This window comes from Micromonospora coerulea, from assembly GCF_016598485.1.
Classification (GTDB): domain Bacteria; phylum Actinomycetota; class Actinomycetes; order Mycobacteriales; family Micromonosporaceae; genus Micromonospora; species Micromonospora coerulea.
Genome location: NZ_JAEMUW010000029.1, coordinates 1 through 57671, shown reverse-complemented (window position 1 = coordinate 57671; position 57671 = coordinate 1). Strand labels below are relative to the sequence as shown.

The 57671-nt window shown below is 69.9% G+C and carries 49 protein-coding genes and 4 pseudogenes; 23 read left to right on the top strand and 30 right to left on the bottom strand.

Going from position 1 to position 57671, the window contains the following annotated elements:
* Positions 1-80: 80 nt before the first annotated feature.
* The 3 genes and pseudogenes from I8N68_RS27755 to I8N68_RS27740 form a co-directional block, all read right to left on the bottom strand.
* Positions 81-971 (bottom strand): hypothetical protein, encoded by an 891-nt coding sequence (locus tag I8N68_RS27755; protein WP_200215454.1) that lies wholly within the window; start codon positions 969-971, stop codon positions 81-83.
* Positions 964-1461, bottom strand: a complete 498-nt coding sequence (locus tag I8N68_RS27750) for an RNA polymerase sigma factor (RefSeq protein WP_200215453.1) — start codon at positions 1459-1461, stop codon at positions 964-966. Before I8N68_RS27750 ends, I8N68_RS27755 begins: the two co-directional genes overlap by 8 nt.
* A gap of 912 nt (positions 1462-2373) precedes the next feature.
* Positions 2374-2900, bottom strand: a pseudogene (locus I8N68_RS27740) (DNA cytosine methyltransferase).
* A gap of 327 nt (positions 2901-3227) precedes the next feature.
* Between I8N68_RS27740 and I8N68_RS27735 the strand changes: the two are divergent.
* Both I8N68_RS27735 and I8N68_RS27730 read left to right on the top strand, forming a co-directional pair.
* Positions 3228-3797 (top strand): hypothetical protein, encoded by a 570-nt coding sequence (locus tag I8N68_RS27735; RefSeq protein ID WP_200215452.1) that lies wholly within the window; start codon positions 3228-3230, stop codon positions 3795-3797.
* Between the two features lie 327 nt (positions 3798-4124).
* Positions 4125-4850, top strand: a complete 726-nt coding sequence (locus I8N68_RS27730; RefSeq protein WP_200215451.1) for a hypothetical protein — start codon at positions 4125-4127, stop codon at positions 4848-4850.
* A 537-nt stretch (positions 4851-5387) separates the two neighbouring features.
* Here I8N68_RS27730 and I8N68_RS27725 read toward each other — a convergent pair.
* The 4 genes from I8N68_RS27725 to I8N68_RS27710 all read right to left on the bottom strand — a co-directional run bounded on the left by I8N68_RS27725 (position 5388) and on the right by I8N68_RS27710 (position 8721).
* Positions 5388-5837: a hypothetical protein gene (locus I8N68_RS27725; RefSeq protein WP_200215450.1), complete on the bottom strand. Its 450-nt coding sequence runs from the start codon at positions 5835-5837 to the stop codon at positions 5388-5390.
* Between the two features lie 612 nt (positions 5838-6449).
* A complete protein-coding gene (locus tag I8N68_RS27720) occupies positions 6450-7367 on the bottom strand; it encodes a hypothetical protein (RefSeq protein WP_200215449.1) in 918 nt (305 codons plus the stop codon).
* 175 nt (positions 7368-7542) lie between these two features.
* A complete protein-coding gene (locus I8N68_RS27715; protein ID WP_200215448.1) occupies positions 7543-8034 on the bottom strand; it encodes a hypothetical protein in 492 nt (163 codons plus the stop codon).
* A 171-nt stretch (positions 8035-8205) separates the two neighbouring features.
* Positions 8206-8721 carry an SMI1/KNR4 family protein gene (locus I8N68_RS27710; protein WP_200215447.1) on the bottom strand — a complete coding sequence of 172 codons (516 nt, stop codon included), beginning with the start codon at positions 8719-8721 and terminating at the stop codon, positions 8206-8208.
* Between the two features lie 321 nt (positions 8722-9042).
* Here I8N68_RS27710 and I8N68_RS27705 point away from each other — a divergent pair, with 321 nt between their 5' ends.
* Together I8N68_RS27705 and I8N68_RS27700 are read left to right on the top strand one after the other, a co-directional pair.
* On the top strand, positions 9043-10242 hold the full coding sequence (locus I8N68_RS27705; protein ID WP_200215446.1) for an outer membrane protein assembly factor BamB family protein: 1200 nt from the start codon (positions 9043-9045) through the stop codon (positions 10240-10242).
* A 298-nt stretch (positions 10243-10540) separates the two neighbouring features.
* On the top strand, positions 10541-10897 hold the full coding sequence (locus I8N68_RS27700) for a VOC family protein (protein WP_200215445.1): 357 nt from the start codon (positions 10541-10543) through the stop codon (positions 10895-10897).
* Between the two features lie 99 nt (positions 10898-10996).
* Here the strand turns inward: I8N68_RS27700 and I8N68_RS33255 are convergent, their stop codons facing one another.
* Complete coding sequence (locus I8N68_RS33255) at positions 10997-11692, bottom strand: DEAD/DEAH box helicase (RefSeq protein WP_234040721.1); 696 nt, start codon at positions 11690-11692, stop codon at positions 10997-10999.
* 406 nt (positions 11693-12098) lie between these two features.
* Positions 12099-12722, bottom strand: a pseudogene (locus I8N68_RS34360) (TOTE conflict system archaeo-eukaryotic primase domain-containing protein); the annotation flags it as partial.
* A 219-nt stretch (positions 12723-12941) separates the two neighbouring features.
* On the opposite strand from I8N68_RS34360, the pseudogene I8N68_RS34065 reads away from it, so the two are divergent.
* The 3 genes and pseudogenes from I8N68_RS34065 to I8N68_RS27680 all read left to right on the top strand — a co-directional run bounded on the left by I8N68_RS34065 (position 12942) and on the right by I8N68_RS27680 (position 15706).
* Positions 12942-13252 (top strand): annotated as a pseudogene (locus tag I8N68_RS34065) (hypothetical protein).
* Between the two features lie 5 nt (positions 13253-13257).
* Complete coding sequence (locus tag I8N68_RS27685) at positions 13258-14406, top strand: hypothetical protein (RefSeq protein WP_200215444.1); 1149 nt, start codon at positions 13258-13260, stop codon at positions 14404-14406.
* Complete coding sequence (locus I8N68_RS27680) at positions 14399-15706, top strand: hypothetical protein (protein ID WP_200215443.1); 1308 nt, start codon at positions 14399-14401, stop codon at positions 15704-15706. The genes I8N68_RS27685 and I8N68_RS27680 overlap by 8 nt, the downstream gene beginning before the upstream one ends.
* A 360-nt stretch (positions 15707-16066) precedes the next feature.
* Here I8N68_RS27680 and I8N68_RS27675 read toward each other — a convergent pair whose 3' ends face one another.
* The 5 genes from I8N68_RS27675 to I8N68_RS27655 all read right to left on the bottom strand — a co-directional run bounded on the left by I8N68_RS27675 (position 16067) and on the right by I8N68_RS27655 (position 22083).
* Positions 16067-16954 carry an alpha/beta fold hydrolase gene (locus tag I8N68_RS27675; protein ID WP_200215442.1) on the bottom strand — a complete coding sequence of 296 codons (888 nt, stop codon included), beginning with the start codon at positions 16952-16954 and terminating at the stop codon, positions 16067-16069.
* A gap of 35 nt (positions 16955-16989) precedes the next feature.
* Entirely contained in the window at positions 16990-17562 is a 573-nt protein-coding gene (locus I8N68_RS27670; RefSeq protein WP_234040728.1) for a transposase, read from the bottom strand.
* The gene (locus I8N68_RS27665; protein WP_200215441.1) at positions 17559-18134 is read right to left on the bottom strand and encodes a hypothetical protein; all 576 of its coding nucleotides are present in this window, start codon (positions 18132-18134) and stop codon (positions 17559-17561) included. Before I8N68_RS27665 ends, I8N68_RS27670 begins: the two co-directional genes overlap by 4 nt.
* 1040 nt (positions 18135-19174) lie before the next feature.
* Positions 19175-20017 (bottom strand): enoyl-CoA hydratase/isomerase family protein, encoded by an 843-nt coding sequence (locus I8N68_RS27660; protein ID WP_200215440.1) that lies wholly within the window; start codon positions 20015-20017, stop codon positions 19175-19177.
* A gap of 227 nt (positions 20018-20244) precedes the next feature.
* Complete coding sequence (locus I8N68_RS27655) at positions 20245-22083, bottom strand: glycoside hydrolase family 15 protein (protein WP_200215439.1); 1839 nt, start codon at positions 22081-22083, stop codon at positions 20245-20247.
* A gap of 269 nt (positions 22084-22352) precedes the next feature.
* Between I8N68_RS27655 and I8N68_RS27650 the strand changes: the two genes are divergently transcribed.
* Positions 22353-22961, top strand: a complete 609-nt coding sequence (locus tag I8N68_RS27650) for a DJ-1/PfpI family protein (protein WP_234040717.1) — start codon at positions 22353-22355, stop codon at positions 22959-22961.
* A gap of 33 nt (positions 22962-22994) precedes the next feature.
* On the opposite strand, the gene I8N68_RS34355 is transcribed toward I8N68_RS27650, so the two are convergent.
* Together I8N68_RS34355 and I8N68_RS27645 are read right to left on the bottom strand one after the other, a co-directional pair.
* Positions 22995-23543, bottom strand: a complete 549-nt coding sequence (locus I8N68_RS34355) for a DUF6891 domain-containing protein (protein ID WP_372433864.1) — start codon at positions 23541-23543, stop codon at positions 22995-22997.
* A complete protein-coding gene (locus tag I8N68_RS27645; RefSeq protein ID WP_200215438.1) occupies positions 23544-24074 on the bottom strand; it encodes a winged helix-turn-helix transcriptional regulator in 531 nt (176 codons plus the stop codon).
* Positions 24075-24132: 58 nt separating this feature from the next.
* Between I8N68_RS27645 and I8N68_RS27640 the strand changes: the two genes are divergently transcribed.
* Positions 24133-25686 (top strand): MFS transporter, encoded by a 1554-nt coding sequence (locus tag I8N68_RS27640; protein ID WP_200215437.1) that lies wholly within the window; start codon positions 24133-24135, stop codon positions 25684-25686.
* A gap of 212 nt (positions 25687-25898) precedes the next feature.
* On the opposite strand, the gene I8N68_RS27635 is transcribed toward I8N68_RS27640, so the two are convergent.
* The 10 genes from I8N68_RS27635 to I8N68_RS27590 all read right to left on the bottom strand — a co-directional run bounded on the left by I8N68_RS27635 (position 25899) and on the right by I8N68_RS27590 (position 38941).
* On the bottom strand, positions 25899-30599 hold the full coding sequence (locus tag I8N68_RS27635; protein ID WP_200215436.1) for an outer membrane protein assembly factor BamB family protein: 4701 nt from the start codon (positions 30597-30599) through the stop codon (positions 25899-25901).
* A gap of 35 nt (positions 30600-30634) precedes the next feature.
* Complete coding sequence (locus I8N68_RS27630) at positions 30635-31765, bottom strand: HupE/UreJ family protein (RefSeq protein WP_200215435.1); 1131 nt, start codon at positions 31763-31765, stop codon at positions 30635-30637.
* Between the two features lie 89 nt (positions 31766-31854).
* Positions 31855-32205 (bottom strand): hypothetical protein, encoded by a 351-nt coding sequence (locus tag I8N68_RS34350; RefSeq protein ID WP_200215434.1) that lies wholly within the window; start codon positions 32203-32205, stop codon positions 31855-31857.
* Positions 32206-32640: 435 nt separating this feature from the next.
* Positions 32641-33507 (bottom strand): carboxypeptidase regulatory-like domain-containing protein, encoded by an 867-nt coding sequence (locus tag I8N68_RS34060; RefSeq protein WP_200215433.1) that lies wholly within the window; start codon positions 33505-33507, stop codon positions 32641-32643.
* Positions 33504-33971: a tyrosine-type recombinase/integrase gene (locus tag I8N68_RS27615; RefSeq protein ID WP_200215432.1), complete on the bottom strand. Its 468-nt coding sequence runs from the start codon at positions 33969-33971 to the stop codon at positions 33504-33506. The genes I8N68_RS34060 and I8N68_RS27615 overlap by 4 nt, the downstream gene beginning before the upstream one ends.
* A gap of 372 nt (positions 33972-34343) precedes the next feature.
* The gene (locus I8N68_RS27610) at positions 34344-35609 is read right to left on the bottom strand and encodes an AcrVA2 family anti-CRISPR protein (protein ID WP_200215431.1); all 1266 of its coding nucleotides are present in this window, start codon (positions 35607-35609) and stop codon (positions 34344-34346) included.
* Entirely contained in the window at positions 35606-36295 is a 690-nt protein-coding gene (locus I8N68_RS34055) for a GGDEF domain-containing protein (protein ID WP_200215430.1), read from the bottom strand. Before I8N68_RS34055 ends, I8N68_RS27610 begins: the two co-directional genes overlap by 4 nt.
* A gap of 128 nt (positions 36296-36423) precedes the next feature.
* The gene (locus tag I8N68_RS34050; protein WP_200215429.1) at positions 36424-36906 is read right to left on the bottom strand and encodes a hypothetical protein; all 483 of its coding nucleotides are present in this window, start codon (positions 36904-36906) and stop codon (positions 36424-36426) included.
* 66 nt (positions 36907-36972) lie between these two features.
* Positions 36973-37974 (bottom strand): DUF932 domain-containing protein, encoded by a 1002-nt coding sequence (locus I8N68_RS27595; protein WP_307813000.1) that lies wholly within the window; start codon positions 37972-37974, stop codon positions 36973-36975.
* 517 nt (positions 37975-38491) lie between these two features.
* Positions 38492-38941 carry a hypothetical protein gene (locus I8N68_RS27590; protein WP_200215428.1) on the bottom strand — a complete coding sequence of 150 codons (450 nt, stop codon included), beginning with the start codon at positions 38939-38941 and terminating at the stop codon, positions 38492-38494.
* 264 nt (positions 38942-39205) lie between these two features.
* Here I8N68_RS27590 and I8N68_RS27585 point away from each other — a divergent pair, with 264 nt between their 5' ends.
* Together I8N68_RS27585 and I8N68_RS27580 are read left to right on the top strand one after the other, a co-directional pair.
* The gene (locus I8N68_RS27585; protein WP_307812999.1) at positions 39206-39937 is read left to right on the top strand and encodes an RNA polymerase sigma factor; all 732 of its coding nucleotides are present in this window, start codon (positions 39206-39208) and stop codon (positions 39935-39937) included.
* 71 nt (positions 39938-40008) lie between these two features.
* Positions 40009-40650 (top strand): helix-turn-helix domain-containing protein, encoded by a 642-nt coding sequence (locus I8N68_RS27580; RefSeq protein WP_200215426.1) that lies wholly within the window; start codon positions 40009-40011, stop codon positions 40648-40650.
* 209 nt (positions 40651-40859) lie between these two features.
* On the opposite strand, the gene I8N68_RS34045 is transcribed toward I8N68_RS27580, so the two are convergent.
* The 3 genes and pseudogenes from I8N68_RS34045 to I8N68_RS27570 form a co-directional block, all read right to left on the bottom strand.
* Positions 40860-41168 (bottom strand): hypothetical protein, encoded by a 309-nt coding sequence (locus tag I8N68_RS34045; protein WP_307812998.1) that lies wholly within the window; start codon positions 41166-41168, stop codon positions 40860-40862.
* A complete protein-coding gene (locus I8N68_RS27575; protein WP_200215425.1) occupies positions 41165-41341 on the bottom strand; it encodes a hypothetical protein in 177 nt (58 codons plus the stop codon). Before I8N68_RS27575 ends, I8N68_RS34045 begins: the two co-directional genes overlap by 4 nt.
* 581 nt (positions 41342-41922) lie before the next feature.
* Positions 41923-43119 (bottom strand): annotated as a pseudogene (locus tag I8N68_RS27570) (helix-turn-helix domain-containing protein).
* Between the two features lie 960 nt (positions 43120-44079).
* Here I8N68_RS27570 and I8N68_RS27565 point away from each other — a divergent pair.
* From I8N68_RS27565 to I8N68_RS27545, 5 genes are all read left to right on the top strand, one after another.
* A complete protein-coding gene (locus I8N68_RS27565; protein ID WP_200215424.1) occupies positions 44080-44367 on the top strand; it encodes a pilin in 288 nt (95 codons plus the stop codon).
* Positions 44368-44425: 58 nt separating this feature from the next.
* Positions 44426-45262, top strand: a complete 837-nt coding sequence (locus I8N68_RS27560; RefSeq protein WP_234040715.1) for a conjugal transfer protein TrbL family protein — start codon at positions 44426-44428, stop codon at positions 45260-45262.
* A 47-nt stretch (positions 45263-45309) separates the two neighbouring features.
* A complete protein-coding gene (locus I8N68_RS27555; RefSeq protein ID WP_200215422.1) occupies positions 45310-46170 on the top strand; it encodes a PrgI family protein in 861 nt (286 codons plus the stop codon).
* Complete coding sequence (locus I8N68_RS27550) at positions 46167-47921, top strand: VirB4 family type IV secretion system protein (protein WP_200215421.1); 1755 nt, start codon at positions 46167-46169, stop codon at positions 47919-47921. The genes I8N68_RS27555 and I8N68_RS27550 overlap by 4 nt, the downstream gene beginning before the upstream one ends.
* A gap of 163 nt (positions 47922-48084) precedes the next feature.
* Positions 48085-48447, top strand: a complete 363-nt coding sequence (locus I8N68_RS27545; RefSeq protein WP_200215420.1) for a nuclear transport factor 2 family protein — start codon at positions 48085-48087, stop codon at positions 48445-48447.
* Between the two features lie 325 nt (positions 48448-48772).
* On the opposite strand, the gene I8N68_RS27540 is transcribed toward I8N68_RS27545, so the two are convergent.
* A complete protein-coding gene (locus I8N68_RS27540; RefSeq protein ID WP_200215419.1) occupies positions 48773-49234 on the bottom strand; it encodes a hypothetical protein in 462 nt (153 codons plus the stop codon).
* Between the two features lie 271 nt (positions 49235-49505).
* On the opposite strand from I8N68_RS27540, the gene I8N68_RS27535 reads away from it, so the two are divergent.
* The 7 genes from I8N68_RS27535 to I8N68_RS27505 form a co-directional block, all read left to right on the top strand.
* Positions 49506-51860, top strand: coding sequence for a type IV secretory system conjugative DNA transfer family protein (locus I8N68_RS27535; RefSeq protein ID WP_200215418.1), 2355 nt, complete (start codon positions 49506-49508; stop codon positions 51858-51860).
* A gap of 190 nt (positions 51861-52050) precedes the next feature.
* Positions 52051-52941, top strand: coding sequence for a replication-relaxation family protein (locus I8N68_RS27530; RefSeq protein ID WP_200215417.1), 891 nt, complete (start codon positions 52051-52053; stop codon positions 52939-52941).
* A 426-nt stretch (positions 52942-53367) separates the two neighbouring features.
* Positions 53368-54057: a hypothetical protein gene (locus I8N68_RS27525; protein ID WP_200215416.1), complete on the top strand. Its 690-nt coding sequence runs from the start codon at positions 53368-53370 to the stop codon at positions 54055-54057.
* A gap of 99 nt (positions 54058-54156) precedes the next feature.
* On the top strand, positions 54157-54879 hold the full coding sequence (locus I8N68_RS27520; RefSeq protein ID WP_200215415.1) for a hypothetical protein: 723 nt from the start codon (positions 54157-54159) through the stop codon (positions 54877-54879).
* Positions 54880-54942: 63 nt separating this feature from the next.
* Complete coding sequence (locus I8N68_RS27515) at positions 54943-55641, top strand: hypothetical protein (protein WP_200215414.1); 699 nt, start codon at positions 54943-54945, stop codon at positions 55639-55641.
* Positions 55642-55720: 79 nt separating this feature from the next.
* Positions 55721-56698, top strand: a complete 978-nt coding sequence (locus I8N68_RS27510; RefSeq protein WP_200215413.1) for a DUF4192 domain-containing protein — start codon at positions 55721-55723, stop codon at positions 56696-56698.
* A gap of 117 nt (positions 56699-56815) precedes the next feature.
* Positions 56816-57671, top strand: an 856-nt coding sequence (locus I8N68_RS27505; RefSeq protein ID WP_200215412.1) for a C40 family peptidase, incomplete at its 3' end; no start/stop codon positions are given.

Below are 57671 nucleotides of genomic sequence, written 5' to 3'. Positions count from 1 at the left end.
GTCTTGCTGGTGACTTGGCCGAGCAGGTTGTACTGCGAGGTCCAGGTGTTGCCGGCGGTGTGCGGTTTACCCGCCGTCGGCTACCCCGCCGCGAGCCGGCCCGCCGCCGCCGTGGCGACCATCCGCGCGTACGGCTCGTCCCGGTCGGGTGAGAACATCACAGTGCCGACCAGGTCGCCGACCCGGACCACCGCGACGAGCGTCACGATCGGATGGGCTGCAAGCGTCTCACCCTCGTAGTTCCACTGCTCCTCGCGGACGAGCAGCGCCTCGTCCCCGGCGAAGCCGGTGCCCACGACGGTGAACCTGCGGGGCGTCGGACTTCCGGGCGCGGTCGACGGTGTCGCCGTGCCGGCGCATGTCGCCAGCACGTGACGTACGTCGTCGAGCGCCCGCGGGCCCCACCCGTCCGCATACCGGTGCAGGTGTTCGTAGACGTACCCAGCCGACCCGGTAGCGTACCCGGTGAAGTCGAGGTCCGCCTGCCGGCGCAGAGACGGGTAGTCGGAGCTGCGGTAGGCCGCGCACAGGTCGGCCCAGCGCCACGTGTCGCCGGAGAACGGCTCGCTGGGCAGCTGCTTCCGCCACGCACCCGGCCCGAGATCCGCTGGCCGGAGCATGAGGGTGCTCAGGTCCGCCGCGCCGGGGTCGGGCCTGCCGCTGCCGTTCGGGCTCGGCGGGGCGCTCGTTGCCGGGGTCGTCGGGCTCGGCGCCACGCTCGGCGACCCGGTGCCGCTCGGCGCCACGGTCGTCCGGCTGGCGCCGGGGGTTGGCGAGCCGTCGCCCGGCCCGAGGTTCGCGGCCCAGCCGGCCCCCGCCCCCGCCACGGCGACGACGGCCAGGCCGGCTACGACCGCCTGGCGCTGCGAGCGCTGCCGTCCGCGACGGCGGACCGCCTCGGGGAACGCGAACGGCGTCGGCGGCTGCTGCCCCCGCAGCGGCGCGAACGTGCTCTCGAATCCGTCAGACATTGTGCGCCTCCGAAGGTGTCGCCTCGAGCAGGTTGGCGAGCGCTCGCCGGCCGCGGGACAGGCGGGCCTTCACGGTGCCCTCGGGCACGTCGGTCTCCCGCGCCACCTCGGCCACCGGCAGACCGACCAGGTGGTGCAGCACCAATGCGGTCCGCTGAGCGGGCGGCAACTGGGCGAGCGCGCCGACCAGCGCGATGCTGTCCGGGTTGGGGCCGGGCACGTCCTGCGGCGGGCCGGCCCGACGGTAGGCATTCAGCGCCGAACGGGCCCGCCGCCAGCGACTCACCGCGATGCGGCGGGCGACCGTCCGTACCCAGGCCTCCGGATCGGCGTACTCGCCGACCGTCGACCACCGCTGCCAGGCCCGGGCGTACGCCTCGTGCACCACGTCCTGCGCCTCGGCGGCGTTGCCCGTGAGGGCGTACAGGCAGTCGTAGAGCCGCTGCCTGCTACCTCGGTAGAACGCGTCAAAGCTCTCCTCGCCTGACATGCGTCCCCTCCCTCCCCGCCTGGTCGTACCCCTAGTCACGCCGCACCCCCGCCAGCGGTTGCCTGCCGGGCAGTGGTTTCGCTCCGGAGCTGGCGGGGGGTACGCAGTGTTCCGGGAGCACGGACACGAAGCTCATCCGGGGTGGCGCGTCGACGGGCAGCGGCCGCGCGGTAACCGCCACGACCGCGTGGTGAAGAGCGGATGAGCCTGCTGATCTACAAGCCGGCGAGCCGCGCCCGCGAAGAGCCACCGACTTGTGGCAGGGGTCAGTGGTGGCGGCACAGCAAGAGACGGAGAGCGGTCGTCGCTTGGGCGGGGACGACGCCGTTGCCGAGGACGCGCAGCGCGGCGGTACGAGGTAGTCCGAGCGTCGGGTCGGTGACCCAGTATTCGGGTAGGCCCATGAGCCATTCCACGAACGGCGGTGCGAGAACCGGTTTGCCGTGCTGGCCGGGTTGGGTGGGCGCGGGAACAGGGCGGCCGATCAGGAGTTGCCAGCGGGCGATGGCGGGGGCGTAGATGCCCCAGGTGGCCTTGTCGAGTGTTCCGAGGCTGCCGTTGGTGAGCTGGGCGACGGTGGTGCGCAGGTCCGAGCCGTCGTCGCCGTGGTGGCCGGGGCCTCGCGCGTCGGAGGCCTGGGGCGTCGGGAGCCGTGGTGGTACACAGCGCGCGGCGGCTGATGGCAGGGTGAGGTCCCCATGGGAGCCGCGTTGTCCGGGGCAGCCTTTCGCTCCGTCCGTCGCTCGAGGCGTGGGATGGAGTACTTGTGGCAGCGGCGGCCGGAGGCCGGTCCCGGCTCGTCTGCCTGGGGTGCAGGTGTGGCTGGCGTGTGGCGTCGGCAGGAGATCGTGTCGGGTGCGGTGCGGTTCGATGATGTCGGGCAGTCCGTACTGGTGGCCGGGTCCTTTGCCGTCACGGGCGCATGGTGTGGGTAGCGTCCGCAGCCTCTCCCCCGCTTCCGGTGCGGGTGGCGAGCAGGAACAGCCGGTCGCGCCGGTGGGCGGCGCCGATTTCGGATGCGCGTAGGCATAGCAAGCTCGTGTCGTACCCGAGCGCGGCCAGGTCGGTATGGACGACGTCGAGTCCGCGTCGGCGGAGGCGGCCACGTTCTCCACGAACACGAGCGGTGGTCGAAGATGGCGAACAGCTGCGGCGATGTCGTGCCAGAGGCTGGAGTAGGGGCCGGTGATGCCGGCGCGTTTGCCGGCGTTGGAGGTGTCCTGGCAGGGGAATCCGGCGGTGAGGACGTCGACGGGGGCGAGGCTGGTCCATTCGACGGTGCGGATGTCGCCGAGGTTGGGCACGCCGGGCCAGTGGTGGGCGAGGACGGTGGCGAAGCGAGCAGCTACCAGTGCGTGGGCTGCCCACCGTGCCCGCCCGCGAATGGGATCGGCTAGTACCTTCACCTGACCACTGCTCGCCGACACCCAGCCCACCATGGCGCAAGACCGCCAGTGACCGTCTACCTGCTGGTCACACGGCACGCAGGAACGCTCGCGTGCCGGTCTTGTCAGGAGCTTCCAGTTCGCGCCGTCCCCGTCGACAACGCCCTGACACCCGGAAGGAGCCCGGTCACCCCTGCCGGCGTACAACTCAACGTGCGCAACGCGGTACGACCGAACATGCCCAACGTTAGACAGAAACGCATGGGTGCTGTGACCCTCGTACTGGTGTTAGGACCTACGCCAGCGGAGCGGCATTCCGCTGGACACGGGAATCAACTACGCGCTGCCGCTGAGGCAGGGCACTTCCACCGGGAGAAGAACATGGCGACGGACGTGTGGGACGTCCTGCTCGAGGCGCATCGGCTCCTGTGGTCGTTCACGCCTTTCGAGCACGTCGGCCCGTTGGAATTCGGCATGACGCACGACCAGGCTCAGGCCGCGGTGCATGACGTCCTCAGTGTTACCGCCTACCAGGGCGACCCGGGCAATGAAGGGTGGGCGGAATTCTGGCTTGAGCGGCGAACTGGCGCGAGGTTCTCCGGGCCGGCGGTTACCGCCTATTACGACGAGTCGGTCGGCTTGGCGGGCATCGCGGTCAACGCGCTGCGTGGCCCGCAGGTGACCCTTGAGGGGATGCGACTGGTGGGGCAGACGCCCTCACGCCTGGAGGATGAGTTCACTGGCTACCTGGTTGCCCACAGCAGGGAATTGCGATACTCGCAGTGCGCCGATCCGTGCTCGCCACAACTCGGGTTGGTGCTGCGGGCACAGCGAGCTGGCGACATTGTGCTGAGCCGCCCAGTGATGGTGGCAAGGGCATGGGCTGACCGCTGCTGGGATACCAGCGAAGGCCGCATTCCGCGACGGGAGTGGAAGACCTTCGAGTGGTGACCACGCCCGACTGCTCGCCAGACCAGGAAGAGAAACGGGATTTCCTCGTCGGGCAGTCGTAGACCGTCCAACCTCCCCAGAGCGGGACAAGAGTCGTCAGGCGCCTGCACCGCAATCCGCAACTGCCGTCGCGGACAAGATCAGGCACACGCAGGCCCGTACCGCTTGAGTGACCGACCTGGATGGGTGATGGGTTGAAATATCAGCTCAGGGAGCTTGCGGTACCTTCTTCACCAACACCGACCAGTGAACAGGTGCAGTCTCTGTCCCATTGCCGGACGTCTTACACGAGGCGACCGGCATATCCACATTGGAGGACACGTTTCGATGAGTTCGTACACCATCACAATCGCCGCAGACGATCCCAGTCGAGCGACCACAACCCTGAAGGTCGAGGTCAGCGACACCATCCCGCGCATCACCGAACTGGTGGTACGGGCCGGGCAGGGGGACGGGCTGACCGCGCACCAGATCCCCGCGGTCGATCTGGACCTGCTCTTGAGGGCCATCGGTCCCGCCGCCAGCGGACGGCAGGCGATAACGACGTCGCCCACTGCCGAATCCGGCGAGGTGCCGGCAGCCGGCGGTATGTCCGTTGACGACGGTGAGCCTACCGCCGAGTCGACGGCGGCTCAGTCCGACGCCCCTACAACGGCTGCCGATGAGCCGGACACGAGTAGCACTGTGGAAGCTGGCGCGGTTGACGTCGTGGTGCCCAAGCAGGTTTCACCGGCGACCACGGCAAGCGATTTGAAGAAGACCAGCCGGGCGTCGGGCGCTGGCGCGACCCGCAGCCGAGCGGGCAAGGCAAAAACCGCAGCGGGCGCCAAGGCCACGCGTACGGCGGGGAAGGCCACGAAGCGGACCTCCGAAGGTGGGGCCTCCGGGGGCGAGGGGCGGGTGTACCGACGCTCACCAGCCGATCTCGAAGCGGTCTACCAGCAGGCCGCGAGTGTGACTGCCGTCGCCGACCACTACAACGTGCCGCGGCACACTGCCCAGGGGTGGATCCGCACGCTGCGTCGCCGGCAAGCCGGACCAGTTACTGAGTAGGGAAACCCGGTACCGGGTCAGAACGGGCCAACAGGGGCGTCGCTTTAAGGGGTGCGGGAAAGAACCCGACCGCGGGGGCCGTCGACGTGCTGCGACAACGCCACCACCTCCCGTGGCCATGCCGACAATCGGCATCATCGCCTCCCTTTCATCGCCCGGTGGTCCGGCGGACACCTCCGACGGACCACCGACCTTGAGACGTCATGGGAGCCGCCCGACCGGCCGATGCTCCGTCGTTGGTGCACGCCGACAGCAGCGCGGTGCAGCCGGCTGATGTTCCCCGGGTTTCGCGGAGCCACCACAGGGATACGACAGGGGATGCACTGACATCGGCCCCGCGCGACCAGCGGCAAATGAGTGTATGACCCAAGCGCGCCATCCGACGCGCACCACCCTGCTCAAGGAGGCGGCGTAACAGTTAGGGTGTCTGCCGCGTCCGGCATCGCCCGGTGCCAACCTGCCCAGGCCCAGCAGGTGCAAGGTGGCGCGCCCGGCACCCGGGGGCCTGCTCCCGCCCGTTGCCGATGCGCGAGAGGCTCAGGCGAAGTCGGGATGGTCGAGGTCGACCGTCACCGAGTTGCCCAGGTTGTTGGTGAACGTGGCCAGTGAGCCACGCACTTCCGCCTTTTCGAACGGGTTGGAGTCGGTCAGCGCCGCGATCCACATCAGGTTCCGGTCCTTGTCCAGTCGGGCGAAGAAGCCTTCAGAGCCGTGGGCTCCGTCGCCGCCGCAGACGTAACCGGAACCATCCGGTAGGGGAACGTCCGCGCCGCGAAGGATGTCGACGTGGCTTACGTAGTCGGGATTCTCGTCCAGCATGGCGTCCAGGTCGAGCGGCGGGCCGAGTTCGAACCAGTCCAGCCTCGCTCCGCCGCTGAGCTCGACGGCGCGGGCAGAGCCGTCCGCCCGGTAGAGGCCGTCCCACCCGGGCGCGAGTCCCTCGGCCCACAGTTGGACGATCTTGATGGTCCTCCCCTGCCGCCCCATGTCTTCAACTCGCCTGCTCGAAGCAGCCCTGCCAGTACAGGCAGCCATTCTCGTCGCGGTCGCGCTTGCTCGGCATCCGTCACTTTCGGGCGCACGCCTCGCGCCACATCCGTGCACCGTTGTGATGCAAAGGACTTCTCGGCGAAGCTGATCCCGGCGCGCTCGGTGGAGCTGAGGGCCTGCCGGGGGACGTGTTGTGGCGGCAACCGGAGGTACTGGGTGTAGCCAACAGCTCGGAGGCGGAGCTCGAAGTTCTGACCCTCAATGTGCCACAACGGATCCGGGCTGCTGTCTGGGGAATCATGTCGGTGAACGTCGGCGAACTCCATGACTTCGTGGAGCGGGCCGAGCCTGCCGTCGATGTTCCACGCCCGTTCGGACACGAGCGTCGCGGGCGCAATCCAGAAGGTGAAATGCGGACTCGTCCTGCAGGTTGCACCCACCGCACGATGTAGTCGAAATCCAGCAGCACCCTGGCGGGCGGAAGGGTGTCATCCGCGTACTCGTCGATGCTCACGGCATGGACCCGGCAGTCATGCCATCCCATGCTCGGGAAGTCGGCGTCGGTCCAGGTCGCCTTGGACAATCCCGACAGGCGGTGCGGCAAGGTGATCACCGGGTCAGTATCCAGCGTCGCCTCGTAGCGCCGATTGCCGAACTCGTCAGACCTCGGTGGCGGCGGGCGGGATGCTCCACCGCAGTACGGCCTTGCCCGCGACGTGCTCCAGAGTCAGCGGGTACACCTGTCCAAACGACCTGCCTGCTTTGAATCGCTGAAGTTCGCTCGGTGCCCAGCCAACACAAAGGATCGGGCAGCCGGCTACCTCGATCACTCCGGCGCCGAGGGGATCCTGCCAGCCGGCTCGCCATCCGAGATGGTGATGGCTGTGTAGGTCGACGGACGCCATGTGCGAAGTGACCCCGCGCGACCGCCCACCGGTTGATCGCCACCGCCCGCTCATGCGCGACTTCGACGGGTAGATCCAACCAGCCGTGCAGGCGGTTGGTGTGGAGCGCCGGAATCGGTTGCGCACCGAAGTGCGTCCAAGCCTCCTCATCGCCTTTGCCCCAGATTCGCAGGTCAGCTAACCCGTCAACAGTGCGCGCCATCGGCAGGAAGCCGAACCATGAGTCAAGCGCGACCGCGTCACCGATGACCATCCCGGACGGGTCCACGGGCAGATCACCCAGCACCACCGGTTCCCTTCCGGCTGACACCGCCGACCACGGCAGGTTCAGGTCGATGTCGAGCGTGGCTATGGTGTCGATTGCCTCGAATGTACCGGGCCGGGTGCGCGCAGTCACCGCCAACGCTCCGGGTCCGGCCGGCACAGCGACCGCCTCGGCGAGCCAGTCCTGCAGGTGGGCGCCGCCCGTATCCGCCGCCCGCATCGCACGAACCGACAACGGATCCCCAAGGCCAGCCCACTGATCGAGAAACCCGCCGCACGCCAGCACTACCGTCCGCGACGGCACCACCACCCAACCCAGTGCCACGGTCATCGACGCGGAACCATCACTGCTGTTCATCGCTGCGATCATCACACCCCATGGGCTTCTGGGGCATCCGCTCATCGGCAGGACCGGACGGCCTCGGGGCCGCGGTCGCTTACTAAGGTGACGCCCGGTCGGCGGCATAGACAGGGCGTTCGATCAGCAGTACGCCCTGTCCGTCCCGTCAGTTAGCGATCTGCCGTTGACGGCGTTACTGGCTCGCAGGTGCCCGATGCCCGTAGTGGTGCTGGTGTACCAGCGGGTCGGTCGCCCCGACGAAGTCGATCACTTCCCAGAACTCGCTGAGTTTTGGGTGGGCCAGGGCCTCGACTCGAGTGAGCTTGTGACCGTAGAGGGGGCCGTCTGGCGCCACCGAGGCAGCGTCTACCACAGTAGCCCCAGGCAGATCGCTGCCGGCGCCTGGGCCGAAGCGGCAGCCGAAAGTGAGGTGGTCGTCGTAGTCGGTGTCCTGACCCCACGTACCGAATACCACGTCAATCCAGCTTTCGCGTACGCCAGCGTGGTTGTAACAGGCGGCAAAGAACACCGCGTACGGGAGGCTGTCACGAGTCACCATGCACCAGGTGCGGCCGCTGGGTTGCCCGCAGCACTCACAGGTCTTCTCGGCGCCGCCACGGTACGACTCATCGGTCTCCAGCACGGCAAGATCTTCCCAGCCGCGGCGCGGCGCCCGCAACACCATGATCAGATGACCGTTTAAGCAACCTCAACTCGCGACAGCGCAATGCGCCGGCCGGGCCAACGCGCGGTCTGCGCAGTGAGCGGATGGTTGGCGCGCCCGTGTCGGACGCATGCGACGGATAATGGCGGCCAGCCCGGGACACAGAGCCCGTGAACGGGGTGTGGACAGCAACTACCGCGCGGTCGCGTCGACCAGCGTTGTTAGCCCGTGGAGCTCGGCTTTGGCTGCGTTGATCACCGTCGCGGTGGGCCGGTGCATCTCGCCGGTGTAGCGCTGCGCGATCGCGGTAAGCGTGGGGATGGGCGTGGTCGTGCGGTGGATGCCGTCGACGGTCTCGAGGGGGCCGACGCCGTTGGCCAGCAGCCACAGGTAGTCGCCGAGGTTGCTGGCGATCACGTGCAGCTCGCCCTCGGAGCCGATCAACACGATGGGCTGGGTCTCGATCGGGGCATCAGGCACGCGGATCCAGAAGGCCGCCAGACCGCCAGACCCGTCTTGTCCGAAGACTCGGAACGGTACGGTGCCCGCGGTCGGGTTGCCGGTCCAAGACTGCCACCACTCAACCGTTTCGACGGACCACATGAACTCGTCGTACGGGTCGAAGTCGTGACCGTCATGGTCGGCGGAAAAGCCTTCAGCGTGGGCTGCGGCCAGCGCGGCCGGCAACGTACGGTCCTCGTCCTGCACCAACAAAGTCTATGAGGGCCGCCATGTGGCGTCGGGTGGGACTGACCCTCGCGGAGCGACGCATTACCGGAGCTGCGACCAGCGCGGTCAGCGGCAGATGAGCACGGGCCAATGTCGTTCCTGCGGCTCAGTCCCAAGCGTTCGCGTGCCGCCTGCCGTCTCGGTTGCACCTACACCCGCCCTACCCGCGTCGATGACTTGGGTCGCCTAATGTCCCTCGTTATGAGTCGAACGAGGATCTTCGCGAGTATCGCCGGGTGGTGGCCGTGGTGGGTTTGGGCGGTGGTAGTCGCAGTCCTGGCCGTCGTGTCATGCGTATCGGTGCCGCTGCTCGTGTTACGTCCCGGGTCTCGGCTTTCGACGGCGGAGGTGTCATACCCAGCACCAGCAGCAGCCAGTATCGGGGTTGTTGCCCAGCTTCGCGCGTCCCCGCTGATTCTGGACTGTCGTCTGCGCGTCTTCGCGACACAAAACGACGTGTGGGCCGAGCCGCTCACCGCGCCTGACGGTACGGATTCCTACTGGTCCTACCGCCGGTGGCCGGCTGAGGTTGTCGGCATCGTCGCCTTCGGTGCCGCCGACACCGCCCCGGCCGCAGTCGTGGTGAAGTGGTCCGACGGCCTACTCGTGGCGCTGCACGCCGAACGTGGAGATATCGCCTGGACGGCCCGGGTCCAGACCAAAGACAGCGATGAGTACTGGGGGCGACGCACTGGCACCCACACGGTCTACGGCGACGAAACGCTCTTCAGCCTCTACAGCGCCCGGTCCGGCTCGTCCCCTGTGGTAATCAGCTCCGGTGATACCAAGGTCGATGCGTTCGATCCGATCAGCGGCCGTCAGTTGTGGAGCGTCGATCTGCCAACCTGCCATGGCGTTGACTGGACCGGCGAGCAGGTCTTCGCCACGATCTTGTGCTCCAACGGGTTGCACACGATGCACCTCTACGATGCCGGCACCGGTCGCCCCATCGGCACCTGGGTGCCACCGGGCGTTTCCTCCTCATCAGCTCCAGCGGAACGTTCCTGGATTCGCTGGCTGACTACGTGCCGCACCGAGTCCTCGGAATGCCAGGGCTTCCAAGTAGGCCCGGACGAGACATGGCGTATCCAGGCCGAGGGCTCCGTTACCAGGGAACCCGTAGCGTCATCCGACATCGATGACGTCATCGCCGGTGATGTCGTTGTCCGCCGGACACGCGGACAGGTCATCGGCTTACGACGAGATACCGGTGACGAGATGTGGCAGATCGCCCTCGAAAGCCGGGGCAGCGCGATAGCCGCCAGCGCCGATGCGGTTTACCTTTTGACGTCGGCAAACGAGCTCGCCTGTCTCGATGCGAGGACAGGCACGGTGCGAGCGACAGTTCCACTGCCTGGTGGAACCGGGTGGAAGGCCTTCTCCATGTATGCCAACGACGGGTTCGTTGTCATCGAGCGGCTCAAACCCGGTGCGGGCGAGCGCCAGGGCGACAGCGCCTACTACTACGGATCACGGCCGGTCGTGCTGGTCACCTGCTGACCTCCACATCCGCTCAGAGGAGAAGGAAGGATCATCGCGTGTCAACGGCCACGCCATGGACGAGCCAAACGCCCAAACCCCCGGCATGATCGCCGGCCTTCTCGGTGGCCACGAACGCACTCACATCGGCACGACAGGATGCCTACCCCACATGGGCCGGCTACAGGCAGTTACGGTCGCGCCGCCGGGCGGCGCGCACGATCGGCGGCATGAGTGAGAGGACGTTCGACGGCCAACAGCGCGGCACGTCACCGAGGCAATCCGGCCGTCGTCCGCAACCGTCCGTACCATGGCCGGCATGGCCATCGCTCGCTTCCCCAGCATCGTCATCGACTGTCCCGATCCTGGTGCGCTCGCAAGGTTCTACGGCGCGATGTTGGATTGGAAGGTCGACGTCTCCTCCGACTGGGCCGAGGTTCGGGCGGAGTACGGTCAGTGCATCTCCTTCCAGCAGGTAAATGGGTACACGCCGCCGGTGTGGCCAACCCAGGAACTGCCCCAGCAGATGCACCTCGATGTGATCGTTGACGACCTCGATGCCGCCGAGGCGGCAGTGCTCGATCTCGGCGCAACCAAACACCCGCACCAAGCCAGTACGTCTTTCCGGGTCTTCCTCGACCCGGCAGGTCACCCCTTCTGTCTCTGCACGAACTGATCCGGACGGGCAATCCTCAATTGCAATAAGCCCTGGACGGCTCGGCGTGATGTTCGCGCTCATCGGCACGACCGCGCACCGGACACTGTCACTCACTCGTCACGTAGTGTGGCGCCCGGTGGGCGGTAGGAGCGAAGGCCGGCCGCAACCATTCGAGATGGCACATGCTGGGCACCTCAACTTGCGGGCGTTGGCGTCCGTGGGGCCAGCCGCCCTCTGCACGAAGGTTTCATGGCGCTGTCGGCCCAGAACCGTGTGGGTGTCTACCCGCGCTGCGAAGGTTTGACCAGGTCGAGCCAGTGCGCGGCCGTCACGCCGGGCCGGTGTGGCGGTGAGGCCGAGCCAGAACTGCGCGGCGATCCGTTTGACGGAGTGCTCGTACGCGGCGGCCGCGAGGTGGTGGCACTCGTCGATGATGACGTGCCCGTACCCCTGGGTGAGTGTGGCGATGTCGTCGCGTCTGGCCAGGGAGGGCAACAGCGCGATGTCCACTGTGCCGGTGAGCTTGCGCCGGCCGCCGCCGAGTTGGCCGGCCCGGATGCCGAGGAACTGTTCGATGCGGGTGCGCCATTGGTCGGCGAGGGCTTTGCGGTCGACGAGGACCAGGGTGGAGGTGCCGCGCTCGGCGATCACGGCGCACGCCATGACGGTCTTGCCGGATCCGGGTGGGGCGACGAGCACCCCATCGTCGTGGGCGAGAAGCGCGCCGACCGCGGTGCTCTGCTTGTCGGTGAGTTCGGCGGTGAACGCGGTATCGATCTCGCTGCCCGGGTTTCGCCCGTCGGTGACGGCCAACCGCGATCCGGCGTGTTCGACGATCGCGGCGATCGTGTGGCGCAGGCCGCGCGGTAGTACCAGACGGTCGTCGAGGGTGAGGTCGTAGCCGCGGATGAATCGTTGGGGTGTCCCAGGTGGACTTGCGCAGTCGCTGCAGTTCGTAGAACTTCGGGTTGGCCATGGCGGCGGCGTGCTTGAACGTCGCCAGCGCGGCCGGGGTGAGTTGCGCGGCGTCGAGGCTCAGCCCGGCACCGGCTTCCGCGTGCACCACCGGTGGCAGCGCAGGGTTTACTCGAGTCGCATCGGACCGGCTCATCGCGGCGACGTCCGCGCCGGTGGTGGCACGCTTCGCCTGCCGGGCGATGCGTTCCGCGTCGCTGGCGCTGAGCCGGTCCAGCGTCGACAGGAACGCCCACTGGTCGGCGTACGGCTCGAGCGTGCCTAGATCGAGGAACGTCGTTAGCCCGTCCTTGCGGCGCCGGCCCTGCAGCGGCGCGGCGATGAGGTTGCCGAAGCCACCCTCGGGTAGGACATCCTGGTTGGGGAACAGCCGGTCGTACGACCGCAGGTCCATCGACCCGCGCAGCACCATCGCCTCGTGCAGTAGGGCGGTTCCGACGGCCCGCGCCGTCGTCGCCGGGACCACACTGGCGAAAAAGATCCACACGTGGGCGCCGTGACCGGACTGGGAGATCTCCAATGCCGCCGGCACAGCGCTGGCCCGCGCCGCCTTGACGTAGGCGAGGGCGTCGAGCACCGCCGTCGCTCCGTCGAAGTCGGCCACGACGAAGTGGCAGGTGTTGCCGGGCAGCAGCGGGTACAGCCCCATGAACACGTCGCCGACGAGATGAGCGGCGACGACCTCCCCCGTACGGGGCAGGTAAGTAGCGCCGCGCCGGTCCATGCCCTTACGCCAGCCGCCGGCGACGGCGGGCATCCACCCGGCAGCGCCGGTGCGGGTGTTCTCCCACCGCACCGCGTACACGTCGACGCGGGCCCGGAACCGGTCGGCGAACAGCGCCAGCTTGTCCGCCACCGGTGAGGCCATCGTGACCAAACCCGGCGCAGCGGCCGGCGCGGACAGCTGCTCCGGCGCAGGAGCCGTGTCCTGACCGCGCAGTTCGAGCAGCCGTGACAGCCGGGCGTTCTCCGCCCGTAACCGCTGCAGCTCGCGGCGAAGACCCTCGAACTCGTCCACAGAGCCCACCGGACCATCCTCGGGTATCGGGCTTCGAGCATCCCGGGACGGGTCCGCTATCCTGCGCCGATGGCATCGAAGCGGAGTGCGGCGCTCGAGGCGATGATCGAAGGGGCCACCGTCGACGCGTACGGCGACGACGAACAGCTCACCGGCCTGTTCACCATGCTCGAAGAGCATCTGACGGTGCCGTTTACCACCACGTCCTCGGCATGGAGGTAATCGTGCGGAAGGTCGACCTCACCGTCGACGGCATCGTCGCGGTCTGCGCCCGGGGCCGCCACCGGCAGAAGATCGACCTGCTCGACCTGCCGCTGCCCACACCTGCACCGGACGGCGCCGACTGGATCGACGCCTACCGGGCCTGGGCGGGGCGGTAGCCACGGTGAGCGAGTATCAGTACTACGAGTTCACCGCCGTCGACCGGCCCCTCACGGCTCGCGAACAGGCCGTACTGCGGTCGCTGTCCACCCGGGCCGACATCACCGCCACCAGCTTCGTCAACACCTACCAGTGGGGCGACTTCAAGGGTGACCCGCGCAAGCTGATGGAGCGGTACTTCGACGCGCACCTGTACCTGGCGAACTGGGGCACCCGCCAGCTCATGCTGCGGTTGCCGAAGCACGTGCTCGACCCCGCCACCGTCGCGCGCTACTGCGTCGGTGACAGTGCTTCCGCGTGGACCGCCGGTAAGGACCTCATCGTCCATCTCCACCGGGAGGACGAGGACGGCACCGACGAGTGGGACCTCGACGGTCATGGCCTGCTTGCCTCGATCATCCCGGTGCGGGCCGGCCTCGCCGCCGGCGACAGGCGCCTGCTGTACCTGGGCTGGCTGCGCTGTGCGCAGTCGCTGGAACTCGCCGACGAGGAGCCCGAGCCGCCGGTCCCGGCCGGGCTGGGCACGCTCGACGCCTCGCTCACCGCGGTCGCCGAGTTCCTCTGCATCGACCCTGATCTGATCGCGGCCGCGGCAGCCGCTTCGGCGCAGGCCGCCGTCGAGCCGACCGCCGCGCAACTCCGCACCTGGGTCCTCCAACTGCCCACCCGAGACAAAGACGCCATCCTGACCGACCTGATCACGGGCAGCGACGGTCACCTGCGCAGTTGGCTGCTGCGCCGGTACCGCGACGCGCATCCGACGGACGCGTCCGCCACGAAGGCCCCACGCACCGCCGGGAAACTGCTCGCCACCGCCGCACACCTCCGCGCCGAGCGGGAGCGCCGCGACGCCGAGCAGCGCGAACACGACCGGGCCCGCCGGGAACGGTCCGCGGCGGCCGCCCGGCAGCGGCACCTCGACGCCCTCGCCGTTGACCAGCCGAACGCCTGGCAGCAGGTGAGCGAGCTCATCGCCACGAAGAAGCCGCGCGAGTACGACACGGCCGTACAGCTCCTCGTCGACCTACGCGACCTCGGCGAACGCGACGGCGACACTGCGCCGTTCCGGCAGCGGTTGGCCGAGCTACGGACGGTGCACGCGCGCAAGCCCAGCCTGCTCGAGCGCCTTGAACGGGCAGGTCTCGATGTCTGAGACCGTCCGGCCGACCGCCGCGCACGCCCAAAGCAACCTTCACGCCGTGCTGCACCTCGTGGCCGGCGGTCGGCTACGGTGCAGCGAAACGACCCGCCGGCCGGCCGCCGCGACCGTCGCCGCACTCGCCGAGGTGCTCGACGGCGGCGACTTCTACCCCGGCGAGTCGATCGCGGCGTTCGCGTGGCCGCTGCTCCTGCAAGCCGGCGGGCTGGCCGAGCTCGCCGGCGGCCGGCTCCAGCTCACCGACCGCGGACGCGCCGCCCTCGGCAAACCGGCCGCCGCGACGATCCGGCAGCTCTGGCGATCCTGGGTCACCACCACCGTGCTCGACGAGCTCACGCGGGTCGACGAGATCAAAGGCCAGCGTGCCGCGAACGTCCTCACCTCGGTCAAGACCCGCCGCAAGGCCGTCGCCACCGCCCTCGCGGGCTGCCCGCGCGACGAGTGGGTCGCCATCGACGACTTGTTCGCCACCATGCGCCGCACCCGGGAGACCTCTCCGACCGTCGCCCGCAGCGAACGCGCACTGTGGAAGCTGTACCTCGTCGACCCCCAGTACGGCAGCCTCGGCTACAGCGGATTCGCGGACTGGCCGATCCTCGAAGGCCGGTACACCCTCGCCGTGCTGTTCGAATATGCCGCGACCCTGGGCCTCATCGACATCGACTACACCGACCCGGTCGGCGCCCGCACCGACTACCACGACAACTGGGGCGCCGACGACCTCGACTACCTCAGCCGCTACGACGGCCTGCGCGCCATCCGGCTCAACCCGCTCGGCGCCTACTCACTCGGGCTGACCGGCAACTACCAGCCACCGGCCAGCACTGCGGTGCCGGAACGGACCCTGAAGGTCCTGCCAACCCTGGACATCGTCGCCGTCGGCGACCCCACGGCCGCCGACCGGCTCGTCCTCGACGCCCACGCCGAGCACACCAGCGACCGGATCTGGACCGTGCGTGCCGACACGCTGCTCGCCGCAGTCGAAACCGGCCGGCCGCTCGGCCAGTTCGTCACCTTCCTCGCCGACCGGGCAACACACGACCTGCCGGCAGCCATGACCGTCCTCGTCGACGACGTGACCACCCGCGCCGCCAGAGTCCGCGACCGCGGCCTCGTCCGCCTCGTCGAATGCGCCGACGTACCTCTCGCTACCCTCATCGCCCGCGACCCGAAACTGCGCACCCTGTGCACCCTCGTCGGCGACCGTCACCTCGCCGTACCCGTCGAACACGACAAGCAGTTCCGCCGCACGCTGCGCGCCCTCGGTCACACCATCGCCACCTCGACGGGATGAACCAGGCCGCAACGGCCCAGCAACCACTTCCTCGCAGGGCAGATCCCGTCGGCTGGGGGACTCGAGCATGCCGAGCCCGTCCTCGCCGCGGCCATCCCAACACGGCTTCGGCTACTGGACGGTCCAGAGCCCCTGCAAAACAAACAGCCGCTCGGCTTCTGCGGAATCAAGCTGATGAAGCTGCACAGCCGCGCCATCTTGAACCTCTCTACCGCCTCGACCCGCTGGCCTGGGGCAATGGAGTAGCCACCGAAGCCGCCACCACAGTCGTCAACTGGGCAACCGGACAAGCCTCACTGGTACTCCAACGTCACTTGGCTTCAGCGTTGGGCGTGGCGGCGGCATGGGGGCGGCCACCGCCTAGCGGGCCATCATCGGTTGGAGCTGCAGCCGGCCGAGGAACTCCCGGATGTGCCCGGCGATCTCGTCGACGTGGGTCTCCAGGGCGAAATGCCCGGTGTCGAGCAGGTGAATCTCGGCGTCGGGCAGGTCGCGCGCGAAGGCGCGGGCATCGTCGGGGCCGAAGATCTCGTCGTTGGCTCCCCACACCGCGAGCAGCGGCATCTGGGTCTGCCGGAAGCACTCCTGCGCCTGCGGATAGATGTCGAGATTCGTCTTGTAGTCCCGGAACAGCTGAAGCTGGTTCTCGTCGTTGCCCGGCCGGGCGAGTACCTCCATAGCGTGCCGCCAGGCGTCCGGGCTGACCAGGCTGACGTCGGGTACACCGGTCTCGTACTGCCAGCGGACCATCTTCTCGGTGAACGCCTGCCGCGCGGCAGCCTCCGTACTCCGTCCGGGCTCCTTGGCATATGTGAACAGCGGCTTCCAGAACGCCTCTACGAAACCTTCCTGGTACGCGTTCCCGCTCTGGGTGATGATCGCGGAGATGCTCTCGGGGCGGCGCGGCAGCAGCCGCAACGCGATCGGTGCCCCGTAGTCCTGCATGTAGACGGCGTACCGGCGGATGTCGAGCTGGTCCAGCAGGCTGACGGTGACGTCGGTGAGCGCGTCGAAGGTGTACGGGAAGTCGGCCAGCGACGGCACCGAAGAGTAGCCGAACCCGATGTGGTCGGGAGCCACCACGTGGTACTGGTCGGCCAGCGCCGGGATCAGCTCCCGGAACATGTGCGAGCTGGTCGGGAAGCCGTGCAGCAGCACGAGCGGCGGCGCGTCCGGCGGGCCGGCCTCACGGTAGAAGACGTCGAGGCCGTCGACAGTCGCGGTCCGGTGGTGTGTGCCGACAACCATGGATCGCCCTCCGGTTGCCCGCCGACCCGACATGCTCAAGGGCCGGACCAGCCGGCTGCGCGGTCGGACAGCTCATATGCCGTACTTTCCTCATACTGCTCGGTCGGGGGCCGCTCGGGGCGGGTATGACGTACCACCATCCGCGTGGCGACGAGGACCTGAGCGCCGATGACGCCGACCAGGTCGATGACGGCCTCGGCGATGACGCCGGCGGCGTGCACGATCTGGTCACGGGCGGCGTTCAGGGCGGTGGTGAAGCTGGCCCGGTCGGGATCGAGGCCGGGCTGGCTATCGGTGGCGTCGGCCATGGCGGTGCGTAAGAGCTGGTAGACGATGAGCAGGGCGTGGATTTCCTGATCGATGCCGTCGGGGGTGCGGGCGCGTAACACGCGTCCGGCGAGGATCGAGGATTTCAGTTCGAGGTAGGCGGTCTCGATCTCCCAACGTTCGTGGTACATCCGGATCAGCGCGGCGGCGGGATGAGTGTGGGGGTCGAGCAGGGTGGTGATCAGCCGGTAGTCGCCGGCGTGGGTGCCTGCGGCTCTGCCACCGCCATCAACCGGATGACGTCCGGTGCGCGGACGAGCGGTTGCTGGCTGGGACTTCAGCTGAACTTCACGTCGCTGATGTCCATGGCGACCATCAGCAGGTCCAGGATGGGGCGGCGGTCGGGGCCCCGCGTGTAGGCGCGACGCTTCGTCGGCAGACTGATCCCGTCTACGCTCACATGCTCCGAGGTCAGCTGCGCCGCGGGGAACCCACCCGCGATGTTCACCTGGTAGTCGTGGCGGCGCAGCATAAGGCTGTCGTCGAAGAAGAAGTCCTGGACGCGGCTGTGTGTTTCGATCGAGCCGGGGAACCAGGCGCGCAGCACGCGCCACGTCTCGCCGTCCTCCTTCCAGGGCTCGGTTTCCTCGACGTGCACACCGTCCCCGGCCAGCAGGAACGGCGTCGTTAGGTAGGTCCACCTCGCGTAGCCGCTGAAGTAGGCGCGATGCAGCGCGTCCCACGGCGTGTCCATCTGATGGCCGGCGAAGGAGTCTCTCGGCGCGAGGCGTTCCGAGACGACGCTGCCGTCCACCTTCTCGATGGCGATCCGGTCCGGGGTGTACATCGTGCGCTGGTCGGGGGCCCCGTATGGCAGCATGGACCCGCGCTGCTCATGCAGCCACACCGTCACCTGGCGGGGAGTTGTGTCCTGTATCGACCCCTTCAGCGCGAAAAGGCCACCTACGCTGACGAACGACGCCTCTACCTTCTGGTACGCCGTCCAGCGGTCCTATACCGCCATGCGCGTCGATGACCTCGGCTAGCAGCCGGTTCATGTGAGCCTCGCCTTCCTCCACGCCCTCGGCTTACCGCTACCCAGCAACGCTATCCGCTAAGGGACCTCCTGCCATCCCGCTCGCCGTTCACCCGCCCTCCTCGGTGAGCGGGCCGCCGCCGGCCCGCTACGTCAAGGGAACCTTGACGCACGTTTGGACACTGGCGAGTCGGCTTGCTGCGCGACGAGGCCGTGGTGAGGATGCGGCGCGTGCAACCCGGGCAGGCCCCTGGCCTGCCGGCAACGCCGGCCCGAGGGGTCGCAGAGGCTCCAAGGTCAAGGGCGGCCCACCAGGGTCGTCGCGCAGCGACGCGCCGCGCCTTTGACCTTGGAGGGGCGGCCCGCACACTCCGCGCCGCATCCCCACCACGGCCGGCGGTGACTCGCCCTACGGGGCGGCGGTGCGACGGCCGCCGCGCCCCGGCCGGCTGCCGGCCCAACAAGTGCCCACCAAACGGTCTGTCGTTCTGCGGCGGCCCTCCGGGCTCCCCGCTGTCCGCGCCAGCCGCCGGGCACTGGCAGGACGGCCGCAGAGCGACAGCGGCAGCGGCCGGCGCGCGCCCAGGCGGCGGCGCGTGCGGCCCGTTGCGGGCCGCCTTGAAGACGTACAGAAACATAGGAGTCCATCCGGCGGCTTTGGCCGACGAGTGTGGCCTAGCACCGCGGAATCGACGGTCGGATCGGCGTGCGCCCTGGGCCATGACCTGCCGACCGGGCCAGGGTGTAACAGGCACGCGGCGAGCTTCCGCCGGCTTCTACCCCGGCGTCCGTGGTCCGGTGGCTCCGCAAATCCGTCGGGTGATCATTCGTCGTGCAGCGTCAAGGTCGGCGGTACGACGAGCAGCGGGTGCGGCAGCGGCGGCGCTCAACCGCTGCGCCTCATTCAGGGGCAGCGCTCACCCGGCGGCCGGCAGATCGGCGATCCGTGCGCCGAGGTCAAGCTCCAGGGGGCCCCGGGTCTGAAAGCCCTGGCCGAACAACTCCTTCGACCGGTCCTGCACCTCGGGGGCGGCGACCAATTCCTGGAACCGACGGCCGTCGGCGCGTACGGCGTCGACCAGCGGTAGCGTCAGCTCGTTGATCGCCCGCTTCGTGGACTGAATCGCCGCCGAGGGAAAGGACGCGATCCGTCGGGCCAGCGTGGCCACGAACTCATCAAGCTCGGCGTCCGGCAGCGCCCGGTTGATCCACCCATACCGCTCCGCGAGGTCAGCGTCCGCGTCCTGCGCGCCGAGGATCATCTCCATGGCCCGTCCTCGGCCGAGCAGGCGAGCCAGGTGCTGTACACCACCAGCCCCGGGTGCCACGCCGAAACCGCACTCGGGCTGGCCGAGCAGCACGTTCTCCCGTGCCGCGAAGCACATGTCGCAGGCGAGCACGAACTCGCTGCCCGCGCCACGAGCCCGTCCGCGCAGCTTCGCGATCGTGACGACCGGCACCTCGCTCAGCTTGCGTAGCACCATGCCGAGAATGGCGTCCTGCGGACCCCCGCCCGCCTTGGCCGCTTCGGCCGAGTACTCGGCGACCTTGGTCAGATCGACGTGAGAGATGAAGAAGTCCGGGTCGGCGCTGTCGAAGACGACTACCCGCACCTCGGTGGTCCTGCTCAGTTGGCCGAGCAGGGTGACCAGGTCCCGTACTAACTCCGGGCCGATCATGTTGATCGGGGGCGCGTCCAGCGTCGCCGTCAGGACGCGGTCGGTCAGCTCCGTACGCAGGGTCTCGAACGACGCGTTCACCCGCCTGCTCCTCTCCGTCGCGCGACCGGGACCGCGGGCAGCGGCGGTGGGATCCGCGGGGCGACCAGCGCCGGGGGCCCCGGGTCACCGGACGGATCGGCACCCCCGATGGTCGCTGTCGATCGTACGGACTGGCTCCGCCCGGCCGTAGCGCTTCGCCGGATCCCAAGCGCGTACCGCGACCCTGTTCAGGCACTGGTAGAGCCTGTTCGACGCCATCGCGCGACTTACCAGGGTCGGGCGTCGAGCAGGCGGTCGAGGTGCACGGCCGTGCCGATCAGGGAGAGGTGGCTGAACGCCTGCGGGAAGTTGCCGGTCTGCTCGCCGGTGGGTGCGATTTCCTCGGAGTAGAGGCCGAGTGGGTTGCTGTAGGTGAGCATCTTCTCGAAGGTCAGCGTGGCGTCGTCGAGCCGTCCGGACTCGGCGAGGGCCCGGACGTACCAGAAGCTGCACATGGTGAAGGTGCTCTCCTGGCCGGGAAGGCCGTCGGGCGAGGCGCCCGGGTCATACCGGTAGACCAGGCTGTCGGACACGAGCTCCGCGTCCATCGCCCGCAGCGTCGACTGCCACATCGGATCCATCGACGAGATTAATCCGACGCCGGGCATGGCGAGCAGCGACGCGTCCAGGACGTCGGTCGCGTAGTGCTGGACGAAGGCGCCGCGTCCGGGGTGGAAGCCACGGGCCATGATCTGGTGGTAGATCAGGTTTCGGTTACGTACCCACCGGTCGGTGTCGGCCGGTCGTCCGCGTCGGTGCGCGAGGCGGACAGCCCGGTCGAGGGCGACCCACGACATCAGCCGCCCGTAGGTGAAGTCCTGGCGGCCGCCACGGGTTTCCCAGATCCCGTCTTCGGGCTGGTCCCAGTGCTCGCAGACCCAGTCCACCAGTCGCACGGTGTTCAGCCACAACTGGTGAGAGGGCTGCAGATCATGGCTGTCGGCCTCGTGGAGGCCGTTGAGTACCTCGCCGTAGATGTCGAGTTGCAGCTGGTTCGCGGCGCCATTGCCGACCCGCACGGGCGCTGATCCGCGGTAACCTTCGAAGTGGTCGAGCACCTCCTCGAAGAGATCGGGTGAGCCGTCGACGCGGTACATGATCTGCAGCGGCACCTCCCGGTCCCTGGCCTCCCGGACCCGGTCGTCGACCCAGTGCATGTACCGCCACGCTTCGTCGGTGAAGCCCAGCGTGAGCAGGGTGTGCAGGGAGATTGACGCGTCGCGGATCCAGGTGTAGCGGTAGTCCCAGTTGCGTTGGCCGCCGATCTGCTCGGGCAGCCCGGCGGTGGGGGCGGCGATGAGCGCGCCAGTCGGCGCGTATGTCATGAGCTTGAGCGTCATCGCGGACCGCTCGACCATCTCCCGCCAGCGGCCCCGGTAGCGGGAACGGCTCAGCCAACGTCGCCAGAAGTCGCGGGTCTGCTCCAGCAGCTCCTGCACCTCGCCCGACGTGTAGGAGCGCGGCCGGTCGGGCGACACTCCTGTTTCCAGGACCACAGCCCCCGCCTCGCCCTCGCGCAGCGTGGTGATCGACCACAAGCCGCCCTCCTCGCTACGCCGCAGGTCCTGCTGGGAGGGTGTGGTTCCGGGGTATCGAACGATGCTCACGGAGAGGGAGAGCCCGGGGCTGCGGAACACCTGTCCCTCGGGGTACACGTAGAGCTCGTGCGGATCCCGTCCATAGTTGAAGCGGGGCTCACAGGCGACCCGGAACCGCATCGTGCCTCGGACCACCCGCAGCATCCGCACCAGGCGGTGACGGTCAGTGGCCTGGTCCCCCGCGACCGGCATGAAATCCACGAGTTCACCCACGCCGTTCGCGCTGAGGAATCTGGTGATCAGGATCGGCGTGCCGGGCAGGTACAGCTGCTTGCTTACGTATTCGACGCCCTCCGGGGATACCGTGCAGTGCCCACCCTTGCGCCGGTCGAGCAGCCCGCCGAACAGGCTCGGCGAGTCGAACCGAGGGGCACAGAACCAGTCCAGCGTTCCGTCCATCGCCACCAGCGCCGCCGTCTGCAGATCACCAATCAAGCCGTGGGCCTCCACAGCAGGGTACGAATCCACACAGAGCTCCCCCGCTCATCTCAGTATCACTAGACTACCCCTAAAAGGGCGAAACGCTAATTTTGCCTCATAGCTCTCAAGGGCTCATAACTCACCTGTTCCTCGGCGTCGCCTGGCGACGCCAAGGGCTGGTCGTAACGGCGCAGGGGCAGCGTTCTTTCGGCCGGGCATCGCGCTGGTAGGCATGCCGCCAGCCGCTGATTGGCTCTCGGCCCGGAGCGGCGCGCCAGGGAGAGTGGGGACCTGATGCCGTACTCAGGGGAGTTGTGATGCAGGTAGCCGTGGTCACCTTCGACGGGTTCAACGAGCTCGACAGCTTCATCGGTTCCGCGCTGATCAACCGGTGCCGTAAGGACGGCTTGGAGGCCTTCATCACGACGCCGACGCCGGTGGTCTCGTCGATGAACGGCGTCGAGGTGACCGGGCAGCGCCCGATGGAGTTCGTGACCGAAGCCGACGTCGTGCTGATCGGTAGCGGGGTGAAGGCGCGAGAAGTGGTCGCCGACGATCGAATGCTCTCCAGGTTGCCGCTCGACCCGTCACGACAGTTGATCGGTGCGCAGTGCTCCGGCGCGCTGGTGCTCGCCCGGCTCGGGTTGCTGGATGGCATGCCCGCCTGCACGGACATCAAGAGCCGACCTTTTGTCGAAGCCTGCGACGTCACCGTGCTGGACGCGCCGTTCCACGCCGAAGGGAACATCGCTACGGCGGGGGGTTGCCTGGCGTCCCAGTATCTCGCCACGTGGGTGATCACCCGAATGCTCGGGGAGGACGCCGCGCGCGACGTCATCGACTATGTGGCTCCGGTGGGCGAAAATCAGGAGACTGTCGAGCGCGCCATGCGCGCCGTCCACGCGGGCGAGGTTACGCTGCGCTGACGCCCCGCGATCATCCTTTCGCGGCCCCTGCGGTCATGGGTCGACTCCTGAGTTGTCGCATTGAGGACGGGCATTGTCTGTGTAGGCGCGAGCCTGTCCGCCGTGCCCTCGAAGGCTGGGTTGACCCAAGTTCGAAGTCCGGGACACGCGGGCCGTACCGTTGATATGCCTATGGGGTGAGGGAGCGCGCAGACAACGAGCAGTCCGGGGTAGGCGGCGAGGCCCTGCGGAGGATGGTGGGACGGGTCCCGGACGTCGCTGGCGGGTCCCAAGACACTTGCGGAGCACCGGAAAGGCGATCTCGTCCAGTAGCCGTTCTAGGTAGGCCTGATAGCGGGTCTGCTGTTCGACGTCTGGCAGGGGCGCATAGGCGACCTCGTGGAAATCCGCCGGCGGATAGGCGCCGTAGCCGAGGTAGACCTCGCCGTCCTCGCTCGCGAGCAGCCACTCCGTGTCCTGCTGCTGGTACCAGAGATACCCGTGCCAGTGCCGGGAGTCATCCCGCTCATCGTGGATCACAACGGCGGCGCAGGTGCCACAGCATCTGATGTTCTCCCTTGGCGAAGAGGTGCGCCGGTCCACTTATGGGAGGTCGGTGCCGTTTCCGTTTGTCCCCAGCCGGGCGGCCGTGTCGGGTAGCGCCACCTCGTGCCCCTTCGCACACTTCACCACGACGCCGAGCGGACTCCCGCAGCCGACGTGCACGAGTTCGACGCCGCCCTCCCGGCCGAGCCGCTCCCCCCACTGGATCAGGGCCACGAGCACCGGGAAGAGCTCTCGGCCCAGTTCGGTAAGGACGTACTCGTACCTGGTCCGCTTGCCCGGGTCCTGGTAAGGCCGTCGCTGCAGCAGACCGTCGGCGACCAGTTGTTTGAGCCGCTTGGCGGCCACCGCCTCGGTCAGGCCGGTATGCCGGGCCAGTTCGTCGAAGCGTCGGCCGCCGTAGTAGATCTCGCGCATCAGGATCATCGCCGACCGGGTGCCGATCAGCTCCAGCGCGTGCTCGAGGCGGCACCAGCCCTCCGCCTGCCACGCGTCGCGATCGGCGAAGCGACCGGTCAAGGTGATGACGGCGTCGGTGTCGGGCCCGGCCGGCCCGGCTGGCTGTGTCATGGCTACCACACCCATCTGGCTAGGCGTTTGCATAGCCAGGGGTGCTACCGTCCTGGCTATGGTTTCCACTAGCCAGCTTAGCACCGCCGCAGGGCCCCGCCCGGCGCCCACGACCGCGGCACGGCGACGATGGTTCGCCCTCTTCGTCGTCTGCCTGGGCGTGATGATGACCTTCGTCAACGTGTCGTCGACCATCTCGGCGCTGCCGCCGATCCAGGATGACCTGCACATGTCCGCCAGCACGCTGGTCTGGGTGAGCAGTGCTTTCAGCCTCGCCGTGGTGAGCCTGGTCCTCGCCGCCGGCACGCTGAGCGACCTGCTCGGGCGGCGGCGGGTCTTCTGCTACGGCGTCGCTCTCTTCACGCTCGGCAGCGCGCTCGCCTTCGCCGCGCCGAACGCGGGTCTGCTCATCGCGGCCCAGGCCGTGATGGGCGTCGGCGCCGCGGCCGTGTTGCCGTCGAGCCTGTCGATCGTGAGTCACGCCTTCACCGACCACCACGAGCGGGCCGGCGCCATCAGCGTCTGGGCCAGCTGCGCCGGCCTCGGCCTGGCGATCGGGCCGCTGGTGGCAGGCGCGCTCCTGGACCAGGCCTCCTGGCACGCGGTCTACCTCACCAACCTCGCCCTCGGGGTGCTCGCTCTCGTGCTCGCCCCGCTGTTCGTGGCAGAGAGCAAGCACCCGACCCGGCGACTCGATCCCGCCGGCGTGCTGCTGGGCACCATCGCGACCGCGTCGGCGACCTACGCCATCATCCAGGGCGGCGCCAGCGGCTACGGCCGGCCCCCGATCATCGTGGCTTACGTGGTCTTCGCCGTCTCGCTGGTGGCCTTCGTCCGGCTCGAACTCCGCCACCACGACCCCATGCTGGACCTGCGGCTGTTCAAGAGCGCCTCGTTCGCGACCGTGATGACCATCGGCGCCGTCACCATGTTCGGCTTCGTCGGCATCTCGCTGCTCACCGTCCTCTACCTGGAACGGATCGCCCACGCGAGCGCCCTGGAGACCGGAGTGAAGCTGCTCCCCATGTTCGTCCCCTACATCGTCGTCAGCGCACTCGCCGGACGCCTGGCCCGCCGGGTCGGCATCGCCCCCGTGCTCGCCGCGGGGCTCGTCCTCATGGGCGCCGGGGCCCTCGCGCTGCTGATGGTCGGCCCGTTCAGCGGGTACGGGGCGATGTGGCCCGGGCTGTTCGCCGCCGGCGTCGGCTCGGCGCTGCTGGTGGCGCCGGCGACCGCCGCCGCCGTCAACAGCGTGCCGCCGCTGCAGGCCGGCATGGCCGCCGGCTCGGTCAACATGTTCCGCCAGCTGGGCAGCGTGCTCGGCCCGAGCATCCTCGGCACCCTCGCGACGACCCGCTTCCCGAAGTACCTGCACGAGCAGCTCGCGACGGCCGGAGTGCCGTCCGACACGGCCGAAGCGGTCGTCGCGAGAGCCACCCACGGCGGCAGCGTGGGTCAGCTCCCGGCACCGCTGACACACACGCTCTCCCTGGCCGCGCCGCGGGCCTTCACCGACGCCCTTCACCTCGGCTGGCTCGTCGGCGGCGTCGTCCTGCTCGTCATGGTGATCCCGACGGTGCTGTTCGTCCGGCGCCCCGCGACGACTTCCTGATCCACCGATCGCCCCGTCGTCACCGACGATCGAGAGAAGCGTCCCAGCTCAGGCTGGGACGCCCCTCTGCCGCCGATCGAGGCGATTCACGCCACACTGGCCCGGTGATGCGGTCGCACCTGACGTGACCCGCCGCATTGGTCTGGCGGCTCACCACACGGGGCCGGCCCGGTGGGAATCCGGGCCGGCCCCGTGTGGTGAGTGTGTGTGCGTTACGGCGCGGGGACGCCGTCGAGGATGCCCACCGCGTCGGTGCCCGGGGTGACGACGAGCTTGCGGGTGAGGGTGTACGAGCCACCCGCCGGCACGTCGACGTTGAACCTACTCATCACCCAGTTGCCCGCCGCGTAGACGTCGAAGGCGCTGGCCGGCGTGCCGTAGACGAGACCGAAGACCTGCGGGTCGGTCCCGGTCATGCCGATGTACGGCTTGGTCGGGGCGTACGCCGCCGTCGCGCCCGGCGCCACGATGCCGGTGCCCGGGATGACACTGGCCTGGCCGGCCGCGTCGTGGTCCATCGCGTCACCGGTCCACACGCTGAGCGGAGCCGAGCCGGAGTTGCTCAGTTCCGTCGAGACCGTGGCGAAGTTGTCGCCCGGCTTCAGCGTGTACGTCGTCGTCGCCGTCAGACCCGTGAAGCCCTTGACCGGACCGGAGACCCGGACGACGGCCTTGTCGCCGGTCGCCTGCACGATCTGGACGTCGGTCGCCGCGACCGATCGGATGTCCCACGCGCTACCGCCGGTCGGCTGGGTCGCCGAGACGTAGGGCAGGTTCATCCAGTCGAACTGGTCGGCCATGCCCTGAACGGCGATGTCGACCGGCTTGCCGCGGGTGCCACCGGAGAGCTGCGAGTCGTTGTAGGAGTCGGCGATCGCCATCGAGAGCTTGTCGTTCTCGAGCATGACGTCGCCGTAGCCCGCCTCGACCAGACCCGAGCCGATCTGCTTGCCGTAGCTCGCCTCGACCGTGACCGGACTCAGCGCCACCTCGGCGACGCCGCTGCCCACCGCTGGCACGGTGACCGTCCCGGAGGCCGTCCGATAGCCCCGCAGGGACACCCGGACGTCGTACTGACCGGCCGGGGCCTTGACGAGGTACTTGCCCTGGGCGTCGGTGCTCGTGGTCGCGACCACCGTGCCGGCCTTCTCGAGGGCGACCCGGGCACCGGAGACGGCGGCGCCGCCCGCGGTGATCGTGCCGGCCGCGCGAGCGGCGTCCGGGACGGCCGCGTCGTGCAGGTCGATCTCGTCGGCCCAGCTCGCGATGTTGCGGGTGGGGTCGCCACCGGCGGTCGCGTAGTCGGTCAGGTGGTAGAAGCTGAACTGCTTGGTCGCACCGGGCGCCATCGTGGCGTCGTAGTAAAGGCCCTCGACGTAGCCGTACGCACCGACCGCGGCCGGCGTGTCCAGTGCCCACGCGAGACCGTGGGCGGCCTGGCCGTTCGTGGTGGCCGCGTCAGCACCGACGTAGACGTAGTTCCCGGTCCAGCCCGAGGTCTTCAGACCCGGGTTGATGCCGTTGAACCCGGGGATCCGGCCGTTGTCGACCGAGCTGTCGGGGTCGATCATGTAGTTGAAGTAGCCCTGGTAGCCGGTCGTGCCGGTGTTGGTCAGCTTGACCGTCATCTTCACGATCGGAGCGTCGGGCAGGGTCTCGTAGCGGACCTGCGCCTTGATGGCCGGGTTCGCCCGGTACTGACCGTTGCCGAGCACGGCAGCGCCGTCGACCGCGAGGTCGGGCAGGTCGAGCTGGTCGTTCGGCCGGTCCCAGGAGTCGGGCGGCGTGAGGCTCGGACGCAGCAGCATCTCGCCCCAGTCGAGGGTCTCGGCGCCGTTGGCGTCGTTGAGCATGAGGTCCGACAGCGCGCCCTGGCCCAGACCGCCGATGCCGTTGTTGCCGGCGGCGTACGGCGTCACGGACGCCCGGATCTTGTCGTTGGCCAGGTAGTAGTACTCCTTGCCCGTGACGACGTCCGTCCGGGTGCTGCCGTTGCCGTAGTCCGGCGCGTACGTCGACTTGCCGGCGACCGGGTGGGTCACCTTGATCAGCTTGAGGTCGGCCGTCGCGTTGCCGGTGGCGCCGACCGTGACGCTGGCCGCCGAGCGGTCGTCGGCGATCAGGCCGCGCTTTGCCGCCGTGACGTTCCAGGTCGATGCCGGCAGGCCGATGCGGTAGTGGCCCTGGGCGTCGGTGCTGGTCACCGCAGTGTCCTGACCGACGGCGACGGCGGTGACCTTCGCGCCGGCGATCGGAGCGCCCGTCTCCGGGTCGCTGAGCGTGCCGGTCACGGTCGCCCAGCGCTGCGCGGACTCGCCGCCCGGCACGAAGGCGTAGAGGTTGCCGTCCCAGGCACCCGTCACGACGGTGTTGCCGCTGACGGCCGGGCCGGCACCCACCCAGGTGCCGATCTCGTGGCTCCACAGGATCTGGCCGGTGTCGGTGGCCAGCGCGTAGAACTTGCCGTTGTTGGCGCCGACGAAGAGCGTGTCGCCGGCCACGACCGGGCTGGACATGACGCCACCGTGGTAGATGTCGCCGGGTAGCCCTCGCTCCCAGAAGACGTTGCCGGTCTGGGCGTCGAGGGCGACGACGGCGCCGCTCGGGAAGCCCATGTAGACGACGCCGTCCTTGACGGCCGCGGCGCTCGGGGTCGAGCCGCTCGAGACGAGCGAGGAGCGCGAGCTCCGGTAGGTCCACAGCGTCGCGCCGGTCTTGGCGTCACGGGCGGTGATGCCGTTGTTGGCGCCGATGAAGACCTTGCCCTCGGCCGCGGTCGGTACGCCGTCCTGCCAGCTGCCGAGCGACTCGGCTCCGGTCCACCTCCGTGCGCCGGTGGCCAGGTCGTAGGCGAGCACGCGGTCGGCGGTCTCGTTGCCGACGTACACGGTGCCGTCCATGACGGCGGGCGTGCCGTCGCTCATGGTCGCGCCGGACATCGGGGAGGCCCAGATCTGCGCGCCGGTGCGGGTGTCGAGTGCTTTGAGGACGCCCTGGCTGCCAATGCCGAAGCGAGTCTGGTACGGCCAGAGCACGGTGTGGCCGGAGACGGCCGGCGAGTAGTAGCCGTAGGTGCGCTGGTTGTTCGGGGCCGGCGCTTGCTCGGGCACGGCCTTCCAGCGCAGGTTGCCGGTCACCGCGTCCACGGCGTAGAGCTCCGAGCCGAGGGTCGGCGCGAAGATCAGGCCGTCGCCGTAGGCGAGGCTGCCGTGGATCGATTGCGGCACCTCGAAGTTCCACAGCTCCTTGCCGTTCTTGAGCTGGACGGCGTGGATCCGGCTGTTGCCGTCGCCGTTTTCGTCGCGGGTACCCGCGTAGACGACACCGTTGTGGATGACCGGCGACCCGGTGAGGAAGGTGCCGTTGGTGCGGAAGCTCCAGGCCAGGCGGCGGCCGGCCTCCTGCGGCGGCGCGACCCCGGAGTGGGCCTCGTTGCTGTGGTGCTGGTCCCAGTCGCCGCCGGCGACCGGCTCGAGCGCCGGCTCGTCGGTGAGGGTGAAGTCCGCCGACTTGGTCCAGGTCTTGCCCGCCGCGTCCACCACCTTCACGTCGATGCTGTGCTCACCGACCGTCTGCAGGATGTCGGGCAGGTTGCTCTGCCAGGTGAACTCGCCGCTGTGGTGCAGCGGCATCCAGTTCTTGTCGCCGGCGATCCGGTAGCGCGCCGAGACGACCTCGTCGCCGGTGTCGTAGGCGTTGATCTGGATGCCCGGGAACTTCGCGGCCGGCACCTTCGAGCCCGGCGCGGGGCTGACGATGGTGAGGTGTTCGTCCTCGCCGTACATGCGGAACGGATTGTCGAAGCCCGGACCGGCCATGTGGATGTAGCGGAAGCCGCGGGGCGCGTTGTCGATCGTGTAGGAGCTCGACACGGTCTGGATGTGCTTGGCGGTCGAGGCGAACGCCGAGTGGTTCTCGACGTGGTTGGAGTGCTCGTGGCCGACCAGGATCAGCTGCGCCTTGTAGTGCTCGAGCACATCACCGAAGGCGTCGTACGTCGACGGCGAGCCGAAGGGGACGTTCATCGGCTGGTGGGTGAGGACGACGACCTCGATGTCGTTGGTCGGGTCGTCGTCGAGCGGAACGTTCGCGGCGAGGTCGTCCTTGAGCCAGTCCAGCTCCTCGTCGAACGGCGCCGACCCGTTGTTCTCGAGCACCACGAAGTGCCGGTTGCCGTAGTTGAACGAGTACCACTCCGGACCGACGTTCTTGCGATAGTTTTCGATCTTGTCCGCGTACGCCGACCCGCTCGCGTACTCGTGGTTGCCGACGGCCGGCCACACGCCGACGGCCGACTGCTGGGTGCCGCGACGATACGTGTCGAACTGCCCCTGGCTGGCGTCGTTGGTGAGGTCGCCGCTGACCGCGATGAAGCGCAGATCGGTGCCCGTGGAGTTGATCTCGCGGATCTGGTCGGGCAGCTGTGCGTTGACGTGCGGGTCGGCGATGTTGGCCCAGGAGAAGGTGTCGCCGTCGGAGAGGTCGTCACGGACGAGCGCGAAGTCCGCGGTCGGCGTGGCGTCGTCGGCGAGCTGGCCGAGGTTGGCCCAGAACCTCGGCTCCTTGTACTGGTCCAGGCCGAACCGGTAGCCCCGCGGCTGGCCGACCCACACGATGTCCGTCTTGCGACGGTCGATGGAGATCGTCAGCGAGTAGGAGCCGTCGGCGGCGGTCGTGGTGGCGACCTTGCCGTCGGAGACGCGCACGCCGGCCAGCCCGACCTCGTCGGGGTTGCGCTGGCCGTCGCCGTTGGCGTCGACGTACACGACGCCGCTGACGGTGGCCTCCGGCGGGTCGATGGCGGCCGCCGCGTACGACGTGAGCGGGCCCGCCACCACGCTGGCGGCGAGCCCCAGCGTGGTGGCGTACAGGACGACGCGCAGGCGTGCGCGTGTCCAGGTAAACGCGGACATCGGGATCCTTCGGGGTGAGGGGCGGGAGGTGGGTGTCAGGTCAGGAGCGGGGAGCGTTCGACGAACCAGACCAGACCGGCACCGGCGACGGCGACGGTCGCCGCGACGGTGCCGAGCGTGAGGGCGCGAGCGGCGACCGGCGTGGTCTCGGCCCTGCGCAGGAACAGCAGCGCCGGGAAGGCGAGCGCGATGATCGTCAACTGGGCGAGTTCGATGCCGACGTTGAAGGAGACCAGGTCGGCCAGCGTCGAAGCTGACAGCGGCCCGTCGACGCTGAGCGCGCCCGCGAAGCCGAGCCCGTGCAGCAGCCCGAAGCCGAAGACCACGGGCAGCCGGTGGCTCGTCCTCGACGAGAGCAGGTTGTCGAGCGCGACGAACGCGATCGACAGCGCGATGAGCGGCTCGACGATCCACCCGGGCACGCTGACCCAGCCGATCGCGGCCAGCACCAGGGTCACCGAGTGTGCGACCGTGAAGGCCGTGGCGACCTCGACGACGTCGCGCAGCCGCTTCGCGCCCAGCAGCAGCGCCAGCAGGAACAGCACGTGGTCGAGCCCGAAGAGCAGGTGCTCCGCCCCGAGCCGGACGAACCGCGGGATCTCGCTGAGCAGGTCGGTCTGCCCCACCGTGACGCTGGTGCGGGCGGTGTCGAGCAACGCCGAACCGCGGCGGCCGTCGATGTCGTAGGCCACCATCGTGGTGGTGTCGTCGACGACGCCGTCGGAGGCGCGGAAGATGTCGCTGCGGACGGTGAGTGCGCCGGACGCCGGGCAGTCGTAGGCGAGCGCAACCCGCACCGCGCCGGAGTCGGCGAGTTCGGCGCGAGCGTCGTCCTCAGCGGTGCACCCGATCGAGCCGCGGCTCAGCCGCAGCCGCCCGCCGACGTACGCCGCCACGTCGCTCGCGTGCGCGTCCAGCGAACTGCGCCGCACCTCGGTCGGCACTTCGGCGGCCACGCCGTCCACGCCGACCGCGTCCGGGCTCGGGGCACCGTCGAGACGCAGCAGCCGGGCTAGGACGTCGTACTCCACGTCGACGACAGCCGCGACGCCGTCGCCCTGGCTGCGCAGGTCGACCGCGACCGAGGTCGCGCGGACGTGCGCCTGCGCCGGACCGGCGACGAGGAACACGGCAACAAGGGCGGCGAGGAACGCCAGCAGACGCACGGGCAAGCACTTCCGTCGTGGGGGAACGGCGATGGTTCCCCGAACCCTGCAGTGCTCGCTCCACACCCGGCAACCCGAGACGGCCCAATTCACCGAACCTTCCGCAGCCGGTCACCCACCGGCCGAAAGCCGGGTTCGGGGCGTCGAAAGCCGGGTTTGGGCCCGGCTACGAGGCCCGCGTATGAAAGCCGGGTGAGCCCGGCGGCGATCCCGACGCCCAGGGCGCACCCGCACGAGTTGAGCTGACATCGTCGACGTCGGAGGCACGGCTCAACAGCAACTGGCCGATCGTCAAGCTCGTGCGCCAGGTCGGCCAGATGCGCGTCGACCTCGGCCTTCAGCGCGGCGGCCAGCATCCGCCGCGATCCCTGGTGGACGATCTGATCGAGCAGCGAGACGCCGTCGCGCTCGCTGCCGTCCTCGGCAACGACAGTCAGCACGGGCGTGCCTTGCCGATTTCCGCGCCAGGTCGGCCTTGCTCGAGACCTACACAAACTGATCACCGGATAGGCACGCCCCTGCCCGGCCGCCGCCCTTGACCGACGAGCCCTCGGAGTCGGTGATCAGCGCCCGCAGCTGGGGGGTTCGTGTCGGAGGGGAGACGCCGGCTACGAATCCATGATCGTCGTTCATGGCGAACTACAACTCGCGCCCATCTGACCGCATCAGCCGATTGCTGGTGCCGCTGCCCGCTGAGAGTCAGGGGACGGATCGGCCCCTCTGCCCTTCGTCAGAACTTCCTGCGGCATCCGGTCATCACGCGACGCGCCGTTGCTTTCCCTACCGGTGGGTCCGGGTCTGAATGGGGCGCGATGGGGCGGCGCGAGAAAGGGCCCGGGCGGTGACACCACCCGGGCCTTCTCGGTCGGCCGGTACTAGACCTTCTGCAAGTCGGAGTTCAGCGTCGTCGGCTCTCCCTTTTTGATCTTTACAGTCGCCGTCTGTGGCTGATAGCCGTTGTTCGCGCAGATCACCTGCAACGGGCTGTTGCGGACGTCAAGCCACAGTTGGTAATGGCCGCTCGCATCGGTCCTGAACGTGTAGTGCGCGGTCGACGTGTTGATTTGGACCGTTGCGCCAGGCATCGGGCCCGACGGCCCGGCGACCGTGCCGGTGATCTTTCCCCAGGTCTTCGGCGGGTTCACCGTCATCGACACGGGGACGGTCGGCACCCCGTAGGGCGTATCCGTCCCGATCACGGCAGCCGCCGTGTACGTCCCGGGCTGCGTGATGTCCGGAACATTCGCGTCAACGGTCACGGTGACCCTGGCGCTGGCACCCGGTGCGAGCGTGAGCGTCGTCGGGTTCACCGCGAGCCAGCTCACGTGGCTCGTCTCGCCGCAGTCGACCATGCCCGGCAACACCTCGGAGCTGCCCAGGTTCTGGGCGTCCTCGCCACCCGTGTTACCACCGATCTTGTAGAACCCGCACGCGCTACCACTGCGGTAGAGCGTGTTGTTCGAGTTCGGGATGGGCGTCCAGGTATCGCTGACCGGGTCGAAGCCGAAACCCTGGTTGGTGATCACCGAGTTCTGCTCCGTGACACCACCGGAGACCAGCAACCGGCCCGCAGCCGTGGTGTATCCGGACCCCCACAGGTCGATCGGCAGATCGGCCGCCCGCGACCACGAGTCGGCATGCGGGTCGTAGACGTACGTGTGGCGCGTCGCGCCGCCGGAGGTGGACTCGCCGCCGGCGCAGTAAAGCGCGCCGGAGATCGCGCCACACGCCTCCCAGCTCACCGGCTCGGGATAGTCGTCTTCGCCGACAGCCCGCCGTCGCGCAGGCCCTGCTGCCACTCGCGCATCTTCCGCCGGGTGATCTCGGCGATCGGCCGGTCGCCCAGCCGCGGGAAGACGTGCTTCTCCAGCCGCTCCCGGTACTTGCGCACCGTCTCCGGGTGCGGCTTCACCAGCTGGCCCAGCCACTCCTCGGCGTACTCGCGGAACGTCAGCACCTGCTCAGCGGGCTCCGGCGCCGGGGCGGCCACGCCGGCGGGCACCAAGTGGCCGAATCCGTGCTCGATCAGTTGCTCTGGCGGCGGCGTCGTTTGCCCGTTGGCCTCCACGAGCGCCTTGAAGCGTTTCGCGTCGCTGTTCCGCTCGAACTGCCGGCCGTCCCACGGGCCACTGCCGCCAGTCCGCCACTTCACCCGCCAGCGGATCTCCTTGCCGCTCTGGTATGGCCTCTTCTCGATGGTCGCCATTCGCTGTCCTCCACGCGAACAGGCGGCCTGGCCGTCGTCCCGGGCCCGCCGTCCGTAACACCTATATGCGGAACGGTGGGACGGTAGCCGTCGCGGTCAACCCGGCGCAATGCCGAGCTCGATCCCGCTGCTGACGATCACCCGGGAACCCATGTTCCCGAGATGTTCCCGGCGCGGGGTGCGCCCCGGAAACGACGAAGGCCGCCTTGCTGGATTCGCCCAGCTCAGCGGCCTGTTACCGTGGTTCTCAAGATCGTGTCCGAGGGGGGACTTGAACCCCCAACCCGCGGATCAAGAGGGCGCCACGCACGGCTGCTGGGTGCTCCACCGATGCTGGGCGGTGGCGTTGAGGAGCTGCCACCGCCCAGGCCGCTAACCGTGGCGGTGCCCAATGACCCGCACGGTGGTGGTGGCCTTGATCGGTTTGTCCTGCGGACCGCGCAGTTGAGGGTTGATGTAGATCAGTCGGTGCTGGCTCCGACCTGGCCCGTAAGGTTGCCGGCGCCAGTGTCCGCGCACCCACCACCGGTACTCCCGGCTGACGCCGTCGCCGGTGGGTTGCCCGCCGTTTCCGTCGGAGCACGGTGTCCCCCGGCTGCCCCGGATCTGGACCAGGCGCACCTCGGGCTCTTCCCGGCACTGCCGGCGGTAGGCCTTGCGGATGCGATCGTCGACGGGAGCGTGGGAGGTCTGGGCCAATTGCTGGGCGACGAGTAGGAGCGTCGCGCTGAGCGGTCGGGCGGGATTGGTGGGTGCGACGAGCGATCCGTCGGGGATCTGTCTGCACCAGGTGGGTACGAGCCAGCCCACGTGTTCGCGGAGGCGTTGCAGGTCCGGTCCTTGCAGGCCGGCGCCGACGGCGCGGTATCCGACGGCGAGCAGACCGTCGGTTGTACTGGTCCAGCTGACGGCGGCCAGGGTTGCCAGTGGCAGCGCCCAGGCGAGCAGCCCGTGGGGTGCGGGCAGGTCGGTGGACTGGAATGGGGTTTCGGGCAATGCTGATGTGGCGTGGCGGGTCAAGCCGGTGAATTCGGGGTCGACCCAGTAGAGGCGGGCGCCGTCCAACCCTTGGGCGACGGCCTGTCGCAGCTCGGCCGGGAGCAGGTCGATCTGGTCCGGCCCGCGGAGCAGGGCGGAGAGCCGGTCGCGGACTCTCGGCAGCAGCGTCGCGGCGACGGGCGTCGGCTGCCACTGCCCTACGGCGGTGAGGGTTCGGCCGGCCTGCAGGCTGTCGACGATGGTGGCTTGCAGTTGGCGTAGAGCATGCCGGGCGTCGCCGGTGAGGTTGGCGCCGATGGCGGTTTGGGCGCGGCTGGTGAGACCCTCGGCGTCGCGGGCCTCGACGAGCATCGAGCAGGTGATGCACGCGGCCCAGTTGGTGCCGTAGCGGTGTACCTGGTGGTGGTCGTCGGCGATGAAGTGGGCGTCGACGTTGCGGGTGCGGTGGACGTAGATGACTTTCGGGTCTGAGCAGAAGTCGCAGCGGTATTCGGCGGCGACGGTGTCGGCGGGGACGGGCTGCGGGTCGTGGTCGGGTCGGCCGGCGGCGGCGGGGTGCCGCCATGCCCACTCCCCCGTGGCCAGGTCGGTGTACCGGTTGAGCAGTTGCCGGCAGATCCGGCAGGCGGTGGGGTTCACGACTGCACCTGCCGTCGGGTCACCGTCCGGTGGGTCGTGTGGTCGCGTAGCCGTCGGCGACGCTGTGCCGGCGGGGGCATCTGCATTCCTGGGTGGTAGTTGGCGATGTGGTCGCGGCGCTGCTTGGCGTGGTAGAGGGCGATGTCGGCCTGACGCAGGTGGCAGGCGAGGGTGCCGTCGAGGCCGTTGAAGTAGGTGAGGCCGGCGCTGGCGTGCGGCGTGAGGGTGGCGCGGGTGCCGTCGGCGCCGGTGACGGTGACCGGGGGTGTGAGGGCGACGAGGGCGGCGGCGGGCGGGTGGAGGTGGTCGCGGTCGTCGGCGGGCAGGAGCAGCAGGAATTCGTCGCCGGCGAGGCGGGCGGCGACGCCGCCGTGTTGCGCGGCGGTGTGGGACAGGCGGTCGGCGACAGTGACGAGCAGGGCGTCGCCGGCGTCGTGGCCGTAGGTGTCGTTGACGGCTTTGAAGTCGTTGAGGTCGATCAGGGTCACGGTCAGGCTGCGCCCGGCCTCGGCGAACCGGGTGAACAGTTCCGTGGCGAAGGTGCGGTTGGGCAGTCCGGTGAGCGGGTCGTGGTGGGCGTGGTGGATGGCGGCGGCGAGGTCGCGGCGCAGCCGGCGCAGCGTGGTCGCTGCTCCGAGTAGGAAGCCGAGAGCGGCGGTCAGGCCGGCTATGGCGATCGTGGACACTGTGTTCCCTTCTGTGGAAGAGCCCGGGACGCGTGCTGGTGGGCTGGCGTCGCGGGCCCGGGGGATACGAGAAGCGGCCCGCCACGAGGGCGGGCCGGTGCGGGTCGCGGGGTGCGGTGACGGCGCGGTCAGCGGATGCCGGGGCGGCGCCGGTCGGCGATGTCGGCTTGGGCGGCGAGGTCCGGGTAGGTGGCGCGGATGAGGTCCCACACCTGGCCCAGCAACTGCTGACTGCTGTAGACGGGCGACGGGTCGCCGTACCGGTAGGTCATCGTTTCGGTGTCGACGTGTCGGGCGATGTGGCTGCGCGGGTTGGCGGCGTAGGGGGCGGGGCGGCGGCAGCGGGGGTTGGGGCAGTGCGGCGGCGGCTCGGGGGTCCCGGCGGGCTGCCACCGCTGGTACCAATGCGGTCCTCGCCGCGCGTCGACGGCGATGCCGGCGGTGATCCGGCCGCCGTCGGTGGCCATGGTGAACTGGTCGCGGCAGTAGCTGCAGTGGTCGCGCCAGATGAAGCGGACGTCGCCGATGACGGCGGTGTGACCGTCGAGGGTGAGTACGGGAGGTGGCGCGGAGGCGATCTCCGCGGGCAGGTCCGGGTGGTGTTCGGTCACGGTGGTTCCTTCCGGTAGCAAAAAGGGGCGAGCCGGAAACCGGCTCGCCCCTTTGTGGGTGGCTGTTCAGGCGGACAGGAGCGCGAAGGCGCGCTGTTTGATCGCCGCGGCGGTGCCGTCGGAGAGGACCTTGTGGGCGCGGTGGTGGGCGCTTTGGGCGGGTTGCTCGTGGTCGAGCCACTCGGTGATGGCCTGGTAGCCGGCCCAGGCGGTGCCGCGGATGGTTGCTTGCGTGTCGGCTTCATCGAAGAGGTGCCGCAGGCTCCGCTCGCGGGCCATTTTCTTCAGGTAGCCCGATTCGCGGTCGTCGTCGGTGAGGGGCCACAGGTGTTCGGCGATGCAGTGCAGCTGCTCCCAGTCGAGCTGCCTTTCGATCATGTTCTCGGCGGCGGTCTGAAATTGGTCGAGGTAGACCGGGACCAGGCGCAGGGCGTCGCGGACGGCGGCGAGTTTGCCGATCACGTCGCCGCTGTGGCGGAACGTGTAGTCGCCGGTGTTGTTGGCGAAGGCGGCGCGTTGGGTGTTGGCGCAGACGATGCGCACCGGGGTGACGAGGATGCGCCCGAGCCGGGACGCGTCGTGGGAGGTGCACAGGGCCAGGTAGAGGTCGAGCTGGTCGATGCCGGCGATGCGCAGGGTCTCGGGCAGTTTCATGGTGACGAAGACTTCACGGCCGCCGCGGAGGCTGCCGGCGGTTTCGAAGTGGGCGCCGGTGGCGTCGACGATCATGTTGAGCAGGTCGCAGGCCTGTTCGTTCTGCACGACCTTGTAGGTGTTGCCGACGGTGCCAAGGACTTCCCGCTGGCCGGTCTTGGGGTGCCGGCGGGTGGTGGCGAAGCGCCCGGGTACGGCGATGCCGGAGTCGAGGGTGCGCAGCGGCTCTTTGCGGACGTCCCAACCGCCGAGGTAGGCGACGGTCATGACGTCGGCGGCGGTGAGGCAGCTTGTGGTGGTGGTGCCAAGCCGATGCCAGGCGTCCTGGCGGGCGGTGAAGAAGGCGGAGGTGCCGTCGTCGAACTGCTCGATTTCGTGGGCCACGTGGGGCTCCTTTCTGGTGGGTTCGGACACGTCGCGGGATTGCGGCGGGCAGCTGGGGATGAGGGGCAGGCAGCGCCGAGGGCGGGCGGATGCGCCCGCACGGCGTGCAGCTGGTGTGGATGTCGTCAGCGGTGACGGCGGCGGGCAGTGGTGATGACCACCAGTGCCGGGCTGGCTCGTCGGACGTTCACGTGCGGCGACGTCACGAGCCGGGGGCTGCGCCTGGGAGATGCGGACGCTGGGGCGGCGGTCTGCTGTCACGGGCCGACCTGGGTGGGCCTGAGAAGCGGCTGGGCGCCGGCGGGCGTCGGGGAAGGATGCGATGTGTCGTGAACGCTACGACCGGCACCTGACAGGGCCTACCGGGAGGCGGCTCCCTGCGGCCCCCTTAGACCTGACAGGCCCGCGCTCACCCCGACGTCTCACAGAAGCGGTCGCGCGCCGGCGGTGTTGGCCTGCGCGGCGAGGTGGGATGAGCGTCGTCGGGAGACGGGCGGCGGCGCGGCCGCGGGCATCAGGCGGGCGGGCTGGCACTCCAGACTGGGGTTTACCCGTCGACCCTTCTGTTGAAGAGCAGGAGGTCGGCGTGCACCGTCATCCGGTCGGTGGCGGGGGCTTCGACAGCGACGAGGTGCTGCACGTAGGTCAGTCCCGCCGCCCGGGCGGCGCTGATGACGCGCTGATGCACCATGGCGTCGCCGCTGGCGAGGGCGACGACAAGACAACCGGCGCGACGCAGCCGATCAGTGTGCGTGCGCAGCCACCCGGCCGCGGACGGCCGCGGCCACTGCATGACGATCAGCGCGGCCCGCTCGTGGCTCGCGAGACGGCGCCGGATCCGGCGGCCCGCCAAATGCGCGGCTCGCTGAAGGTGTGCGCTGGTGGTGCCGTCGAGGATCAGGTCGCGTTGATGGGTGAAGTTGGCGATCAGGCGCTGGGCCAGCGGAGCCGACACCAGCTCGGTGTCGGTCGGCAGGTTCCACACGGTGATCGGCACGGGCGGTTGCACGGGCACCGGGTGCCCGGTCGGACAGGGTGACGGGCGGCGGTCGGTCATGGGCGTGTGCCCCTGGACCGGTGGCGTACTGACCAACAGGCAGACGCCGCCGGTCAGGCCCGCCGAACCCGGGGGCCGCCCGACAGGGCCTGACAGCGCCAGCGGCGGAACACCTCACTGCCTGACCGCAACTGACAGCGGCGTGTCCTGTCAGCGGGCGGCACTGCAATGGACGCCTCGAACCGCCCGAGCCGAGGAGCGCCCGTGCCCATCTCCGCCATCGCCGCCGCTGACCGGGCTTTCGCCCTGCTGGTCCGCGGTCCGGACCCCTTGCAGCTCGACGGCCGTGACGTGCCGGGGCTGCCCCGGCGTCGCCTGAGCCTCGACACCGTCCGCGACCTGCTGGTCGGCGGTGTCGATACCGGTGTGTCGGACGCGGTGTGGCGGATCCTGTCCGCCCACGCCCGCGCGGACGGCCCGGCGTGGGTGGTCGGCGCTGTCGGAGTGGCCGTGCCCGGCCTGACCCGCATCGCCTCCCGGCTGGCGCACGGCTTCGCCAAGCAGGCCGACGACATCGGCTCCGAGGTCGTCACCGGGTTCCTGCAGGCCCTGCGCGGCGACGACCTCAGCGGACCGCGCGTGTGGCTGCGCCTGTGCTGGGCCGCGTGGCGTGCGGGCCACGGCGCACGCCGCACGGAGACCACGCTGGAACTCCCCCACGATCTGCCGGTCGGCTCCCGCACCCCACGCTTCCCTTACGGGCACCCGGACCTGGTCCTGGCGCGCGCCGTCACCGCCGGCGTCATCACCGCCGAGCAGGCCGAACTGATCGGCGCCACCCGCCTCGGTGGAACCCTCGTCGATCACCTCGCCGCCGAGCTTGAGGTGTCCGCGCCGACGATCCGGATGCGTCGCCGACGCGCCGAGCAGACCCTCGCCGCCGCCATCCACCGCGGCGACCTCGCCGTACGCGCCAACCGCGCACGCCCTCACTGATCGCCTCAACCGATGCGGACAGTCGACCCCTGTCTCGCCCATTCATCCCTGCCGTTTGCAAGGAGAAACGCGTGAGCTTGGAAGCGATCGTGTGGGCGCTTCACTACGCCCCCGACGTGCCGCCATCGTGCCTGGCCGTCCTCCTCGGCCTGGCTAACCACGCCCACAGCGACGGACGGGGTGCCCACCCGTCTCAGGAACGCCTCGCCCATTACGCCCGCAAGTCGGTGCGGTCTGTCCGCAACGACCTGGCCGAACTGCAACGCCGCGGCTTGATCCGCCGCGGCGACCAGCGGCACGCCGCCTTCGTCCCGCTCGACCGCCGCCCGGTCGTCTGGGAGCTGGCAATCGAACGGCGCCGCACCGTGCCGCCTGCCCCTGCACCCGAGATTGCGGTTGAGGCGGAAAGGCCGGAAGCACCCTTCCGGGGGTCCCCCGAACAGCCGGAAGCAGGCTTCCGGTCGTCATCCGAGAAGGCGGAATCTGGCTTCCCCCAGCAACGGCAGCGGCCGGAAGCAGACTTCCCAACGACAGGAAGCGTGCTACCAAACGGCCGGAAGCACGCTTCCTACAAACCGTCCTTAACCATCAAAGAACCACGCGCGCGCCGGCGCCCGAGGCGCTCCGCCGACCGGCACTGCCCCCGCCACCGGGGATCCCCGGCGCACAACTGCGGCCCGTGCCGAAGCGAAGCGCTCGGAGGCCCCAAATGACCGGCCGAAGCCACGCCCAGCCCCAGTATTGCGTCGGCGGCTCTGCGGCTCTGCGGGCCGATGCGATCATCCGCCAAGCGATGAGCAGTTGGACCAGTCCCCGCGAGTTGGACGCCGCCTCTGCCTACATGAGCCGTACCGGAGATCGGAGCGATGACACCTTGGGTGTGAACTGTCGGCGAGCGGGTTGGGTCGGGTTTGATGCGAGGTCAAACGGCCTGCTGACGCGCTTGTCGGCTCGGTTCGGCTGGCACGGTTGCTGTACTTCGCTGCTGTACTGCTGGCGTCGGCGGGTCGGCCGCCCTGACCCATCCGAGGAAGCGGCGGTGCAGGACGCCGGCCGGCGTCCAGGGCATGTCCTCGGCGGCTTGGACGAGGTAGGAGCCGAGGTAGAGGGCCAGCGACACCGGGGCATCCGCGTACTCCGCGCGTAGCTCTCGCCTCCGCGTCGGGCAGGGCCACGGAAGGCCGCAACCTCCGCAGCTCCAGATCGGCATGACCGGGCCGTGGGTCGTCACGCCTGCCCCCTGAGAAAGCGGTTGGTGATCGCCCGGGCCTGCCGGCTGGTCGCCCATTCGATCTGCCAGCACGGGTACGGGGCAAGGCGTGACCACCAGGCACGACAGCCGGTACAGAGGCTGTCGGGCGCTTGGACGTGTGCGAGGATGGCCTGTTCCTGATCGTCTTTCACTTCGTCTCCTCTCCCGGCCAGTGGCCACGGTTGATCGGGATGCGGTGCCGGGCACGGCATTGCAGGTCGGCTCCACAACGGCAGATCCGCCGCCACTTCCGCCGGGACCAGACCGGCCGATGCCGTCGAGCAAGGGTCAGGGCGGTCGCGAGCAGGTATTCGTCGTACGGAACGCTCCGTCGGCCTTGAGCCGGCATGCCACGGCAGCCGGCCTGCACTCGGGTCACCCGTGGCCCCGGGTCCCGTTGCCTGGGTGCTCGCAGTACCGCTGAGTTCTCCGCAACCGCTCTGCCTGGTCGAGCAGCCGCCGCTGCGCTTCCGCCTGCTCGGCCACCTGGTGCCGCTGCCCAGTGCCGGGCGGCGGCGGTGGCTCCGACTGCCGGAACACCCACCGCACCAACATGCACATCTCGGACCAGACCGCCACCTGCTCCGCCCTCCCGTCAAGCGTCGGCAGGCGGCGGCGAAGCCCGTCGGCTCTATCGGGTGTCGAGCCGGAACAGAACCCCGCCGCCGCCAGTGACCAGCACGCTACGAGCGGTCACGAGCAACGGCGGGGAGAGTTTGTACCCGAGGGAGCGCTACCCCATGACCCCGATCGCGAGGGCCAGCTCCCGTGCGTCCTCTCCGACCGTGCCGGGCCGGTTCGACAGCTCAAGGGCGGCGGTGCGGGCGTACGGATGGTGCCGCACCGTATCCACGCTCTCCCGCAGTGCCCGTCCGAGCAGGTGCACCGCCGCGACCTCGCCTCGGCGCAGCACATGTGCCCGAGCGGCCTCGATCAGGGCGGCGGCCCGACGCGTGCACGACGGGAGCGCACGGTAGTCCATGGTGTCGGCCCGTCGGACCGCCTCACCAGCTCGGCACAGGTCAGTCTCGATGGTGACCGCGTACGCCGCGCAGGCGGCCGGCCCGAACATCAGCCACGGGTGGGCGTACCCGCTGCCGAGCCGGCTCGCGGCCTTGTCGGCGGTGTCCCACGCCAGCCATGCCTGCCCGGCACGACCGGCCTTGCTGTGCCCCAGCGCGATGCCGAGTTGGGCCTGCCCCCACCGAGCCAACTGCTCACCCCCGGCTGCCGGGTCGACCAGACCGGCAGCGTCGATGAGCACCTGCTCGGCGGCGTCGAGCTGGTTCGCTCCCCGGTAGACGTGGGCGTAGTACCAGGCGGCTACCGCGATCGCGGCAGGGTCGCCGGCGTCCTGGGCGGCGAGCATCGCCCGGTCGGCGGCGAGCCACACCAGCTCCGGATATGGCTGATGGGCCAGGTACAACTGCGCGAGGTGGTAAACGCGCGCCAGCTCAATGAGCGCCTACCGGCGCGCCAGCCCGTCCAGCCGGCGAGCGCTGCGCTGCGCCTCCACAAGCAGCCCAGGAAGCACCGCGGCGACCGCCGTACGCTCGGCGGTCGATCGGTGCCACAGCGCCCACGCCTGATCGACCAGGCCGCGCAGCACGTCGACCGGCGTCGGGTCGCCGACCAACACGGCAGAGCGCTGCATGACGGCGGCGACATTGTCGACATCGGGGTGGCCGGCACGGGTCACGGACGCTACCGGCAGGGACTGATCGCCGGTCAGGTCCGCCAGGTCGGAGATGTCCAGGACCTCGGCCAGGCGGAGCAGCATGGGCAGGCGGGGCGGGAGAAGGCGGCCGTTCTCCAGGGCCTTGACCCACTCAGCACTGCGACCGACCAACCCACCGAGAACCGGGCGGGTCTTCCCTGCGCGTTCGCGATGAGCGCGTAGGCGCGCACCGAAGGTCGTCAGGTCCGTCATCGGCGTCTCCCAGGTAGCGGTCTGGGCGGCGGGCCGCCGGCCGCTACTCCGGCGGGCCGCCACAGTCGACGGTACTCGCATCGACAGCCTGAACGCGTACCGTCCCAGCCTGGGTGATGCAAGAAGAGCCGCGCGAGGCATCAATCGTCATTAACAGGATCATCGCTACGGGCGGCCCGGCCCCTCGCTTGTGAGCTCTGGGCGCACCGTCCTCGCTTGGGCGACCAACGTTCCATGACCCTCTGACCGATCTCGCTTGGAACGGTCCGGCATATCGCACTGGCAGTGCCGAGCTTCACTACCGCTGTTACCGCAGCTTGCCCACGCATCGCCGTCGGGCAGGCAACGGCACGTCGATCGCGGGACGCCAGCGCGTGACTGTCACCCACCGCAATCTCAAGTCGCTGCTCGAGACCGGCGAGGTCCTCCCGCACGCACCCTGGGAGATGCCCCAGTGACGCATCCTCGGCTGCAACGGGGTCTCGAACTCTTCGGCGCCTCTCTGTTTCATCAAGGGATGGTCCGAGTTGAGGTACCGGTGTCGCGGAGCAGGGTTCGGTAAACGACGTCGGCGAGCCGGCGTTTCAGGCAGCGCAGTGCTTCTCGATGACTCTTGCCAGCTTGTCGTTGTGCTGGAAGCAGATCGGACGCCGACAAGGGGCATCGGATCTTGACCAACAGTGCGGTGTGCCCAGGACCCGAGGTCTCTGAGCGAGAGGCTCGGCAAGACTCAGCTGTCAGGTTCTGTCAGGTCAGTGTCGAGTTCGTTGCGTCTGACAGCCGAGGTATGGGCGGGTGCATGCCGCTGATGGCGTGCCCGCCGCGGCGGCAGCCGCCGGTGGCCGGTCGGGATCCGGTTGGCGTACTGACCACCAACCTTTGATCGCGAGAGGGAGGAGCGCCCCTACCCGGCCGGTCACCGGATGTCACCGCGTCCGGCTCACCGTGAAGGAGCCCACCATGCCTGTGACGTCTCTGCTCACCTCGGTCGTGCTGCTGCCCTACGCCGCACCGGTCAAGACCATCCCCCAGGTCATTGACGGCATCCAGAGCTGGATCATGGGGATCGTCGCCGCGGTGGCCACCCTGTTCCTCGTCATCGGAGGCCTGCGCTACATGACCGCCGGCGGCGATCCGGCGCAGGTGGAGCAGGCCAAGGGGAACCTGAAGTCGGCGCTGATGGGCTACGCCCTGGCGGTGCTGGCGCCGGTGATCCTGCAGGTGCTGCAAGGCATCCTCGGCGGCTGAGGTGACCAGTTGGCTGCTCGACGAGGCGGTCGGCTGGCTCGCGCAGCGGGTGCAGGGCATGCTGTCGGCCCTGGTGTCGCTGCTCGGCGCCAGTTTCTTCACCTCCCCCGACGTGACGGTGTTCCCGCAGGTGCGGATGCTGGCAGACCGGTCGGCGGCGATTGTGGGGGCGGCATTCGCGCTGGCGGTCGTGGTAGCCGGGCTGACCGCGATGGTCCACGGCACGGTGCAGGTCCGTTACGAGGTGAAGGACCTGCTTCCGCGGCTGGTGTTCGGGTTCGTGATGTCCGCGTTCGGGGTGCCGGTGTGCCGGGTGCTGATCGAGGTGGCTAACGCAGTCACTGCCGCGTTTGTCGACGACGCCTCGAGCGGCCCCCGGTCGGTGGAGTTCGTGCGGGCGCATCTGGTCTCCGCGCTGACCGACCCGGCGTCCGCCGTCGTGGCGGTGGTGATCGCAGTGATCATCGTTGTGTTGTTCTACCTCTTGCTGGCCACCTGGCTGGTGCGGATCATCACGTTGATCGTCTTGGCCGGTGTCGCGCCGCTGGCTTTGGCCTGCTACTGCCTGCCGCAGCTGCAGCCGGCGGCGCAGTTGTGGTGGCGTGCGCTGCTGGGCACGCTGGCCACGCCGGTGGCGCAGGCGTTGTGTTTCACCACCGGGGTGCGGCTGCTGCTGGACCCGGACGCCAACATGACCGTGCTGCTGACCCCGGCGGGCAGCACCGACGTGGTGAACCTGTTCATCGCCGCGGGCGTGCTGTGGTTCACCGTGAAGATCCCGTCGCTGATCGGCCGCTACGCCCTGCACAACGGCTCGGGTCGCAGCGGCGCAGGGGTGGTGCTGCGCACGCTGGTGGTGCAGTCGGTGACCCGCCGGCTGCACATCAGACGCTGACCCCGCCACACCGACTGGTCGTTCACCCCAACCTTGGGAGGCAACGGATGGAGCAGTCCTACACGACCCGGGTGCCTGCCGACATCGACACCCCCGACCGCATCGCCTGGGGCCTGTCGTTCCGGCAGTTGGCGATCCTTGCCGGCGTCGGCGCGACCGGCTGGGCGGTCTACTCACAGTTCGGGCCGGCGCTGCCGCTGCCGGTGTGGCTGGCGCTGGCGGTGCCCGTGGCCGCGGTGACGGCGGTGGTCGCGCTGGGCCGCCGCGACGGCCTTCCGCTTGACGTGTGGTTGCGCCACGGCCTCACCTTGCGCCGCACACCCCGGCTGCAGGTCCCCGGGCAGCCGGGCACCGTACCGGTGCTGGACGCCCCTGCGCCGGTGCCCGCCCCGCTGCGCGCCGCCGCGGTCACCATCGCCGCCGACGGCACTGTGCACGTCGACGGGACCGCCCGCACGCTGGTCGCGTGCGGCACGACGAACGTCGCTCTGCGGACCGTCGACGAGCAGCGGGGGCTGCTCGACGGGTTCGGCCGGTGGCTGAACGCGCTGACCGCACCGGCGCAGATCGTCGTCGCCAGCCATCGCCACCTGCTCGCCCCCTACGCCGACGCCGTGCACGCCGACGCACTGCCGCATCCGGCGCTGCGCGACGCCGCCGCCGACTACGCGGCGTTCCTGCGCGACCTGGACGCCGAGCGGGAACCGCTGCGCCGGCAGGTGACCGTCACCGTCGCCGGCGCCCGCGAGCCGGCGGTCCGTGCCCTGGCGGCCGTCGGTGTCACGGCGCAGGTCCTCGACGGTCCCGCCGTCACGGCTGCGCTGGCGGCGGCCGCCGACCCCTACGACCCGCCGGTGCCCGGTCCCCGCGCGGTTCCCGGCACCCCGATCACCAGGAGCAACCAATGACAGATGAGCTGGCACCGGCGCCTGCCGCGCTGCAGGTCAACCCGGGGCATGTGCGGGTTGGTGACGGCTACGCCGCCACGTTCGCCGTCTGCGGCTATCCCGCCGACGTCGGCCCGGCGTGGCTGGAGCCGCTGCTGTCCTACCCGGCCCGGGTTACCGTCGCGGTGCATATCGACCCGGTCCCGCCGGTCCTCGCGGCGCCGATGCTGCGTAAGCAGCGCGCCCGGTTGGAGTCCAGCCGCCGCCTCGATGCCGACCGGGGCCGCCTCGGCGACCCGGTGGTCGACGCGGCCGCCGGTGACGCCGCCGACCTCGCCGACCGGGTGGCGCGCGGCGCGGCGAAGCTGTTCCGCGTCGGTGTCTACGTCACCGTCCACGCCCGCACCGTCGAGGAGCTCGCCGACGTGTCGGCGGGGGTGCGGGCGGCGGCCGCGGCGGTGCTGCTGGATTTGCAGCCGACCACCTTCCGCCATCACCTCGGCTACGCCACCACCCTGCCGTTGGGTGTCGACGCGGTCGGGATGCGCCGGGTCATGGACACCGACGCTCTGGCCGCGGCGTTTCCGTTCGCCAGCGCCGACCTCGCCGCGCCGCCGCCGGGACAGCTGCCGGAGGTCGGCGGGGTGCTGTACGGGGTGAACACCGACTCGACGGGGGTGCTGATGTGGGACCGGTGGGCGCAGGACAACCACAACATGGTGGTCCTGGCCCGCTCCGGCGCCGGCAAGTCCTACTTCGTCAAGTGCGACCTGCTGCGCCAGCTGTACCAGGGGGTGCACGCCGCGGTCATCGACCCGGAGGACGAGTATGTGGCGCTGGCCGGTCACGTCGGTGGCACGGTGGTGCGGCTCGGCGAGCACGGCGTGCGTGTCAACCCGCTCGACCTGCCCGCCGATGACCGGCCCGACACGCTGACCCGCCGCGGCCTGGCACTGCACTCCATCATCGCCGTCATGCTGGGGACGGGGCCGGGGGCGGGGGCGGGGCTGGACGCGGCGGAGAAGGCTGCCCTGGATGGGGTCATCACCGCCACCTACCGGCAGGCCGGCATCACCGGCGACCCCGCCACATGGGGACGACCCGCGCCGCTGCTGCCCGACCTGGCCGCATGCCTTGCCGACGGCGACGACGTAGCCCGCGGCCTGGCCGCGAGGTTGGCGCCGTGGACGCAAGGCTCGCACTCGCAGATGTTCACCGGTCCCACGACCGTCGATCCGCGCTCCCATCTGACGGTGTGGTCGTTGCGGCATCTGCCCGACGAGTTGCGTACGGTCGGGACGATGTTGGCGCTGGACGCCATCTGGCGGGACGTCGACAACCCGTCGTCGAGCCGGCGCCGGCAGGTGGTGGTTGACGAGGCGTGGCTGCTCATGCGTGACGGCGACGGCGCCCGGTTCCTGGCCCGCATGGCGAAGGCGGCCCGCAAACGGGCGGCGGGCCTGACCGTGGTCACCCAGGACGCCGCGGACCTGCTTGCCACTGAACTGGGCGTGGCGGTGATCTCGAACGCCGCGACGCAGGTGCTGCTGCGCCAGTCCAGTCAGGCCATCGACGCGGTCACCGACGCGTTCCGTCTCACCGCCGGCGAGGCGAGGCTGCTGCTGTCCGCGGACCGCGGGGAAGGTCTGCTCGTCGCCGGCGGGACGCGGGTGCCGTTCCGGGCGGTGGCATCGGTGCGGGAACATGCCCTGGCCGTGACCAGTCCCGCTCGCCCGCCGGCACCGGGTACAGCGTCTGCAAGCCACGCATGACAACGCCCCTCGGCTCGTCTCCAGGCTGCGCCCGTGCGCTTCGGTGGCACGAGTCATGGCTGATGACCGTTCGCACTGACTCGCGAGCCACTCCTCGCCGATGTGGAAATTCTGCCGTGCGAAACGGACACCTCGGACCGACCGCCCGAGGACATTGGGCAGCATGAGCCCCCAGGAGTTTGCGGACCGGCAGCGCCAACTCGCCGACCTCTACGCGGCGTTCAACGGCCGCGACATACCAGCACTTCTCGCCTCCATGGCCTCCAACGTCTTGTGGCCCAATGGCTGGGAGGGCGGCACTGTCCGGGGACACGACCAGGTGCGGGATTACTGGACACGTCAGTGGGCGCAGATCGAACCGACGGTCGTGCCTACCGGCTTCAGTGCCGAAAGCGACGATCACATCGCTGTGAGAGTCCACCAGGTCGTACGTGATTCAGCGGGAACCATCGTCGCGGAGCGGGCCGTCACGCATGTGTACCGCTTCGTCGACGACCTGGTCGCAGAGATGGAGATCCGTGACTGAGGCGGGACACTCACCCGCCGCAATCCGCGCCACCCGCACACCGTCATGCAACTGCAGGTAGCTGAGTCGGCGACCGTGGTGGCGTGCTGTCCAGGGGCGGCCGCTGCGCCAATGTAGGTCGTGACACCGCACGAGGGCCAGGCCACGGCATGCGTCACTGCCTGACATCGAGCACGATCTGTCGTGGCGAGTTGGCGCCGGCCGACCTTCCACCCCCTGATCTCCCAGCGTCGTCACGAATGCGGTACCAGGCCATTATCTGCACGCCATCAGCCAGTGGCTTTGGCCCGGCGTCGAAGCCAGGATCAGGCGGCGCGGATGGTGCTCACTTGACGACGTGAAAATCCCGGTGGGCGTTCCAGGTCGTCATCGCCGCCGCGTCGAGGTAGACGGCGTCCTCGACACGGATGCAGCGCCCTGCGCCGGCCAGGTAGCGGAGCAGGCCTGCGGAGGGCGGGCGGTCGAACTCGACGAACACCCACCCTTCGGTCCGTCGCGCCACGTGCTCAGCCATCCGGGCCAGGGCGGGTCGGCCAGCCAGGTCGCGGACGAAGATGTGCAGCAGAACCTCGCAGCGGATCGTCATCCCGCTGGCCCGCTCGACGAACTGCAGCTCCTCAGGATCGATCTCGAGGTCGGGTGGCTGAACGTCGAAGCCGTAGGGCAGGCCGTCGGCGGAGTACCAAGAGCTCGGGTCGGATTCATACCGGGCCATGCCCTCGGCGAGCATCTCCTGCATCACGACGCGCTCGACACGCTCGGCGGCGTGCGGACTCAGGACGCTCAACGCGGTTCCACCCATGAGCAGGAGTAGACAGCACCCGACTCCCTGCGGCCACACGTTATGGACTCTCAGGGCTTCGTGCCGGTCCGAGCTTGACACGAACGACGCGGCGTACCGCTTCCACCAGCCGCGACGCGTCGGCCCTGGCGGGCACCCCGACGACCCGATCGGCGTCCGCGACTCCCAGCGGCGACGTCGATGACGCCGCGGTGACCCGCAGCAGCGGCCATCCGCCGCGCCGACGTACCAGAAACGCAACCGAGAAAGGCCACCGATGACTGCCCTCGTTCTCCTGGCCCTCGCCATGGTGGCGACCGTGGCCGGCCACGACCTGCTCCTGCGGTGGCGTCACCGCCGACACACCTCAGGCGCCCGGTGGGTGACGGTTGCCGCCCCAGCGGAGGTGGACGCCGAGTCGGCCGCCGCCCTGTGGACCACCATGGCCGGGGTCCTCGCCCCGACATGGCGTTGGTGGCGGCTGCGCGGACACCCGCACGTGACGTGGGAGTACACGTGGACCGGCCGCAGTCTCACCATCCGCCTGTGGGTGCCGGGCACCGTCGCCGACGGCGCCGTCGAAGCCGCCGTCAGCGCCGCGTGGCCGGGCTGCACCGTCACCACCGGCGACGCCGGCCCACCGATTCCCGACCTCGGCGACCAGGACGGCGGTGCGCTGTGGCCGCAGCACACCGACACGCTGCCGCTGCGCACCGAGCACCACAACGACCCACTGCGGGCCCTGCTCGCCGCCGGCGCCGCCATCCGCTCTCGGGAGCATGCCTGCCTGCAGGTCCTCGCCAGACCGGCCCCGACGCGGCGGGTCGCCGCCGCCCGTCGGGCAGCCGCGGCCGGCGCCCGCCCCGACCCGGCGGCGGCCCTGCTGAACGCGGCGGTGACGGTCGCGGTGACACCGCTGCTGTGGCTGGTGGAGTTGGTCACTCCCGGCCCGCCGGCCCGCCTGGCTAGACCCGACACCCGGGCGGCCCGCCGGGACCCCGTCGCCGACGCCCATCACCGCGCGGCGGTCGTCAAGGCCGTCAACGTGCCGCACTTCGAGATCGCAGTCCGCTACGCCGTGGCCGCCGAGCCGAGACCCGACCGGAAGCAGGCACAGCGGCGCCGCCTCGCCGCCTTGGCCCACACCATCTACGCCGCCGCGGCAACCTACACCCGCCCCAACCGGCTGCGCCGCATCCCCACCCGACGCCCGGTTGCGGTCCTCGCCGGCCGGCGGTTGCGCCGCGGCTTCCTCGCCACCGTCGAAGAGCTCGCCGCCCTGGCCGCGATCCCCCGCGATGTGGCGGTGCCCGGCCTTGACCGGGCCCGCGCGAAGGCCGTCCCCGCACCGGTGGCCGTGCCGTCGGGTGGGCGCAGCGTGAAGGTCCTCGGCCGCTCCCAGGTCGGTGGGCACGCCGTCGGCCTGCACGTCGTCGACTCCCGGCAACACGTGCACCTCGTCGGCAAAACCGGTGTCGGCAAGTCCACCCTGCTGTTGAACATGATCCTCGCCGACGTGCACGCCCGCCGCGGCACCGTCGTCATCGACCCCCGCGGTGACCTCGTCACCGACATCCTCGACCGGCTGCCCGCCACCTACGCCGACCGCATCGCCATCATCGACCCCGACCAGCCCAACCCGGCCTGCTTCAACCCCCTCGACGACACCGCCGACGCGCACCTGGCCGTCGACAACCTCGTCGGCATCTTCGCGAAGATCTTCCAACGGCACTGGGGTCCGCGCATCGACGACACCCTGCGGGTGTCCTGCCTGACGTTGATGCGGCACGCCAACCCGACCCTGTCGCTGGTGCCCCCGCTGCTCAACGACCACGGCTTCCGCGCCCGGTTCACCCACGACCTGTCCGACCCGGAGGGCCTCGGCGGGTTCTGGCAGTGGTACGACTCCATGAACGACGGCCTGCGGGCGCAGGTCATCGGCCCCGTCCTCGCCCGGCTGCGCGCTTTCCTGCTGCGCGACTTCGTCAAGGACGTCATCGGCACCGCCCGCTCGTCGTTCCAGATGGCCGACATCCTCGACGGCGGGCTGCTGCTGTGCCGGCTGCCCAAGGGCGTCCTCGGTGAGGAGACCGCCCGGATCCTCGGCTCCCTCATCGTGGCGCGCACGTGGCAGGCCGCCATCGCCCGCGCCACCCAACCGGAAGCGACCCGCCGCGACGCCACCATCTACATCGACGAATGCCAGAACTTCCTGACCCTGCCCGGCTCCGTCGACGACATGCTCGCCGAAGCCCGGGGCTTCCGCCTGGGCCTCGTCCTGGCGCATCAGAACCTGGCACAACTACCGAAGGAAACCCAGGCGGCGGTGTCGGCGAACGCCCGCACGAAGATCTACTTCACCGTCGACCCCTCCGACGCGAAGGACCTTGCCATCCACACCCGCCCCGACATCGATGAGCACGACCTCGCCCACCTCGACGTGCACACCGCGGCCGCACGGCTGCTCGTCGGTAACCGGGAACTGCCCGCGTTCACCTTCACCACCAACCCACCCGCGCCGCCGGTCGGTGAGGCCACCGCGATCCGGCAGGCGTGCGCCGCCGCCCACCCCCGCGGCGGGGAGCCGGCCATCCAGCGCGCCGCCCGCCGGTCCATGGGCCGTCGACGGTGACCGCGCACGGGGGTGCGTTTCCGTGCGCGGATCGGGCCGCGTTTGGGGGTGTCACCGAAACGAGCCCCCACCCGCAGCCATCTGCCGCCGCTGTCAGGCACCCCACCTGCGAGAACGCCTGATTCCGTCTCGGTCGGCCCGCCCGGACTCCCTACCGGGAAGCCCTTCCCCTCGAAGGGGGTGACGTCGCATGCCCACCTACAACCTGCTCCCCATCTACCCGCACCTGACCGACAGGGACCGGTGGCTGCTGCACCTGCTCGACGAGCATCAGGTCCTCACCACCGACCAGATCCACCGGCTCGCGTTCCGCGCCGAGCGCACCTGCCAGATCCGGCTGGCCGAACTGCGCGCCCTGGACCTGCTCGACCGGTTCCGCTTCGCCCGGACCGACGGCGGCAGCCACCCCTGGCACTGGGTCCTCGGGCTCGCTGGCGCCCGCTTCCAGGCGGCCGCCACCCGCCGCCCCTCCCCCACCGAACGCACCCACCGGGAACGGCTGCTGCGCCTGTCCGCCAGCCCCACCCTCGCCCACCTCGTGGCGGTCAACGAGTTCTTCGTGCGCCTGCACCACGCCGCCCGCACCAGCGCTGACACCAGCCTCGACCGCTGGTGGTCCGAGGCCATGGCGGCCCGGCAGTTCCTCACCGTCCACCCCGACGGCCACGGACTCTGGACGACCGCAGCCCGCACGGTGGGGTTCTTCCTCGAGTGCGACCGGGGTACCGAATCCCTGCCACGGTTGGTGGCGAAGCTCGACCGGTACGCAGACCTCGTCCGGCGAGGCGGGCCCCGCTACCCGGTGCTGTTCTGGCTGCCCGCACCAGAGCGCGAGGCCAACCTGCAGCACGCCCTGCGCCGCATGGACCTCCCCATCCCGGTGGCGACCGCCACCCACGACACCGACCCGACCGCCGCGGTGTGGCTGCCGGCCGACGCATGGCGCCGGGTCACCCTCACCGACCTGCCCAGCGACCACGGCCGCGACAACCCCCGCAACCCCAACTGGCGCGACGGTGAGCTCAACCTGCACGGCCACGGCGAGACGAACCCGGCGGCAGCGGCTGAGCCGTCCGGGTAGCTGACCACACACGTTCGCCGGGACGGTTCGGTTGGGGAAAGTTTCGCACGGGTGGTGTTGCTCCGGACGTCGCCGCCGGCCCGCTCCGATCGGAATGTCAGCAGGAACCCCTTTCTCTCCCCCGGGCGGGCAGACGCCGGGTGACCGCCGTCGCGCCACGCGGAACTCGATCACGCCGACGTCGGCCTGACAGCACCTGACAACAGCACATCCCACACGTGACGCTGCAGGTCAGCCGCTTGTCGGGATCGCCGCGCTGACAGGTGCGCCGGCTACGGTCCACCGCACACCTTGTCTCCGCACCCCTGTCACCCGCGTCCCCGCGATCCCCCTCGCCCACCGAATGGTCGGCCCGCGATCGCCTCCCGCGCCCTGTGACGCAACCCGTGCGGATCCCCTCTCCCCTGCAGAAGGGAGCACCCTGTCGTGTCCGACGTCCGACTCGTCATTGTCTGCATGCCCGCCGACACCTGCGCCGGCTGGTTCTCCGCCTCAGAGATCCTCAACCGGCACCGCCTCGCCACCAGCATTCCGGTACCGATGTTTCCCGTCCGCCGCCGGGCGATCAGCGGCGTGATCAGCCGCTGGTCGGCCCGTCACCTCGTCCACCCCGTGCGCCGCCGCGCCGCGGTCGCCCTCGCCGCCGGCGGTCGACTGCGCCGGCTGGACCTGACCGCCGCCGCCACCCTCGCCCACGCTGACGCCGTATACCGGTGGCGGGTGTGGTCCCACGTCGTCGCCCGCATCCCCGCCGCCCGCCCGCCACGCGACTTCCGCGCCGACCACCGGCTCACCGCTGAGCAGGCGGTGCGGCAGTTCGAAGCCCAACCCCGGGTGCTGGCCATGCTCGCCCACAACTGCCACCCCCACGCCCGCGTACCCCTGCACCTGCAGGAGCTCGAGGCCTACCAGGCGGGTGAGATCACCTACAGCGTCCTGCACTGGCAGCGGGCGATCGCCGGCGACGCCATGGTGACCGACGACGGCGGGCTCCTCGAGCCCGCCAGCGACAGCCTCGCCGACCGGCTGCGCTATCTCGCCCACGCCGCCGCGTACCTGCGCGCCCTGCCGCAGGACCGGCACATCGTCGCCGTCCACGCCGCCCCACGCCCCTGACCACCCCGAGGCGTGCGCCGTCGATTGCCTGCCATGACGCAGGCGGCGCCCGCCGCATCCCTACATCGCCCCGCCGGGCGACCCACCAAGGAGGTCCCCGTGTCGTACGACCCTGTCCTCACCGCGATCGCCGTCGCCACCAACGACGTGCTCACCGACCACCTGTGGCGGCACGACACCGCCGCCGGCGATCCCGTCGCCGACATCGCGGTGGCACTGCACCGCGCCGCCTACGACTTCGCCCTCACCGCCCGCCGACTCACCGAAACCCTGCACCGGCTGCGGCAGCACTGCACCCACCAGCTGGACACCCTCACCAGCTACGCCACCCTCACCCGACCGCACAGCCTCGACGCCGACACCCTGCGCCTGCTCCAACTGCTTGAACGGCACGAGGCCGGCCGGGATGCCGTCATCACCGCCTACGCCGCCTGGCGCAAACACCGACCGATCTCCGCCGACCCGCTCATCCGCCACCTACTCCCTGCGCCCTACAACCCGCGGCACGGCATGGTCACCCTCGGCGCCGACGGTGACGGCTGGTTCGTCGTTCCCGACCGGGTCGCCGCCGAAGCGTGGGGCCTGGCCACCTCCGGCACCGTCATCGGCGACATCCGCCCCCACCCGGACGGGTGGCAGCCCACCGCCTACACCGAACCCGCCCACCGGACCCAGCAACCGCACCTGGTGCACCAGCTGCCTACCGCCGCGGACGACGCCGCCGCCTGCGCGTCCCTGCTGCGCTGGTGGGCGGGCCGCGACCGCACCCACTGGCACGACAGGGCCGGGCCCACCGGCGAACACCCGGTCCTGCCCGCCTGACATTCCGCCTCCCCAGCCCGACGCCGCGCCCGGCGTCGGGCTCTTTCGTGGAAAGGACACGCCTTGAGCACACCGACGGCAACCCCGCAGGTCACCCTCCCCGCCGCAGGACACGGCCCGGACAACGGGCATCAGGTGGGTGAGCGCACAGGTCGCCACCCCGCCACCGATCCGGCTTCCCTGTCCACCGCCGGGCACATCACCACGGTTGACGGCGGGGAGGCGGCCGACGGGGCGCCCACCCGGCGACTTACCGATGAGCCACCTTTCGACAGCCGGGCCGAGCGGCCGACCGCCGTGGAGGCAGAACAACCGGTCGACGCGTCCACGGCCGGCACCACCGGGCAGGAGCAGGAGCCGCCGAAGCGGTGTCGGGGCTGCCAGGCACAGATGGCCGCCGTCTGCCCCGGCTGCGGGCAGAAAGCCGCCGCCTACTGCGGCGCGTGCCGCCGCGACCAGCCCCACAGCCGCCAGAGCCAACCGCGGATCCTCGCCAACGGGCTGCCCCGGCTGCGCCCCGGCGAGCTGCCGCAGCTCGTCGCCCAGGTCATGCGGGACAACCTGCTACCTGACCACCTTGGCCTCGCCGGGTGGACCGCCAGGCGCATCGCGGTCTACCTCCCCGGCCGCAGCACCGGCGCCATCGGCGGCGCCCTCGACGCCCTCGCCCGCGCCGGCACCGCACAGCTCATCGGCGGGCAACCCGCCCGCTACCAACTCGCGTCGGCCGATGCCGAGCAGGCCGACAGCGCCGACGACTAACCGCCAGGGCGGCCCTCCCCTACCGCGGGAAGGGCCGCCCTGCTCTCACGCTTCCCCACCTCCGCCGGAAGGACTTGTCATGACACAGCCGACCATGCGCATCCGCGGTGCCGCTGACCTCATCGCCGCCGTCCCCTACCTCCTGGGCTTCCATCCCACCGACAGCCTCACCGTCACCGCCCTGCGCGACGCCCGCGTCACCTTCGCCATGCGCGCCGACCTACCCGCCGCCGGCGCGCCCGTCGACGTCGTCGCCGCGCACGCCGACCAGGTCGTCACCGCCATCACCCGGCAGGACGGCATCACCGGCGTGATCCTCGTCGGCTACGGGCCTGCCGCACGTGTCACCCCCGCCGTCGACGCCACCCGCGACGCGCTCACCGCCGCCGGCTTCGCCGTACGTGACGCGCTGCGGGTCACCGACGGACGCTTCTGGTCCTACACCTGCCATGATCCCGCCTGCTGCCCCGCCGACGGCACACCATGCCACCCGGACAGCAGCGTCCTCGCCGCCGAAGCGACCCTCGCCGGAATGGTCGCCCTGCCCAGCCGGACGGACCTCGCCGCCCAGATAGCCGCCGTCGACGGCGACGACCGCCAGCGCATGAGCGACGCCACCACCAGGGCGCTGTATGAGATGGCGGCGCTCAAGCCCGGCGCAGACCTGACCGAACGCGGGTACGCCGCCGTGCGGCAGGCACACCAGTGCTATGAGGACGGCCGAGCGCTCAGCGACGACGAGGCCGCCTGGCTCACCATCCTCCTGCAGTACCAAGAAGTTCGGGACTACGCCGGCGCCCTCAGCAGCGACCACCCCAGCCGGCTCGCCCTCTGGACCGACATCACCCGGCGCGCCGAACCCGGACTGGTCGCTGCGCCCGCCAGCCTGCTCGCCTACACCGCCTGGCAACACGGCAACGGGGCGCTCGCCCTGCTCGCCGTCGACCGGGCCCTCGACGCCGACCCCACCTACACCCTCGCTCACCTCATCGGGGAGGCACTGCAGCGCAGCATCCCGCCCAGTGCCGTAGGTAGCTGGCCGGCCGAGCGCTCCTGACGCACCGATGGTGTGCCGCCTTCGGGCGGCACACCACCCGCCATTTCTGTTTTCGGCACCAACGCCTGCCGTCAGGCGGAGGGCTGCACCGATACATCGAACTACCGGGGAGGCGCAGTGAAGAGGGTTCTCATCTCCGTCGTCGGGGTGGTATTCGCCGGTTGCCTCGGGCTTCCGGTTCTGCTGTCCGGCCCGATCGGAGGTGGAACAGCCTGCTCCGGCGCCCATGTCCGCGGCGTCGGGCCGTATGACGACGACCAGCTGGAGATAGCCGCCACCATCGTCGACGTCGGTGTGGCGCAGGGCGTGCCGCGGTGGGGCTGGGTCGTCGCCGTGGCTACCGCCCTACAGGAATCGGGCCTGCGCAATCTGCCTCATCTCGGGCACGCCAACGACCACGACTCGGTGGGAGTCTTCCAACAGCGACCCAGCCAGGGGTGGGGTACCCCCGGGCAGTTGACGGATCCGGCGTACCAGGCTCGCGGTTTTTACCAGCGGCTACTTCGAGTGCCTGGCTGGCAGCAGATGCCGCTGACGGAAGCAGCGCAGGCTGTTCAGCGATCCGCCTACCCTGACGCCTACGGCCGTTGGACACACGACGCCGTCACGCTCGTCGACTCGTTCACCGGCGCGCCCGGATCATGCAAGTCCGCCGCCTCGGCCTCACTGCCCGACGGGTTCCGCCTGCCTCCGACAACTCCGGCTCCCGTCGTGGTGGCCATCTCCTGGGCGCTCCAGCAGCTGGGCACCCCCTACTCCTTCGGGGGGGCCTGTACGGATCCGCACGCCGGCAATCCGGAGAGCCAATGCGACTGCTCGTCCCTGGTCCAGCAGGCTTACAGGGCGGCGGGTATCAGGATCCCGCGCGTGACCACCGACCAGGCACGCGTTGGCATCCAAGTGCCTTCTCCGCATCTGCTGGAGCCGGGTGATTTGATCTTCATACCCGGATCGTTAGGAAGCCCACGCAACC

Coding starts and splice junctions, on each gene's coding strand:
- I8N68_RS27645 (WP_200215438.1), bottom strand. CDS start 24,074: ATGACACAGCCAGCCGGGCCGGCCGGGCCCGACACCGACGCCGTCATC.
- I8N68_RS27615 (WP_200215432.1), bottom strand. CDS start 33,971: ATGGCGACCATCGAGAAGAGGCCATACCAGAGCGGCAAGGAGATCCGC.
- I8N68_RS27560 (WP_234040715.1), top strand. CDS start 44,426: ATGCTGTCGGCCCTGGTGTCGCTGCTCGGCGCCAGTTTCTTCACCTCC.
- I8N68_RS27510 (WP_200215413.1), top strand. CDS start 55,721: ATGACACAGCCGACCATGCGCATCCGCGGTGCCGCTGACCTCATCGCC.
- I8N68_RS27675 (WP_200215442.1), bottom strand. CDS start 16,954: ATGGTTGTCGGCACACACCACCGGACCGCGACTGTCGACGGCCTCGAC.
- I8N68_RS27730 (WP_200215451.1), top strand. CDS start 4,125: ATGAGTTCGTACACCATCACAATCGCCGCAGACGATCCCAGTCGAGCG.
- I8N68_RS27545 (WP_200215420.1), top strand. CDS start 48,085: ATGAGCCCCCAGGAGTTTGCGGACCGGCAGCGCCAACTCGCCGACCTC.
- I8N68_RS27725 (WP_200215450.1), bottom strand. CDS start 5,837: ATGGGGCGGCAGGGGAGGACCATCAAGATCGTCCAACTGTGGGCCGAG.
- I8N68_RS27640 (WP_200215437.1), top strand. CDS start 24,133: ATGGTTTCCACTAGCCAGCTTAGCACCGCCGCAGGGCCCCGCCCGGCG.
- I8N68_RS27700 (WP_200215445.1), top strand. CDS start 10,541: ATGGCCATCGCTCGCTTCCCCAGCATCGTCATCGACTGTCCCGATCCT.
- I8N68_RS27555 (WP_200215422.1), top strand. CDS start 45,310: ATGGAGCAGTCCTACACGACCCGGGTGCCTGCCGACATCGACACCCCC.
- I8N68_RS27535 (WP_200215418.1), top strand. CDS start 49,506: ATGACTGCCCTCGTTCTCCTGGCCCTCGCCATGGTGGCGACCGTGGCC.
- I8N68_RS27750 (WP_200215453.1), bottom strand. CDS start 1,461: ATGTCAGGCGAGGAGAGCTTTGACGCGTTCTACCGAGGTAGCAGGCAG.
- I8N68_RS27680 (WP_200215443.1), top strand. CDS start 14,399: ATGTCTGAGACCGTCCGGCCGACCGCCGCGCACGCCCAAAGCAACCTT.
- I8N68_RS27735 (WP_200215452.1), top strand. CDS start 3,228: ATGGCGACGGACGTGTGGGACGTCCTGCTCGAGGCGCATCGGCTCCTG.
- I8N68_RS27635 (WP_200215436.1), bottom strand. CDS start 30,599: ATGTCCGCGTTTACCTGGACACGCGCACGCCTGCGCGTCGTCCTGTAC.
- I8N68_RS27650 (WP_234040717.1), top strand. CDS start 22,353: ATGCAGGTAGCCGTGGTCACCTTCGACGGGTTCAACGAGCTCGACAGC.
- I8N68_RS27550 (WP_200215421.1), top strand. CDS start 46,167: ATGACAGATGAGCTGGCACCGGCGCCTGCCGCGCTGCAGGTCAACCCG.
- I8N68_RS27755 (WP_200215454.1), bottom strand. CDS start 971: ATGTCTGACGGATTCGAGAGCACGTTCGCGCCGCTGCGGGGGCAGCAG.
- I8N68_RS27565 (WP_200215424.1), top strand. CDS start 44,080: ATGCCTGTGACGTCTCTGCTCACCTCGGTCGTGCTGCTGCCCTACGCC.
- I8N68_RS27720 (WP_200215449.1), bottom strand. CDS start 7,367: ATGAACAGCAGTGATGGTTCCGCGTCGATGACCGTGGCACTGGGTTGG.
- I8N68_RS27530 (WP_200215417.1), top strand. CDS start 52,051: ATGCCCACCTACAACCTGCTCCCCATCTACCCGCACCTGACCGACAGG.
- I8N68_RS27715 (WP_200215448.1), bottom strand. CDS start 8,034: ATGGTGTTGCGGGCGCCGCGCCGCGGCTGGGAAGATCTTGCCGTGCTG.